This window comes from Vibrio sp. ER1A, from assembly GCF_000733315.1.
Classification (GTDB): domain Bacteria; phylum Pseudomonadota; class Gammaproteobacteria; order Enterobacterales; family Vibrionaceae; genus Vibrio; species Vibrio mediterranei.
Genome location: NZ_JPJA01000086.1, coordinates 1,067,037 through 1,119,582, shown reverse-complemented (window position 1 = coordinate 1,119,582; position 52,546 = coordinate 1,067,037). Strand labels below are relative to the sequence as shown.

Genomic DNA, 52,546 nt, shown 5'->3' with positions numbered 1-52,546 from the left:
TTATTCTATATCTGTGGAAATAAGGTATCCAGTAATAAATACATGATCAAAGGATTAGGTCATTGCGTTAAGATACGGTTTTGTAACAGAAATTTTCTAAACGTTAACTATTTTTATCTAATTAAGCGACAAGTGATATATCGAATTACTATAAGTCATTGCTTTTTAATATTTTTTTATTATGCAAGTAATAGTGCATCTTTGTGATCGAGTTCTCATAAATGAGACTTGCGCACTAGTGATGTAGTACAGACTAGTTTATCAATATCAGAGAAGTGTTAGACTTTATAACTTATTAATCAATGGTTTGTTTTTTATAATATTCTCAATGAAACGCATAGTGTTCATGAGTTTAGCTAATAATTCGCCTCAGGTGCCGTAAACTGAGTTTTAACAAATCGATACGTTAATGAATAGAAAACTATACCGAGTACTGCTTTAATTATGGTATAGCATACAGTGAACGCACATAACGATAAGAGAAGAGCTTTAAGATGCCAAAGCGTAGTAAAGAAGATACTGAGATTACGATCCAGAAAATTATGGAAGCGGTCGTTGATCAGATCATCCGACTAGGATACGACAAGATGTCGTACACCACTTTGAGCCAACAGACAGGTATTTCGCGAACCGGTATTAGTCACCATTTTCCAAAGAAAACCGACTTTACGGCAGCGCTTGATGGTCGCATTTTCAAGATGTTCGTGGAACACTTGGAATTTGAAAAAGGAATCACTGGTTTTACTGGCAGTTGGATTGAGTCGTTGAAGAATCCAGAATTCTTGGCGATCTTGAAGCTACTTTTCCATCATATTGTTACTTCTGAAAACTCGCATGAGTTTGCGTCGAAAGGAATAGATAGACTTTACAAACTGGTAGAGTCTCAGTACGGCGAAGGCAGTGACAAAGAACTAGAATGGTTAATTGGTCGTTCACTTATTCAGTTGTCAAAGTAACCTGTGCTTAAATAAAAAACCGCTTGTAAACAAGCGGTTTTTTATTGTGGGTGAACACCAATGTTAGTCCAATCAACTTGCTAATACGACTGGGAAGCCAAGTTGCGGATGTCGAGTAATAATGGTTTTGTAGCCATATACTCGCTCAATCATCTCACTATTGATGGCATCTTTTGGAGCACCATCGGCTACCAATTTGCCGTTGTGTAAAATAACGATTCTATCGGAGTACTGAGAGGCGAGATTCAAGTCGTGCAAAACAACTACTACCGCAGTGTTGTGGTTGTCAGCCAGCTCACGGGCGATAGCTAATGTGTTGTGTTGATGAGCAAGATCAAGTGCAGACGTTGGTTCATCAAGCATTAGGATCTTCTTGTCGCCAGAAAAATGCAATTGAGTTAGTACACGAGCTAGGTGAACTCGCTGCTTTTCGCCACCTGACAGCGAAGGATAGAGGCGATTCGCCAAATGTGCTACGTCGGCCTGTTGCATGTAATGTAAAGCAAGCTTTTTGGTGTCCTTATTAGCCATATCAAGCGGAATGGCTCCAAGTTCGACTACTTCCGAAGCAAGAAAAGGAAAAGATAACGTACTGTGTTGAGGCAATAAGCCCAAATGCTTTGATAGTGTTTTGGGGTTCCATTGTTTTCTTGACTGACCAAAGTAAGCGACATCGGCCCCAGATTCTGTTTCACCACAAAGCAGCTTTAATAAGGTGCTTTTTCCGGCACCATTCGGGCCTAGCAAAGTGGTAACTTCTCCCGAATTCAACTCAATACTTACGTTGTCCAAAATCACCCGCTCACCAAAGCTGACACTGACATCATTAGCAGATATGGCAGGGGATTTTTCTTTGGTTAACATTGAAGACTGTGATATTGCCATCGTATCTACCGTAGTAACACTCATAAGATTTTCCCTTTCTGCTGGAATAGTAAGTAGAGAAAGAAGGGGGCGCCGATAATGGCGGTCACGATCCCTACGGGTAGTTCTGCTGGAGCAACCGCAACCCGAGCAAACATGTCAGCAGCGGTCATCAGTAACGCTCCCAACAAAGCAGACAGTGGTAGTAAAGTGCGATGATCTGGGCCAGATAACATGCGTCCTAGATGTGGAATGACTAGCCCGATAAACCCAATCATGCCCGAGACACTCACGGTGACGCCCACCCCAACAGCAGTAAGCAAAATTAATTGACGTTTGAGTTTTTGAACTGGGATACCAAGGTGTTTTGCTTCTGATTCCCCAAGAAGTAGAGCATTTAATGACATTGCTTTTTTATAGAAAAAGTAAAATAACCCGATAAGTGTAACGGCTGATAAAGCAATTTTGCCCCAAGTTGCTCCTGCTAATGAGCCCATTGACCATAAGGAAAGATCGCGCAACATTTGATCGTCGGCAACGAAGTTAAGAAAACCGATACCAGCGCCAGAAAGTGCGCTAATAGCCACCCCAGCAAGCAACATAATAGTTACCGACGTTCCGAATTTGCTAGTGCCAAGTTTGTATACGAGTAGAGTTGTCAGTGCGCCACCAAAAAACGCGAAAACAGGCACGACAGCTAAAGCCATAAACTGAGGAAACTCAACACCGATTATTGAAAAACCTACAATCGCAATCGCTCCGCCAAGAGAAGCTCCGGCGGAAACGCCTATAATACCTGGCTCCGCAAGTGGGTTGCGAAACAAACCTTGCATGACCGTCCCACATACCGCCAAAATAGCTCCAACAAACATACAAAGCATGGTTCGAGGTAATCGGATATCGTGAATAATCAAATTGATATGCGGGGCTAGGGTATTGCTTCGACTAGTGAGCGCAATAACGCTGTCCATAATAGTAATATTCATTGGACCAACTGTTATCGAGTAAACAGCAGAAAAGAAGAGTAAAACTGCGAAGCCGCCGAAAACGTAGGTATTAGAGAACCGTCTTAACATAAAAGTTGAATATCTCTTTCAAAGGTCACAGCGTGGTGGCAAACACCACGCTGTTATGGTGATTATGGATAAAGTAGTTCATTAATGCGTTTGGCTTCCGCCAAGCTCTTGAGACCTAATCCACCAACAAGGGCATGGCCATCAATCGTCACAATGTCACCATTTTTCCCAGCTGGAGTTGCGGCTAGCAGAGGGAGCGCTTTTAATACCGCATCACTTCCGCCCATTTTCTCGTAGCTTCTACCGCTCACAAGAATCACATCAGGTTGCATTTCTACCATGGCTTCATTAGATAGCGGTTTGTACGAATCAATTTGGCTAGCCGCTGGATTGATGCCTCCTGCAAGCTTAATGATGGCGTCTGGAGTAGTCCCATTACCTGCAACGTTAGCTGGGCGTCCTTCGTGAATCAGAAGGAATAGCACTTTTTTCATGTTGGACTGACTAGGCTGGTTACTGTTGAGTGCCTCTACTTGCTGAGCTACTTTTTCTTTTAGTTCACCAACCTTTGCTTCGCTGTTAGTTAGCTTGGCTATCTGGTCTATACGATGATTCAGCCCTTCGATGGTTGAAGACGTATCGACCACCTCAACGTCAACACCCACACGACTTAGCTGGTCGAGGGCTGGTTTTGGTCCCATCTCATCGGAACCAATAACCAGAGTCGGTTCTAGTGCCAATAGTCCCTCCGCAGAAAGAGCGCGATGGTAGCCAACCTTGGGAATAGTGGTTCCCTCTGGCGTAACACTTGTTACATCAACCCCCACGAGTTTTGATTGAGCATCTAGCGCGTAAATCAGCTCAGTTACGGATGCGCCAGCGCTGACGATTTTTTCTGCTGCAGTTGCGCTAGAGAAAACCGCAGGAATAGTGGAAAGTGCGCCAACCAACATCAGGTTTTTAAGCGTTTTGTTCATTGAATAGTCCTTGTTAATTGGTGTGATTCTTAACTTGAGTCATTATTAGTCTGTTGGTTCGTCGGTGAGCAGTTGGGTCGCTGGTATACCGTTCTCTTGCATAAAAGCGAGTAGTTGCACGAGATGTTGAACGTCTGCCGTTTTCTCTGCTCCAATAATGATTGGGCTTTTGCTTGAACTGGATTGTTCGAGTAAGGCCAATTTGAAGTTTTCCCAGTCGATATAGTGTTTACCATCTATAGCCCAATAGGGCTCTTGAGCCAGAATGTTGACCGTAATGGACTGCGTATCTACCTCAGAAACGGCAGAGGACTCGGTAGTGGGTAAGTCGACTTGCAGTGACTCTAAACGAACAGATGCCGTCAACATCAGAAACACCATAACAATGAAGATGATGTCGAGAAGTGGGGTCAAATCAGGATAGAGCGAACTCTGCTGGTGGTTTTGGCTGACTTTAATCATGTGCCGCTCTCGCTGGCAGTTTATCGATATTGTCTACAACGAGTGGATCTTTATCAGAGTGCTGCATTTCCACGCCTTCTAACCATAAGTTAACGTAGTTAAGAGTGTGCTCAAGTTTGGCAACAATTCTGTCAGCCCACAGGCCAATGAGTTGTGAACCCGCGATAGCAGGTAGTGCAATGATGAGACCTGCCGCAGTGGTTCTCATTGCCAGCCCAAGACCGTCAGCCAGATCATTCGGGGTGACGTTGCCTGAGGCAGCCGCAATACCTTTGAACATCTCAATTAGACCTAGCACAGTACCAAGAAGGCCAATAAGCGGGCTGATAACACCGATCAATCCTAAAATGCGTAGTCCTGAGTGGAGTTGGTGACGTTTATCTTGCAGCCAAATGGAAGCAGCGTCTTCTCGAAGTGATTTGGCAAATGAGTGGTGTGCGAGGAGCATTGCCACGCCTTTGTAAAGGAGCGGGCGTTTCTGAACTAAATCTTTCGCCAGTGCTTCGATCTCTTTTTCGTTTACCGGAGATGCTTGATTGAGCTCTTGTCGAATAGCACTCTTTCCCACACCGCTACTAATTGCGATTTGAAATAGACGCTCTATGATGATCATTGCGGTTAAGGCAGAGCAGATGATAAGTGGCCATGCCATCAAGCCAAGTTGCTCTTCGAGATAATGCAGTTGTTCCATGATTAATCCAATTTAAAACGAACGGGTATTTGAATTCGATGTGCCATCGCCACACCGTTGACAGTATGTGTAGAGAATTGCCATTGTTTGATAGCGTCGAGCGCAGATTTATCTAAGATAGTCGCGCCAGAAGAGGAGATAAGCACCTGTTTTACTTGTCGACCCTTTTCATCTAGCCAAATTTCGTACGTTGCAACACCTTCAATGCCACGTTTACGGGCAATACGCGGGTAGCGCGGTTGCACTGGTTTTGATAGGAACGCTGGTTCAGTCACCAAAATGGGTTCGCTGCTGACACCACTGTTTACGACTGCTTTAGGCGCACTGTCAGAGCTAGATGGTGTTTTATCTACTTTCTTCTCTTCGGTTTTCTCTGGCTTCAGTGGTTTGGTTTTTTCCTGCTTCACCACCTTTTCGACAGGCTTTTTCTTAGGAGCTGGTTTAGGTTGAGGCTTCTTAACCACTTTCTTCGGTTCAGGTTTCTTAACGGGTTGCGGCTTCTTTTTCACCACCTCTTTCTTAACCACTTCGGGAGCTGTTTCCTTCACTACCGGTTTTTCTTGCGGAGTAGGGTCTGTTTTTTGCTGTTCGGATGGCTTCTCTGTTGGAGATGCTTTTGGAGCGACAAAGTTAAGAGAGACAGATTGAGAAGTGCTTCCAGAAGGCATTGCGAAGACTTGTTGTTCTTTATGAGCCAGCATTAAGCTCATATGTAAGGCAACAGAAACAACGCCAGCAACAACATAGCGGGTAATATTCACAACAACTCCAGCCTATCCCTCAAATCAATTCACAAGTGAGATTATGCATTGCAATGAAAATAAGATCAATTATCAATTGCATTATCATTTAAGTCTATTTATGATCATTTGAGTTTTGGATTAGCCCTTTGTTTAACGGGCTTTGAACTCTTTTGAGACTAGCTATGAAAATTGACTTGAATCAATTAAATGATTCTCATTTTGGTATATCGACGCCGGATCCACTCCGTTTTGCATTCAATAAAAAGTCATCTCCTCATGCAGGAGGAATGTCGATGCCAATCGCTGCTGAGCAGCAATCTCAGATTCTTGAGAACATCACGTCTACTTCTGTGTCTAAAGCAAATAAGCGGTGTCTCTATATCCATATCCCGTTTTGTCGGGTTAGGTGTACATTCTGTAATTTTTTTCAAAACGCAGCGAGTCGCCAGCTTGTTGATGATTATTTCGAGGCTCTATTAAAGGAGATTGAAATAAAGTCCCGTTTGGCGTGGACGCAATCAGGATTATTTCACGCTGTATATATCGGCGGTGGAACGCCTACGGATTTGTCGCCAGATCAGGTAGAGATACTTGGCAAAACTATTCGTTCTTCATTTTCGTTGTCTACTGATTGCGAAATAACGCTTGAAGGTCGAACCAACCGCTTCACCGATGAGATGTTTGATAAAGCACTTGAAGGAGGCTTCAACCGTTTTTCGTTCGGAATTCAGAGCTTTGACACTAAAGTTCGTCGAAGCGCCAAGCGATTGGATGACCGTGAAGTCGTGCTGGAGCGAGTTGCTGCGTTAAGTGCAAGGGACGAGGCTCCGATAATCATTGACTTGCTTTACGGACTTCCATACCAAACGTTGGATGTGTTTGAGCAAGACTTACAAGACTTTTTGGATACGGGAGCTCATGGTGCGGATCTTTATCAGTTGGTGGTTGGTGGTAGTGCACCGATGCTAAACATGGTCGAGAAAGGAAGAATACCCGCGCCGGCAACAACCCCGGACAAAGCCAGTATGTACGAACGTGGTGTTGCCTTTATGGATAAGCATCATATTAAACAACTAAGTGTTAACCATTGGGCTCGCGACAATCGTGAACGTAGTCAATATAACAGCTTGGCGAAAACTTATGCTGAGGTATTACCTATTGGTTGCGGTGCGGGTGGCAACATTGGTGGCTATGGGTTGATGCATCATCGCTCACTTGATGCGTATATGGACGCAATGAATAGTGGTCGTTCTACGATTGCGATGATGGTGAAGCAAGGGCCGACTGAACCCATTAATGCGGCACTCAAAGCGGGCTTCGATAGTGGTGTTGTACGTCGCAGTGCACTACCAAGTTTCAAAGGGCAGGATACGTTCGAGCTGCTTAAACCATTATTCGCTATTTGGAGTAAAAATGGATTGGTGGAGCTAGAACAAGATTATCTGGTGCTGACTCTAGCTGGCAGTTTCTGGGCTGTGACGCTCGCACAGGGCGCCATTGAAGCGATTAATACGTTGAGCCCTCGTAAAAGTATGAACACACATCCGCATGGTCACGGCCATGGTCAAAGTGGCAAAGGACATCCATCGAAGATGGCCTCCTAGCTTGTAAATATTGGAAACCTATCACGGAAAATAAAATGTCAAAAAGTTTAAAACAGCAAGTTGCTGAGATACTGGAACAAGAACCGTCACTATTGCCAGCTGCTATTGCTGAGAAGCTACAAGTGACCGAATGTGATGTTGTTTGTGCACTGCCAGGCGAGATGGTTGCCATTGCAGACGGCAGCGTTGCACAGGAGTTACTCGAATCATTAACAACTTGGGGTCCTGTGACGACAATAGTTCATTCGTTTGGCTCAATCTTTGAAGTAAAAGCACCGTTCCCTAAAGGTAAAGTTGCTCGAGGTTATTACAACCTGATGGGCAAGGAAGGGGAACTTCATGGACATTTGAAGCTCGACCTAATTACTAAAGTGGCTTTGGTAAGCAAACCTTTTATGGGCAGCGAAAGCCACTATTTTGGTTTCTTCGATGAAACAGGTCATAACGTGTTTAAGATTTACCTAGGGCGTGACAAGAAGCGAGTCCTATTCCCTGAGCAGGTAGAGCAATTTAACGCTCTTAAGCAAAGGTTATCTAGCCAGTAAACGCTCAACCAAAATTCAAATTTAGAATTATAATTATTAGAGAAAGTGAGGAATTCATAATGGATCAACAAGTTAAGCAAGAACGCTTACAAGGTCGACTTGGCCCAGAAATCAAAGAGTTTCGTCAAGAACGTAAAACCATTCAATTGGCAACGGTAGATGAAGAGGGACGACCAAACGTTAGTTATGCGCCTTACGTCCAAAATCAGGATGGATACTTTGTTCTGATCTCTCAGATTGCTCGTCATGCTCGCAACCTTGAGAAAAATCCTAATGTATCTTTAATGATGATTGAAGATGAAAGCGACAGTAAACAGCTTTTTGCACGCAAGCGACTGACGTTTGACGCTGTAGCGTCCATTGTTGAGCGCGATACTGAGCAATGGCAAGCTGTTATTGCTCAAATGCAAGATCGCTTTGGTGAAATCATTGATGGTCTAAGTCAACTACAAGACTTCATTCTATTTAACTTGAAAGCAGAACAAGGTCTTTTCGTTAAAGGCTTTGGGCAAGCATATCAAGTATCTGGCGATGACCTTGTTGATTTTGTACATCTTCAAGAAGGTCATCGTAAAGTCGAAAAATCTGAAGCTTAAGCGACGATACAGTCACTAAGAGTAATATCAGATACACCAAGTGCTCTAAATGAACGTTTGGTGTGAAACAACAGGATGATAGAGGGGCTGAATGACATGCCCCTCGGGATCTTTACAATGAAAGCTCCGCGCGCCATCGCTATGGTCGTGGGGCTCGTCTAATAGCGTGACGCCCCGCGCCTGCATAAATTCGTACCATTCTTGAAGCTCTTCCTTGCTGTTGACGATAAATCCAAAATGGTCGACGCTAGTGGGTGAGCAGACTCGCTGAGCTTTTGCTCTTCCTAATGATAGGTTATCGTTGCCACACGTTAAGTACACCAAGTTTTCATTGGCTCTTCTTAACACTTCCATACCCATGATATCGGTATAAAACGCTTCACACTCTTCAAACTTTTCCACTACTAACGCGATGTGTCTCATACCATTAAATGGAGAAGGTCTTTTCATTCTTTACATCCTTTGTATTCTATTTTTAATCAAATTGTATACAATAAATACATGTGATTTCAAATTCATACCAAGGAGAGGGTAAGATGTATTGCATTATTGTTCGAAATCGGGTGAAACCAGGTAGCGAAGAGCACTACAAATCAGTAATGATGGAAAATGCTAAAGCCTCAGTGACAAATGAGCCTGAGTGTTACCGGTTTGACGTTATTCAAGATAAGGAAGCACCCCAAGATTTCTACCTATACGAAATCTACCAAGACCTGCACGCACTGCAGGTACATAAACAGACATCGCACTACTTAGACAGTCGTAAATTGCTTGCAGATTTTGTGCTCGACACCACGGTGATAAGAGCTGATGTGATTGCGACAAACCCATAAAACAAGGAAATGAAATGAGTTGGAAAGTGTATTTGAGCGGAGAGATTCATACAGATTGGCGTGAGCAAATCATCGCAGGTGCCGCAGAGCTTGAGTTAGATATTGAGTTTTATTCCGCGAATACGGACCATGAATCTAGCGATGCAGCGGGTGATCATCTTAGATCTAACGACGTCCAGTTTTGGCGCGATCATCAATCATCAAAAGTGAATGCAATTCGCACCAAAAACCTAATTAAACAATGCGATATTGGTGTAGTTAGGTTTGGAGATAAGTACCGTCAATGGAATGCTGCGTTTGATGCTGGTATGTTGGCCGCGTTAGATAAACCATTTATTACTTTACACGACGAAGGGATTATTCATCCCCTTAAAGAGGTGGATGCCGCGGCGATGGCATGGGCTGAAACACCACAGCAGATAGTAGAGATTCTACGATACGTGACTAACAATTAACGCCAGATAACGAAAGACGCACATTTTTCATTTAAAGAGTGAAAAAGTGTGCGTTTTTATTAATCAATCTAGAAAACTGCTGATTTATCAGCTGTGATAGTAGTTTGTGTTATGGGGCTCTAGGCTTTTTTAACGAACTTTGCCGTCACCATCATTTCACCGACACCATCCACCTTACAATCAAGCTGATGGTCTTTACCATCATTGATATTGCGAACTACAGCTTTCGTGCCAATCTTGATGACCAGAGAGCTGCCTTTAACTTTAAGGTCTTTGATCATCGTCACCTTGTCACCAGCTTCCAATACTGCACCGTTCGAGTCTTTAACAATGATGACATCTTCTGGCACTTCATTAGGATTCCATTCATGAGCACACTCAGGGCAGATGAGCTGGCTTTGATCCTGATACACATACTCAGATTGACAGTTTGGGCAAGGAGGAAGAGACATAGTTAAATCCTGATTTCAGTATAGTTTGTGAGTATGGTAATAACTCTGCCAGTATGATGCGAGCAGTTTATTAGCCAACGCCAACCACGTTGTCTCTTAGCGTCTTTGAAGGACGCAGTTCGACAATAAGTTGCGCCAGTAACAATAACCCAGTTACCGCTAAACCCACCAATATACCGCCCCAGATACCAGCAAGCTCATAGCGTTCCATTAACCACCATGCGGCTGGTAGACCAAATGCCCAGTATCCTATGGCGGTCATTAGAGTTGGAAGCTTGACGATCTTCATGCCACGAAGCAGGTTAATGGCTAACAACTGCCAAGCATCTACTACGAAGCACAGTGCGACAACCCAAATCAATGAAGATAACATGTCCGTTAATGCATGTTCACCTTCTCCATCCAGTTGGAACAAACTGGCAATCGCGTCCGGCCAAGCAATGAAGACTACCGCTAGTACAGCACTTAGTATCGTCACTAGTGCGAAGCTTCGCTTCGCAACGGCTTTGACTCCAATGAGGTTATCATTGCCGAACTCTTTGCCCACAAGAATGGCCGCAGCCTGAGAAAAACCAAAATTAATATTCCAAGTGAAACTTAAGCATTGCAATAGGATTTGATGCAGGGCAAGAGCAGTTACGCCAATAAACCCTGCCATCAAGGTGCCACCGTATATCAGCCCCATTTCTAGAGCTCCTGCAATAGCAATAGGGATACCCATCGACAATAACGGTAGCATCAAACGCCAGTTGTATTCCTCAAGATGGAGCCAAGGTGCAAACCGATAGTACACTGGACGTTTGAATACCCAAGTCGCATAACCAATTAAGACCAGTGTTGCGGCAAGAGCTGTACCTATACCGAGCCCGGCAATTCCCCAATCCAAAGTAAATGCTAACCAATAGCTGAAAGGGACGTTCAAAATGACGGTAACCAGAGACATAATCATCACAGATTTGGCATCGCCATAGTTACTCGTCAGGCCACGCAAGATAAGCAGCAATAGCGTCGGCAACATGGCCCACTTTAAAGTATCAAGGTAGACCATGGCGACCGTAATCACTTCTTCAGGCTGTTGAGCAACTCTCAGAAAATCTGGGGCGAAAACAAACGCTGTCGTTAGGATGATAGTCAGAAGCACGGCTAACATCAGAGCGCCTTTTACTGCCAATCGGACTTGTTTTAACCCATACTCAGGGCGAGCTACACTTTGTCCATAAGCAATGGCGATGAGGTTAGCGACACATCCTACGGTTGAACCTGCGATGAGGAAAACGAACGTATAGACTGAGGCTCCAAGACCACCACCCGCAAGATCACTCACACTCAATTGTGCCATCATCCAAACATCAGTAAGGACCAGCGCCATTGAAATTAGCTGAGAAACAATAAGTGGTGCAGCAAGGGATAGAATTTTCTTCATGATAGCCTCAGGTTATGATGAGGTCATTTTATATGCATAACTATGGTGTTCAATTAACATTTGTGTCACTCTGGCATGACTTCAGATCATGTGAGCAATTATGAATCTATATTCGAATATTCCCTATTCACACAATGCACTAAAAGTCTTTGAAACCGTAGCAAGGCATATGAGCTTTACCTCTGCAGCGCAAGAGCTTCACGTTACTCAAAGTGCAGTGAGCCGCCAAGTTAAGCAACTTGAAGATGATCTCAATGCATCATTGGTTATTCGTGGTCATCGCTCAATTCAGCTGACGTTGAAAGGGCAAGCACTGTTTGAAGTTTTGGGACGTAATTATCAGGCCCTTCAGTCGTTGCTTGAGTCTTGGAAAGAACTCCAGAGTAACAAGATAGTGATTCGCGCAGCGTTAAGTTATGCCACTCGAGCGCTATTACCGAAAATACAGAAGCTAAACGAGCGTTTCCCTGATTATGAAATTGCCGTTATTCCGGTAATTGATGAAGAGGAAAGTTTAAGGAAAGGCGATTATGACCTATTCGTTTTTACCACTCGTGAAAGTGAAGCTTATCAAAACGATCCGGAAATATCCTTTATGCGGGAAGAGTACATGGCACCTGTTTGTACTCAGCAGTTACTCGGTGAAAACCGCGATATTGAACACCTTCTGACGCTACCAAGACTGCATCCAACACTTGATCATATTGATTGGCGAGTGTGGTTGGATAAAATCCAATACAAGAGTAATCAACCGGTGCGAAATTCAACATTTTTTACCTTGGATTTAACCTTGAGTGCTTGCTTGTCAGGCCATGGTGTTGCCGTTACCGATTTACTGCTTGCTTTACCGGAACTGGAACGAGAGTATCTTGTGTGCCCCAAAAATGCGCAGATCCATTTTAGTAGTTGGCGCTATTTCTGCCATAAGAGGACGGGCTCACCGATTGTTGAGGAGTTAGCGCAATGGCTAATGACCGAAACGAAAGAAGAGCTCAGAAAGCTCAATCAGCTTTCTGAGCATTATGGTTGGGGGCCAATTAGCTAGCGTTTTCAGCCATGTTCTTTTTGATGACCTGTTCCAGTTTGTCGTAAGGGACATAGCCTGGAATCAGCTCATCGCCAATGAACATAGCGGGTGTCCCACGTAAGCCTAAGGCAACAAATGTTTTGTAGTTTTTCACTAAAGACTCGTTAATTTTCGTATCACCTGTTAGATACTGTGTTGTATCTGTCTTTTTCGCGATGGCTTCGATAGAGTCTTTGGTATGTATACCAGGTTTCGCGACAAGTAGACGATTCACTTCTACAAACTTTTCGGGTGCTTGCTGCCAAACCTTAATGGCAAATGCTGCGGAGTTAGTATCGAGCCCTTCAATGACTTGCTGCTTGAGCGGGACATAGATATTGATGACTTTTAAATCTTTATAGTTAGCAACTAACTTCGTCAGTTCGCCATCCAAGCGCTTGCAATATGGGCAGTTATAGTCGGTAAAATTGACGATGACTGTCGATCCATCTGTATTTCCCAGAACAGTGTGAATTGTCGTATCGTTTAGCCATGATTCACTCTGCTTTTTTGCATTCTCAAGCTGTTTTTGACCTTCGACATACTGTTGAAGACTTAGCTGTAGATCGCCGATGATCTCTGGGTTTTCGGTCAATAGCTGATGAATACTGTCTAACTGTTGTTGTTGCTCAGCGGTTAAAGCAGCATGAGACAGAGTTGGAAGTAGCGCAGCGATACTGATCGCCATTGAAATAAGTGTTTTTTTCATTGTTTTTCCTTATGCCCAGTGAACACTAGGCAAATAAAATTCGTAACCACAGCCCAATCGGCGTGATGATGCCAGTCGAGATACTCTCAATCTGCCCCTTGTTTATGATGACAACGGTCGGTGTGACACTGATGTTCCATTGTCGACTAATTAGCCCGGTTGTATCGTTAATTACCGGAAAATCGTATTCCTTAGCAGTCATATACTGTTGGACGCGTTCATTTGTACCCGACGATAGGGCAATAGACAGCACCTGATGGTCGCTTGCAAACCAGTTGATTGTTGGGCTGACAAATTTACAAGCACCACACCATGTCGCCCAAAAATACAGTACAACCGGCTTTTCCTGGCTTTGTTGAATGATATCGACAGGCAAACCTTGGGTGGTCATCGCTTTTAACGAAGGCGCTTCACCACTGGGCATTGATGTACTGCGATACCAATCAAGAGCTATTGAAACCAATGTCATCAAAATAACAATGCTGACGAGCTCTTTTGACCATTTTTTAAGACGGCTCGACCTTGGCTTTTTATCGGTTGAATTAGTCCCCATGGCTTTTTCCACTGGCCATATCGATAGACTGCATAACCACCTCTGACGTTAGAATGACGGGCAGAGGGATACCTTGAGGATATTCTGGGCCGTAGACAATGTTAAATGGCACACCAAAGCGTCCATAGCTCTGTAGGTATTGAGTCACGCTGTCGCTTGGCGTTGTCCAGTCACCACGCATCAGTACGATGTCTGATTGCTGAAGTTTTTCATAAACTGGGTTTTGTAGAATGACGCCAATTTTGTTGGCTTTACAGGTAATGCACCAGTCAGCAGTAACATCAACAAATACGGTTTTTCCTTGCGCCACTAGCGCTGGTATTTGGTCACGATCCAGCTTTTGCCAGTGAAGATCATCAACGATAGGCGTAGACCATTTATCTGCGGTCACACTGCCGATGATCAGTCCACCACCAACAACAAAAATCGATAGCGCAGAGAGAATTGCTACTGCCTTACGCCCGTATTGTTTGCCAATGAGTACCAAGGTAGCAATGATAATAATGGCTACCAACATAGCGGTTAAAGTAAAGCCAATAAAGGTTGACAGTAGTGTTACTAACCAAAGACTGGTCAATAACATCATTGCACCAAACGCTAGCTTCACTTTGTTCATCCAAGGACCCGGTTTAGGGAAGACATTAACCAAGGATGGGAATAGCGTAAACAACAGCCACGGTAAGCTCATTCCGATGCCGAGTGCCACAAAGATCAACCAAAGCTCGGTATAGCTTGCTCCCAGTGCATAAGCAACGGCAGTACCAAGGAAGGGGGCACTACATGGTGTCGCTAGTAACGTTGCAAACATCCCTTGAACGAAGTGACCACCATAGCTGTGGTCACCTTTAGATGCCATCCAAGTGTTGAGACTACTTGGGAGTTGTATGTTGAATAAGCCAAGCAAATTTGCTGAAAACAATAGGGTAACTATCGCCATAAAGGCAATAAACCAATAATTTTGGAATTGGATACCCCAACCAACCATATGGCCAGCCATCTTTAGTGATGTTAACGCCCCAGCAAGTAATAGGAATGAGCTAATGATACCAGCCGATGAAGCAAGAAATGACAATCGAACTTGCTTTGGCGATTGATTCACACCCGAGATGATACTGTTAAGCTTCATGCCAAGCACTGGAAGTACACAAGGCATGATATTGAGAATCAGACCGCCTATGAGAGCAAATCCTATCATCCAAATAAGGCTTCCACTCTCAGGATAGGCCATTGGTATCGTGGACACTTGTGTTGAGGTCTCAGTTAATATCAGCTCATCTGACACGGTAATTTGAATGTTCTTGTCACTGATATCTGCTTCGCCAAGCCAATTGCTAACATCAAACTTGGCATACAGAGTATTGCCTTCGATGGTTATTTTGGGCTGTGCGAAGAACTCATCACTGACTTCGTCTCCATCGACCAAAATCTGTGGTTTTTTCCAAGCTGTTTTGCTGGTGAGCTTAAGTTGAAGCTCTTGTGCTTGCTGATTCCAGTAGCTTGCTTCTACGGAGATTTGATTGTCCTTTTTGGGCGTCAAGCTCATGCCTTGACCAAATAGATACGCAGCATCGGAATCTAGTGAGAGAACATTGGGATCAATCTCTAAATCAATAGGGTAATCCGCTATCACACAGATGTTGGTGCAGCTTGGCAGTCGCAAGTTGGCTTTGAGCGAGATTGGTTTGGACGTATCTGACACGGTGACAATAATCGGAAAGCTGACTTCGTGTTTGTACCCTAAAGTCATCACTCCTAGCTGCTCATAATAAGCAGGTACGGGCCATTGCCAATCTATCGCTTCGACATTCGTCGAAGCACTCCAATCAAACTCCGGTGCGACACCGCCTTCACCGGGGCTGCGCCAATAGGTTTTCCATTCTCCATCGAGTTCGACATTAAGAACCATCTCCATCTGTTTGGTTTGTGGATCGAGGTGGCCGGTAGATAGCAGTCGAACCTTCACCGGTGGATGCATTGGATCTTGAATCCATCCCGTAGATTGCGCATGTGACATTGCACTGTAGAGTGCAACGAAGACGATCGCGAACGTTAGCACTAGAGTGCTTAGTGTTTGTCGACAAAGCGACATTAAATGACGGCTACGCGCAGTGCGAGTCGTTAACTTTGTGTTTGTATAAGACACAGTAATCTCCAATAAGTAATAAATAGACCTAAGTTGGAGGCGTTTTATTCTCGGAAAGTACAGTGAGTTACGTGAAGCCTGAGCTTAGGAGGATAGGTATCGCTTCGGCGAGTATGGGCTGGCTTAACTTTGCGCTCAGAGAGCAGTGCTAACAAAGCGACCAAAAACAGAAGCGGAGTAAAGGTTTCTAAATGAGCGAAAGATTGTCCAAGCAACTTTTGTGTCAATCGACATGGTTCATCAACTGGGGTGATGTTATGGACGATTTTCTCGATGGAATTGGAGTTGAACAGGGCCGCCTCGCTCATATAAGGTGCGGGTGTTGGTGCGACTTCTACCAGTTGACTGTGGTATGCAACGTTCGTTTTTAGCGCACAAAACATCACTACCAAAATGGCAGTGAGTAGGAAGAGTGTGCGAAAAATAGATTGCCTAAATGTATGCAAACCAAAGCCGTCGTGTTCAAAATGAGTGCTTACGTTATCTTGTTAGTCATAAACGTCAAGTGAAATCATGTCCAAAAATGTAAAGTAATCTAGATTAATTTTAACGGGAGTGAAAATTAACGGGTATGAATCACTGATTTTGTTTATCTTCACTGATAGTCTTGTCAGATTACTCGCTCTCACCCACGTCCAATAAGTGGCTAAGGTAAGAGAGTCAATGAATGGAGCACGTGTAGTAAATGAGAAATTTGGTATTCATAGGTGTCTGTCTGGCGGTGACCGTCTGGATGATTTTTGATTCGGGTAAATCGGAACAGGTATTCACATTTTGGGAGCACGTGAATCTACCGAACAAAGATGAAATTGGTATGTATGTTAGCCAGTTTTTTTACTACATCGCATTATTAGTCGGTGTGGTTTATCTTGGCCGCAAATTCAAACGTCGCAATGACAAGTAACCGTTGTGATTAAGCACTTGTTGAACTGTATTGCAACAAATCGATAAGTGCTTCTAACTGTTCTTCTATCGCATTGTCCGCTGAAATGGCAGGAAATTCAAGTGTGATACAAGGCAGTCCTTTCTCGTCACACCAACTCCCAAACGAACCAGGCGTGTCATACCCGACATCGTCAATCAAAGGCAGTGAGAAACGCTTTGCAAGCCACTTACCTAAGTCAGAATGTTCCGGATCATCGATACAGGCTAATGGTTCATGAAGTGATACGACAAACTGTGGTCTTCGAGCCTCGATCAAGTCAACAAGGGCACTAATCTCTGGTTCAAGAGTAGTCACATTACCAGTTTTTACTTTGACGTCACGTTCACTTGCTGAGGTACTCCAGCGATATACTGTTCCTTTGTCCGTCCATGTCTTCGTCGGGAAAGCTCTATTTAGATCGACTTGATTGGCATTGGCGCGAGTCCCCAGCTGATTGCCATCAGGGTTCATTGATAAGATAACATCGTGTTTCAGGTATTCAGCAGGCAGGGTACGAAGGGCACACGACAACGCGGTAATGGATGCGGTCTCATCTCCGTGGGTACCTGCCAGTATGAGTCCTCGCTCCGGTGAGTTGATTTGGGCCGGAAAGTACAATAATGGTGCGCCTAAAACAGAGTGACCATACGTTTCTGGTTTGTTTTGAAATTCTGCCCTTATTGCCCTTGGGCGTAATTGCGGCTTTGTTTGATTTGCATTATCCATTTTCTACATCCCAACTTCTTGCCTTTCCTCACGGCATTCTGTGGTTATATATGCCATAAATAGTGATGTAATGCTATTGAAAGCCTTTTTGTTGTAAAGAAACCAATGTGTTATCGATGACCAAAGGGCAAATTTATAATAACGACACCAATCAGGCGGTTTAGGATGAAACACACTACTTCATGGAAAGTATCGATTCTCTCAGCGCTCATTGCAGCGACGTTTTCAGTACAGAGTGCGACGGTGCCCGATGGCACACAACTGGCTGAGACTCAAAAAATCGTACGTGGCAACGATGCGGAAGTAGCAACGCTGGACCCGGCTAATGCTGAGGGGTTACCAGAAATGCATGTTCTAAGGGACTTATTTGAAGGTCTAGTGATTCAAGACAAAGAAGGAAATGTCATTCCCGGTGTTGCCGAGTCTTGGGAAACTAGTGACAACAAAACCTTTGTCTTTCACTTAAGAAAAGATGCGAAGTGGTCAAATGGCGATCCGGTTACCGCGCAAGATTTCGTTTATAGCCTTAAAAGAGCCGCCGATCCTAACTTTGCCTCGGCTAATGGTTGGTATTTAAAGCTGACCAAAATCAAGAATATTCAAGCCATCATTAATGGAGAAGCGCCGCTAGATTCGTTAGGGGTAAAAGCTGTGGATGATTACACCTTAAAGTATGAGCTGGACAGTCAGGTGCCGTATTTTGTCGCTATGACTGCACATTCATCAATGATGCCGGTCCATAAGTCAAACCTAGAGCAATTTGGAGATAAGTGGACTAGGCCTGGGAGTATGGTTTCTAATGGTGCTTTTGTGCTAAAGAACTGGGTCATTAACGAACGTATTGAACTAGCGAGAAACAGTCAGTATTGGGATAACGACCATACGGTACTCAATCAGGTTACTTATATTCCGTTTGAAAGTCAGACAGCAGCAATGAACCGTTACGCCTCTGGTGAAGTGGACATTACCTCGGATGTACCTACTGCAATGGCGCCAAAGCTCAAGAAAGAACAGCCGGATGCCTATACCGTTGTTCCTTTGCTGTGTACCTACTATTACGCTTTCAATACGACCAAAGCGCCATTTAATGATCCTAAAGTACGTCAAGCGGTTTCCTACACCATTATGCGTGATGTGATTACAGATGGTGTAACACAAGTTGGAAATCTTCCTGCTTATACGTTTGCTCACAAATATGTAGCGGGCTTTGACGCGACGCAACCTGATTACAGCAAGTGGACACAAAAGCAACGTGACGAGAAGGCTAAGAAGTTACTCGCTGAAGCAGGGTACAACGATGCCAACCCACTGGACATTAAACTTCTATACAATACGAGCGAAAGCAATAAATCAATTGCTGTAGCTATTGCGTCAATGCTGAATAAAAACTTGGGGGCAAAAGTAGAGCTAGAGAATCAAGAGTGGAAATCATACTTGGTGGCTCGTCGTGAAGGTAACTTTGACGTACTTCGTACTTCTTGGTGCGGAGACTACAATGAAGCATCTACGTTCTTAAGTCTGATGACGTCTGATAATGCGGGCAACCGAGCGTTTTACAAGAGCAAGGCTTACGACAAGATTATTGATGGAGCACTCGCTGCAACAACAGACGAAGAGCGAGCGCGTTTCTACGATCAGGCAGAATCCTTGTTAGCTCAAGATATGCCTATTGCGCCGATCTATTATTACATGCAAGCTCGCTTAGTAAGACCTACGGTCGGCGGGTTTCCAATGAATAATGTTGAAGGGCGAATCTACTCCAAGGACTTATATGTAAAAGCGAAATAAAAGTCCACTTAAGACCACCACAATGATTGCCAAGCCAGCTAATTTAAGCTGGCTTTTTTGTGTCGAGTTGAAAAAGCCAGATTGAGCTTTTGGAGCTAAACTCTCTTGATAGCTGCGTCGTTGTAGTTCGGGGACAAAATCGAAAATAGTGTTCATCATAAGGCGACCTAATATAGTGTGGTTGAGTTTTTATGGTCGCATATTGATTCGTTTCCTCAATTGGAAACAAAATTAGGTCTTAATGTGATACTTTAGGTGGCACGATAAGAAACTTGGGACATTTGTACAATGGATGCCATCGCTAAACAGATTTGCGAAGAGTTAAAAAGAGCGCTGAAAAACTCAAAAATGTCTTACTTGGATGTTGCTAAAGCACTTCAGGTGTCGGAAGTAAGTGTAAAACGGCTGCTCAACTTACATCAGCCGCTTTCCATTAGTCGGATGAATGACATTGCGGCCCTGATCCAAATACCGCTATCGACCATTGTGTTGAATGCAGAAAACGCTGTTAGTGAAGTACCAACCTACACTGAACAACAAGATAGCGCGTTCTGCCAATCTCCAGAGCTGTATACATTGATGACTGGCATTATTGATGAGTACCTAAGTGCAGACGAGCTCATGCAGCGTTATGACTTAGATAAACAATCTATGTACCTTTATTTACGTGATTTGGAAAATGTTGGGTTGATTGCACTCTCTGAGGGATTGGAGTTTAAGCTGTCGGTACCACGGCACATTGCATTTGGAAAGCATAGCCAGTTCTCAAATTTCTTTAAAAACCAAGTGATTGATGCTCTAAAGGCCGAAGTCCAGGAGATAGATCCTGACGATAATAATGTTTACTTGATTAGCGCAAAGCTGACATTAACCGAAGAAGAGTTTCATCAATATAATCTTGAGTTAGAAGAGCTGATGATTAACGCTCATAAACTAAGCCAGAGTCGCTATGACTGCACCGAGCGTTACAACGAATACACCATTGTGGACATGGGAGCGAAAGGTGAATTTCAACCTAAATTGAAATTACCAGGTCCGCATTCATCAATTAAACGCTAATTAAAAAGGGACAGGTCAACTACCCGTCCCAAAGCACCAGCTAAGCCTTACTAATGAGGCGCAGAATCGCTTTATTGATTCCGATTAAGTCATTAACAGTTGATGCGCTATGAATGGCCTCAATTAGTGACTCTTTGCTGCATCGTGGGATGACATCGATATTCTTCACCTTGCCTTCAAGAGTGTTCTTCATTAACTGAAATGTCTTTTGTTCGAACATGTTTATGTGCCTGTGACGTTGTTTTTATTTATTTGGTTTTGAGTCTATCTGACTTTTATGACAGTTAGCCAGACTGCCAAGAGGTAGACTTTAAAATATGTCGTGTGGTATATCAACCGTATTTGAAAAATGATAAAGGCTTCAATAACTCCAATCAAATGCAAAGACTATATAGAACCAAAGAGGTCATTAGGAAGGGATATTATTGCCGTAGCCCGCTAAGATAATAACTTGATTTTCAGTTAGATGCGTGAGGGTGGTTTGCAACTAAATATTAACGACTGTGTAAAATCACCGATGTAGGTTGATGGTATTGTGATCTGTGCAACAAGTTTTAGATGGAAAAAGCCCTCTATTTCTAGAGGGCTGAAATGTTTTATGACAATTTAGTTTCAGCTATTGTCCAGAAAGCCAAAAAACCGCATCCTTTTCTTTGTCACTACGAGGGGTTCCTTTTGCGAGGATCTTATATTGTGTGTCCTCACGGAATGGCGTGAACTTGATTATGTCGGTTGTTGAGTTACTTCTATCGAGCAACAAGTAATCGTAGTCAGGATCCACGCCATCTAAAATGGCCTGTGCGCGCTCTACACTGACTTGTGGAACGGCCCAGTCATGGTAGAGAAAGAATATTGAAGTCATAGTTTCTGAGAAACGCACGCTTGCAATACGGTCTCTTTTTTCTGCTGGCACTTGCTCAACAAAAGCTTGTAAGTCCGGCTTCATGTCTTTTGCAATATCAATCGCTGGGAACAAGTAGTTAAAGGCACTTGAGAAGAATAGGGCAGTGATGATTGCCATCTTGCTCCATTGCGGCCATGGCTTACGTTCTACGATCACCATCAAAACGATAGCGGCGATAGGTAACAATGCTACCAAGTGCCACGTGCTCAACCATTCCATTAGTGCGGGTGGTATTTTTCTCGTTGGCAAAAAGCCTGACCATAAAGGCACAACAGCAAACGCAATCAGAATTAACGACATTAGCGCAAGCCAGCCTTTGCGGTACCAGTTAAACCATTTGCCAGAGAAGCTTGTTAACGCATCTGCAATAATAAGAGCAAACAGCGGCATTAGCGGCGCTAAGTACATAGAACGCTTAGTTACTGAGTAAGACAGTACAAAGATGGCGATAGCAAACCAAAAAGCGAAGAAGCCGTCTGTCCAAGAGAGCTGTTTTGGTTGGCGTAACTTATAGATAAAGTTACCTAGCCATAGTAACAATAGTGGTGTCCATGGCGCACTGTATTCCAGTATACCTTTCACGTAATAGAAAGGTTTTCCTGCATTATTATGACCAAGTGTATTCGTTGCAGAGCCTGTCAGTCGGCCTACCTGGTTATCCCAAAACCATGCTTTCCAAAGCTCTGGAGAAGCCGTCTTGTAGAAAGGATAAATCCAACTCGCGGCGACTAAGCACATCACGCTGATACCAATTACATGCATCAGTACAAACTGGCTGGTTGAGGTCGCTTGTTCTGGAAACTGTTTTCTTAAGGTTAGAGCTCGTAATACTAACGGAACCCATGCCAGACCAATACAAAGCACGATGGCGACTGGTCCTTTACTTAAGAAGGCCAGCCCAGTAAACGCACCTGCAACAATTAAATAGCTTAGCTTTTGACGCAGATAGGCTTCACTAAAGGCCCAAGTTGCAGCGATTGTAGTAAACATTAGTGCTGCATCAACTCGCAACCAGTGAAAGTTGAGGATAAAACCTTCAAGTGTCCCAAGTACAGCCAACGCCATCCATGCGAAATTCTCTCCTTTAAATAGGTAAGCGATTCGATATGTAGCGGCGAGTGAGCCAAGACACAACAGAGATAGAGCAAGTCGCCCTGCCATAATGGCGTCAAGTCCTGTCGCATGCATCAATACGGTTGAGATGATAAAGAACACAGGTGGCTTTTCTACAAATGAAATGCCAGCAAACTGAGGGATAATGAAGTCACCTGTGATGTACATGCTATGAATTATGGCGGCCACACGGGGTTCGTCGGGCGTCCAGACGTCGTGGTCGAATAACCCACTAAATACTACTGTGATGATGGCAAGCAACAAAACGAACTTCCAACTGTTGTTTTGCTCACTTGAATACGATGTTGACACTACTTTTCTCCGTTGACACTGCGAAGGGATATCGCATTACGATCATTCTGTTAATAAAGGTGGTTAATTAAAACTCAAAATTCTAGAGAGACTGCTTTGAGACAGCAATGCCTAACAAGCTAAATAAACGATGTTTTTCAAGATAATTAACGCCAAAATGACACGACTATACCTTGATATTAGAGCCGATTATGTATCGACTTTGTAATAGTTGATATCATTATGCTTATTGCGTTATGAATATAAAACTAAATATTTTTATGAATAATGGTTCTAGACAGGGCTCTTGCACAAAAGTGTGATTTAGATCTAAAATTGCAACCAAGGTGATGGGGTTCCACCTACTTAACCGCCAAATCGGCTGATGACTCCTACAGTTTCTGAAAACAGGTGTATCTGTTGGGACGATCCTATTTTGGGATCGACGAACTGTAGTTAGATCATTAGTTCCGTTCTACACCTGTTTTCCTTTATCGAGGAAAACGACATGCAATACGCTCACGAAATTCAATCTATGTGCCCAATTCAAAGGGGCGACCTTCATGCATCCGCGCCAATTCCTGTCGAAGGCCGCTGGATCAATCCCAAAGACGTTATCGCAATCTCTGGCCTGAGTCATGGTGTTGGTGCTTGTGCTCCACAACAAGGCGCAGCGAAGTTAACGCTTAACGTCAAAGATGGCATCGTAGAAGAAGTGCTTATTGAGACAATTGGTTGCTCAGGCATGACTCATTCCGCGGCGATGGCATCCGAAATTCTTACCGGTAAAACCATTCTAGAAGCGATGAATACTGACTTGGTTTGCGATGCTATTAACGTCGCAATGCGCGAGATCTTTCTTCAATTCGCTTATGGTCGAACTCAATCCGCTTTTTCCGAAGGTGGTCTTGAAGTTGGCGCTGCATTAGAGGACCTAGGTAAAACTCAACGCAGCCAAGTAGGAACGAGTTACTCAACCCGAATCAAGGGTCCTCGTTACATGGAAGTTGCTGAAGGTTATGTTACCCAATTAGCGCTTGATGAAGACGGTGAAATCATCGGTTATGAATACCTTAACCTTGGCAAAATGATGGCTCAAATCAATAGTGGTGTGGCCGCTGACGAAGCACTAGTTAGCGCGAAAGGCACTTATGGCCGCTTTGATGAAGCTGTTAAAACTGTTAATCCACGTCAAGACTAAGTTGAGGAATTTATTATGACTATTACTAAACAAGCACTACTTAATGAAATGAACTTCCTCTCAATTGAAGAAGCACACAATTACTGTCTTGAAATGGGGATTGACCCAAAACAATTGGTTTTAGACACGCAGCCAATCGCCTTTGATAACGCATGTGATGCTTATACTTTAGGTACTGCTTTAGCTCTTCATCGTAAAGCAGCGACAGCGGCGGAAGCGGCTTCAACAATTGGTGAGGGCTTGCAAGCATTCTGTAAACCGGGCAGTGTAGCAGCGCAGCGTGAAGTAGGTTTAGGACATGGTGCGTTGGCAGCTCGATTACTTAATGAAGAAACACAGTGTTTTGCATTCCTTGCTGGTCATGAATCATTTGCGGCAGCGGAAGGTGCGATTAAAATTGCACTGAATGCAAACAAATCTAGAAAATCGCCATTAAGAGTTATCCTTAACGGCCTAGGTAAAGATGCCGCTTACCTCATCTCACGCATTAACGGTTTTACTTACGTACGTACTCAATATGATTACGCAACAGGCGAACTCAATGAAGTTAGCCGCAAACGCTTTAGTAAAGGCGAGCGTGGAGAAATCTTGTGTTACGGTGCGGACGATGTCCGTGAAGGTGTGGCCATCATGCATGCCGCTCAAGTTGATGTAAGTATCACAGGTAACTCGACCAACCCAACGCGTTTCCAACATCCGGTAGCGGGTATTTACAAATCAGAAAGACTTAACCAAGGTAAAGCGTACTTCTCTGTAGCTTCTGGTGGTGGTACTGGTCGTACTCTACATCCAGATAATGTTGCGGCGGGTCCTGCGAGCTATGGTATGACAGACACAATGGGCAGAATGCATGCTGATGCCCAATTTGCAGGTAGTTCTTCAGTGCCAGCTCACGTGGCTATGATGGGTTTCATCGGGATGGGTAACAACCCTATGGTGGGAGCGTCAGTGGCGTTAGCGGTAGAAGTGGATCTAAGACTGAATAAATAGCCTTAATCTCAAGAAAACGATATTGGCATTGCAAGATATTTAAGAGAGTTTGTTTCCTCATAACTATAACAAAACATGTCGTTGAGTATTGCCGCTCCATTGGAGCGGCTTTTTTAGATTTTGAATTCAACCACGTTAGACTCGCTGGCATTGATGAGCCTTTTCACAAAGTCATCCACAGGCATTGGTTTATCGTAGTAATACCCTTGTCCAATCTGGCAGCCGTACTGTGACAGTTTCTCGGCTTGTTCGATTTTCTCGATTCCTTCGGCAACAACAAGTAAGTCGAGGTTTTTCGCCATAGCGACCATGGCCTGTACCAATTGTTGATCCTTAGGGTCAGTGATAATGTCTCTAACAAAGGAACGGTCAATCTTAATTCCGTCTACAGTAAACTTACGCAAGTAACTTAAAGACGAGTAGCCAGTACCAAAGTCATCTAACCATACTTCAATGCCACTCTCGCGGATCGCTTTTAGCGTACGTTCTGCCTCATCTTCGTCTTGAAGCAGTAAGCTTTCCGTGATTTCGATTCGAATTGCTTTGGCTGGAACTTGATATTTCTCCATATAAAACGCGAACATTTCCACCAAATTCTGTCTGTAAAGTTGCTTTGACGAGATATTGATAGACGCATGGAAATCAGGTGCGAAGTAAGGTGCCCACTGCTGTAGCTGAATACAAAGTCTTTCAATTAACCATTGCCCTAATGGCAATATCATCGCGGTTTCTTCTGCAATAGATATGAAATCAACAGGAGGAACGATACCTAGGGTTGGGTGCCTCCAACGAACTAACGACTCAGCACCAAGTATCCGTCCGGTCTTTATGCAAACCAATGGTTGGAACCAGAGTTCGAATTGTTGCAAATCGGACAGTGAACGTCGTAATTCTCGTTCAATATTGGCACGATGTACGACAGACTTGAACATCTTAGGGGTAAAGACCTTATGAGTGTTCTTGCCATCAGCTTTGGCTCGATACATGGCAATGTCTGCATTTTTGATTAAATCTTCAGACGTTTTGCCGTTATACGGATATCTGGCGACACCTATACTGCCTCCAACAACGAGTTCTTCATTTTCCATCAAAATAGGAGAGCGCACCGCGACAAAGATCTTTTTGATTACGGCGTCTACGTCCTCTGTTGTTTTTAAGTGCGGAATAAGCATTAAAAACTCATCACCACCGATACGAGAAATCATGGTCAGGGGGTGGTCATTGGTAATGTCACGAGCACATAAACTGAGTTTTTCAGCCAGCCTTATCAGTAAAAAATCACCACTATCATGACCGTAATTATCATTGATTACCTTGAACTCATCTAAATCGAGAAACAACACCGAAAATGAAGTCGCTGGATAAGACTTAATTGTGCTCTGCAAATGCTGTATAAAACGTGTGCGGTTAGGCAGTTCAGTTAACGCATCGTGGTAGGCTAGGTGAGTGATCTTCTGCGTGCGCTGCTCGAGTTTGGTTGCCATTGAACGAACGGCAATACTCAAGTCCCCAATCTCATCCTGTCTATCAACCGCGGTGATGTTTTCCGCACGAGTAAAATCTCCTCGGCCTATGGCGTCGGTTTGCTCGGTAAGCTTAATGAGCGGCTTACTCCAACGGCGAGAAATGATGGTTGCGATGATAGCTGAGATAGTCAGCAGTAATACGGCTGCCAGTGCCACGCCAATGTATAGCTCCTCTTGAGAACGTCTATCGATGGCCTTTATCAGAGTTGCTACTGAATCAATATCCTTTTGCACCTTATCGAGTGATAGTTCGATAAACACACCACCAATTACTTGGTCTGCTGCTGCGATTGGGCGGAATACGGTTAGGCTATCAGGTCCGAAAGACTGAATTGAGCTGCCATAACGTAGGACGCTGCTAATCTGGTTGGGATAAGGAAAAGGTTTACCGATGTTTTCCAGTGATTCATCCCCATCGTGAAATACTCGTCCTTGTTTATCAAAGATGACCAGACGTTTAACTTCACCTAATTGGGTAATTGGCTTAATGAGGTAGCTGGCCTCTTCTTGGTTATACATATAAAGAGGATCAAACATCGCATCTGACAGATAGCTCGACATTTGCTCAGCTCGTTTACTCAACTCGGCTCGAAAGGTCTTGCTGTTTTGAACGGTTAGCTCATTTAGCAGTCGACTCGATTGCGCTGAGGAAAGCCATATATGAATACCTGCGCTGGTCAACGTCATGACAACAGCTAGTGCAAATGTCACTAGCATGTATTGTCCTTGTAGTCGTAGTCTCAACTTCATTCAATTACCCTAAATCAGTTGAACCATGCTTCTTCGACTTGAAGACGAGCGGCGTTGTATTGTGGAAATAATGTGAGTTGGGACGCAGGTATCTCATCAAACTTTGCCGTTTTCTGAAACTGTGCAAGCGCAGCAGCGCCCGTCTGATCCGAGTCTGCGTTGAGCAATGTATCTTTAACGGTCTGTTTTACCTCTGTTGGAAGGTTGTTTCTGATAACCATGACACTGCGAGGAACACTTTCAGTACGATAGAAAATTTTCATGGTCGACTTTATATGTTGAGGCATATCTCCCAAATCGTCCCAATTGGCGTTAGAGAAAGCGGCCGCATCTACTTGAGAACGATAGACCCAAGTAGATAACGAGATTTCATCCGCTTTAGGAAGAACGTCCCCTGTCAGTACGACACCAACTTTATCTTTTAGACCAGGAGTAAAGGAGCTCGCGAAACGTACTGGTTCTAGATGATATTCACTCAGTGTTTTCATCGGCAAGTAAAACCCGGAGGTTGAGCTTTGGTCTTCTAAAGCAATAGTTTTCCCGGTTAGATCGGACAATGAATTGATATCGCTGTCCTTTCGGGCAAAAAACACGGTGTGGTATTCAAATTCACCTTTTTTCCAACGTCGAAGAATAATTTCACCATTATGTTCGCTTTGTAAAGCGAGTGCAGCAAACAGAGTTTCAGATACCAGATCTATTTCTCCAGAATCCAACCATTGTCCGAGCTCTAACGCCGATTTGGTTACCTTGACCTCGGCTTTCGTATACCCATATTGACGGAGGTTGTCAGCCAGGTACCTGGCAAGTGGCGCAGAGAAACCAATATGCTTTCGGGCTTTGCTACTAAGTACCCCTATAGTGAATGTTTTACCATCCTCTATACTGTTCCCTGCGTTAGTGTTAGCACTGGCGATAGTAATGCCAAATACAAACTGAGAAATCAGTAGTCCTAATAACAACTTTAAGCGCATTAATAACTAACCCTTACACAATAGTGCTAAACCTATACTAGTCGATTTGATCTTGAAATCGAGTTTAATCACTGACTTAGGTATACCCTAATCGACCAGCTTAGTTGCTCTACATTACATTAAGTAATGGAGAGCGCAAACCAGCGCTTAGTGCTCTATTGATTGAAATATAGTCGTTCTGTTGCAGTAAATACAGACGAAGTAAACATTGCAGAAATACTAGCACATTCATTAACTTAATGAATGTATTTATATGTATTGCAGGATGATTTAAAGCGCGAATTTAGCGAAGTGTGATTATCTGCTAGAATCCTGAGTTAATTATTCACCCTTGTTGCCGATAACGAATAACAAGCATTAGATAAAATGGGTCAGTTGTGAAAAAGGTAGTGGTTATTGTATTGGCGGTCGTAACGCTAGTATTAGCTGGTCTTGGTATTGCTTATTATCTGGGCTATTTCAATCAAGATGAGACCGAAGCGATTGTGCCTCGAACGCATCCTGATTTACAGAATACAAACGATGATGCGCCTTCTGACATTGTTGTTGAACAGCCCACCCCGTCTCCTTTACCAGAATATTATTTTGTAGCGAGATCATTCGAGAACGTCCTTACTCAACCCGACCTCGCCTCTGCAACTGATGGTGTGGCGTACTATGGTGAAAAGTTGAAAGTTCTTGAGAGAGAGGGGGAGTGGATACGCATCGCGCCAATTTATCAACTCGAAGAAGGGGCGGAAGAAATATCTCAGTGGGTAAATACAAAGCATCTAGTGACTAAAGAAGTTAACCTGAGCGGCGAGCGTTGGTTAAATGTCTTAACGGACTACATCAAAGGCAGTGATGACTTTATGCTCTATCAAGAAAAATTCTTTGACGCTTCCACTAAACTGGTGAAGCAAGAACGATGCAGATTGTCTGATTTTGAAGAACTAAGTGGTTGGGTAAAGTCGATTAATCATCAAGATAGTGTTTATTTTACCTACTGTGGTGGGATTGAATCGGAGAATAAAGTTTATTTGAATGTCGCGACGGGAGAGTTATTTTAATCTACAGCGATAAGAATATAGCTATTAATAGCTTAATAATCGTCCTGTTTCCGTTCTGCATTACGAGCCATGTCTTTAGCATACTGTTTGAGACGTTTAAGAGCGGTGAGGTCTCCTCTCTCAATATGCTCTATGGGCGCGTACCCGTTCAAGTTTTTGGCATTGTTTCTGACATTAATGAAGTTGTTGATGAAATGAGAACTTTCAAACGCGCTACGCAGTAGGCCATCTATTTCAACCACTAAGTGAACGCGCTCAAGTGTTGAAGGGCCAATAGGCACAGTAGCCGGCGTAACTTTTAAGCGTGCATGCTGCTCAGGCGAAATTTCTAAAATGGCTTCTGTCTGTAAATTAGATGCACCCCACCCATCGAGTACGTTTAATGCGTACTTCACTAGGGTCAATCTTTCGTTTTGTGACAGTTCCATTGTCATTCCTTTCTACCGTTACTTATTGACTATAGTTGGCGACATTTATTCCCTCAACATAAAGTAAACGGTTTCTAATATTCGATTTAGTATTTTTTATTTGTCTTTGAGGCAACATAGGCAGATAATGCAGATCTTGGTGTCATGAGGCTAGTTTTTTGTCTAAGTTCTATTTGCAGTTTATTGTTTCTCTGGTAGTTGCGTTTTTCGCTCCGCTAGGGGTAGCTGCGTCTGAATCGGCAAATTCACAGAACTCATCTTCTGGTATTTCTCTATGGAAAGATCAAGCTTCACTTGGTGTTTCAACCAGACTTGGCCAGACAACCAGACAAACCCCAACTCCTCAAAAGCCGAAATCAAAGTCATTTGGCGACCACGATGCTAAGGCGATACTCACCGTCTGGCGTTGGACTGGTAACAACAATGAGAACCATGAATTAGAAACGCCTACTTATAGTGTGGTGTTCGATTACAGTTGTACTGGCCAACAAGAGTTGCGCAGCGCTACCGTTAATGAAGCGCTGATAACCCCTTTCTTCTTTAGCTATGTCCAAAGCAACCACCGTATTAGTGGTTGGAAAGATGGCAACACGCTCTACGTTTTCCTAAATACCCAATACGCATAGTTCGTTTTCAACCATAAATTTATCCACCTCTACTCCAATGCAATGCATGGAGAATAGTGGCTGTGATTAACTGTATTAAAAGTTCAGCATAACGCTGAGGGAAAACTATGCGTAAAAAGCCTCAACCAAGAGCAGTATTAAACAAATACTCTACTTGGAAATATATCGTTCTTGTCGTGACCTGTGTGGTCTTGACTCTTAGTGCACTACCGTCTTGGTATGGCGAGAAGCCTGCTATTGAACTAAAAGTTAGCGAGCACAACGAGCATTTAAACTCGGTATTCAAAATCAATTCCTTACTACATGACGACGGCATCAAACCAGAATCCGTCAGCATGGAAAGCGATGTCGCTCAACTTGTATTTGACAATGAAGCGGAGCAAACCAAGGCTCGAAATGCCCTTGGTGAGTGGGTGGGTAAGGATGACAGCATGTCCTACTCTTACACATCAGTCGCACCCGAATGGCTCCAAACGATGGGCTTTACCCCAATTAAACTTGGTTTGGACTTACGAGGTGGCGTTCAATTCCTATTGAACGTTGACGTAGACCAGGCGGTTTCTGAGCAGCGTGATGCAGTGGTCGATGAGATTAAGCAAGACTTGCGTAAAGAACGTATCTTCGGTGTACAAGTACGCCCTGACACTGATACTGGCATTCGTGTTACTTCAAAAGACAGCGAAGGCGAGATTGCTGTTCGTAAATTTGTGAATGCTAACTACCCAGAATGGCAAGCGAAGGGAGAAGGGGATGAGTTATCTATTAAGATGAAAGCTCAGAACTATGCAGATTTCCAAAATCTAACCATGCAGCAAAACCTAAAGATCATGCGCCAGCGTATTGAAGAATTGGGTATCACGGAAGCAATGGTTCAGCGTCAAGGCGAATCAGGTATTCGTATCGAACTTCCAGGTGTTCAAGACCCATCATTGGCAAAACGCGTGATTGGTGCTACTGCGAGTTTGGCTTTCCATGAAGTCAGCACTTCATCAAACCCTGTATCTACGCTTAAAGTGAAAGACGAACAAGGAAAACCGGTTACTTTGGTCAAGAAGCCAGTATTGACGGGTGAACACATTGTTAACGCTCGCGTAGGTTTTGACCAAATGCATCGCCCTGAGGTTGATATTTCCCTCGACCATGCTGGTGGCAAAATGATGAGCGATTTCTCTGCAACGCACATCGGTAAGCCGATGGCGACGGTCTATCGCGAGTACGGTGTGGATGCACGAGGTGAAACTCAGCGCAATGAAAAAGTCATCAGTGTGGCAACCATTCAATCTCAATTGGGTAGTCAGTTCCGTATTACAGGTTCGGGTAACTTGGAAGAAGCTCAGCAGCTAGCTCTGCTACTTCGTGCAGGTTCTTTGACAGCGCCTGTGACCATTGTTGAAGAGCGTACCATTGGTGCATCTCTCGGTGCGGAAAATATCCAAAATGGTTTTGCAGCTTTAGCATTAGGCATGGGACTAACTCTGACCTTTATGGCGCTTTGGTATCGTCGATTAGGTTGGGTAGCTAATGTGGCGTTGGTGCTAAATATGAGCTGTTTGTTAGGTCTAATAGCACTGGTGCCGGGTGCCATCTTAACGCTTCCGGGTATTGCTGGTTTAGTACTTACAGTCGGTATGGCGGTAGATACCAATGTACTTATTTTTGAACGTATCAGAGATAAATTGGCGGAAGGGCGTAGCTTTGCTCAAGCGATAGATCAGGGTTTCAACTCTGCAGTGGCAACCATCATGGATGCAAATATCACCACCATGATTACGGCGGTTATTCTCTATGCCATTGGTAATGGTCCGATTCAAGGGTTCGCATTAACGCTAGGTCTTGGTCTGCTAACAAGCATGTTCACGGGCATTTTCGCATCGCGTGCAATTATTAATTTGAAGTGGGGACGAGACACTCGTCGTGAGGTGAGGGTTTAATCATGAAAAACTTCTTTAAAACTAATATTCGTTCCATTCGATATTTTACTAATGTGCTTTCCATTGCTTTGGTCGTGATTTCGATCATCGCCGTTGGAATGAGAGGATTGAATTTCGGTTTGGATTTCACCGGTGGCGTTGTGTCAGAGGTTCAACTGGCATCAAATACCAACCAAAATGAACTGAAACAGACACTAGAACCCGTTTTAGGCGATGGCATTACAGTTACCCAGTCAGGAGAAGAGGGGCGCTGGACTATTCGTTATGCTGCAGACCAAGGTGCAGCAAAACACAATGAGTTCAAAGAAACGCTGCTAAAGGCATATCCAGGTTCTACCATTGTCAGTGACAGCATTGTTGGTGCTCAGGTTGGTCAAGACCTTTATGACCAAGGCGGTCTGGCGCTGTTAGTTTGTTTGCTTTGTATCTTAGGCTACTTGAGCTTCCGATTCGAATGGCGTTTGGCTAGTGGTGCATTGGCGGCACTTCTGCATGATGTCATTTTAGTGTTGGGCTTTTTTGCGTTAACTCAGATGGAGTTTAACCTCACGGTTTTCGCTGCGATCTTAGCCATCTTGGGTTACTCGCTGAATGACTCGATTATTATTGCCGACCGTATTCGTGAAATCCTGAAGTTGCGTCCAAATGAGCAAACTGCTGATGTAAGTGACCAAGCAGTTATAGCGACGTTTGCGAGAACAATGGTGACTTCTGGTACTACTCTGATTACCGTTGCAGCGCTTTGGTTATTGGGTGGTGATGCGTTACAAGGCTTCGCTACGGCAATGTTTATTGGTATTTTCTCCGGCACTTGGTCATCAATTTCAATGGGTACCGTTATCCCAGAATGGTTGCACTTAGAATCGAAACATTACCAACCGATAGAAATAGATACTGCGCCTTAAAAGTATTTGTAGTGGCATACGAAAAACCGCCAGTATCTGGCGGTTTTTTCTTTGGTCCTCAGTTAAGTTTCTTAACTGAGATACTTACTTTCATCTACTTCATCAATCTGCGTAGGGACCAGGAAGCGCTTCGCATACGTCATATATACGCGACTCTTAATAAATAACTGGAATACTTCCATATCAACGTGCTTTTCCAGTGCCATCTTATGCAAAATATCCAAAGATTCACTGATGGTTTTAGCTTTCTTATAAGGCCTATCTGCGGCGGTAAGCGCCTCAAAAATATCAGCAACGGCTAAGATACGCTCCGGGATTGACAGTTCGTCTCCGCTTAAACGTCTAGGATAGCCGTCTCCCCTCATTGTTTCATGGTGAGTGGTAGCGATTCGTTCCACGTTTTTGAGATCTTCAGGGAACGGGATACTGCTCAGCATCTTGATACCAGCAATCATATGCTCGTTAATTTTGAAGCGTTCTTCTTGCGTCAATGTTCCTCTTGAAACGGAGAGGTTATAAATCTCACCTAGGTTATATAGGTGTTCAGGAACATTCATATTGATGCCTAGCTTTTCATCTAGCTCATAATCTGCAGAACGAGTGATGATATGTTCTGGCCTATCACTCAGTAGTGGCTCCCAAGCAGATGACCTAGTTTCTTCTGATAGGCGTTGTTCTTCTAACGGTGATAAACCAAGGTAACGATCAAAGTGGCTGGTCCAAGTTTGTTTGCCTATTTCAGTAATGCGAACTTTGTCTTGCTCATTGATAAACTCGTTGCCAACATTCAATTGGGCAATGAAGCTAAACTGCTCTAGGAGTTCTTGTTGACGCTGTTTGAGGTTTTGTTTCGCATCAGTGGCCAAGTTTGGCTGCTCTAACTGAATGTTTAGCGCAGTAATTTCCGCATCGCGCCATAACACTTCAAATCGAGTTCGAATTTCATGAATTCGGTTGTAGTTGGTTTCTAATTTGGTTCCTTTATCGACCACGTACTCTGGCGTGGTGATTTTTCCGCAGTCATGTAACCAAGCAGCAATGCGAAATTCCCTGCGTTTGGCTTCGTTTTCGAATTCAAATGATTCAAAGATGCCGTCGTTCGATTGCTCTGCAGCGTCGCTCAGGAGGAACGCAAGCTCAGGGACTCGTAAACAGTGTGCGCCTGTGTAAGGTGATTTCTCATCGACTGCACGCGCGATAAGCTGAATGATTGCCTCGATAAAGGCATCCTGCGAGCGCTGAAATGAATCTAAAGACTGCGACATATCATAGATAGCATGAGATAACTCATTTACCTCCCGCACAGAGCTGTTGAACGCCTTCACTTTATTATATTGGCGGTGTTTAATTCGCTTGGTTTGTAGGAGTAATTTCTTAATTGGACTGGACATTGGAGTGCTGATGCGCCATACAAGAGGAATCATGATAACGAGTGCAGCCAAGGTCCAGAGAGAGCTATTGATAATGTACTGATAGGCACTACCTAGAAGTTTCTTTTCCGGTATGGTGAGTACGAAATATTCTTGGGGGGTGTCGTTAACTTCAGTGATATAAACAAAGTGCTTTTGTCCCTTCATATCGACTGAAGAGATCTTTTCATGGAAACTTGGATCTTCCAGCATAGATAGCAGCCGATTTGAAGGAATATGACTAGTGTGGTGTTGGTCGCTATTCAGCCATTTGTCTACTAATACGGTGCGCACTTTCTCCTGATCAAGATAGGTTAGCGCTTGATTAATCAGTTCTATGTACGGTTTAAGCTGCTCATTAGCAACAAAAACGAAGTCAGTTGGAAAAGCTGGATGTTTTTCTAATGATTGAGTCTTCAAGTCATAGTTAATTAACTTTTCGACTTTACTTTTGATTACAGGTGCGACATCAACAATACCTACAATTTTCTGGGTCTGTACATCTTCGAACGCTTCATCATAAGTATCGTAGGCATAAACGGTAATACTTGGGTAATCTTTTCTTAACTGCTCGACAATAGACCAACCTCCAAGGAAGCCGACCGTTCTGCCTTTAAGGTCATCCCACGAGGCTATATGTGGTGCGTTTTGGTGTGTAGCAATGGCGTACTCAAGAGAATAAAGGGTGTCACTTTCGAGACTGTGGTCAGAGACATTACTATCACTGGCGATAGATTGCAGAATATCAATTTTACCCAGACGAAAGTCGTTAACGAGTTCATGCCAACTTCGACCATTGATGTACTCAAACTGCAGTCCGGTGGCATCAGAGATTAGCGTAAATAAGTCGATGGCAAGTCCGTCGGGATTGCCAACCACAGTAAAATCGATAGGCTCCCAATCTAATTGATTTGATACTTTGAGCACGGGTGAGTTGATAACAAGATCAAGCTGTGTGTTTGTTAGTGGCATTTTATCGATGAAGGGCAGGCTATTTGCCGCGTCTAAGATAGTATTGGTGCCAATAATCCGACCCTCGCCATCCGTTATGTAAGCATCTGCTCCCTCCAATGCGACATTATCAGACAAGCTATCTTCAAAGTGTTCATTTAGTGACGCGAGAGCAATATCGACGCCAATGACAGCGTTGAGGCTCGGTATCTTACGAGAAAATGTCTGGCCAGTGACTCGTAGGTTATGAAAGAGATACGGTGTGGTTTTATAGACCTCATCTTCAGAGGCACGTGTGTACCATCCCCTTTGTGTTGGGTAAAAAATACTGACTTCTTCTTGCTCTCTACTGAGTTCAAAATTATCGAAGTAGAATCGTGTGCGTTTGATCCGCTTTCCATCGATATCATTGGAATGTTCGATAACCATCCAAGATTCGCCTTCAAGTAGGTTCAATTTATCGGAGATGTATTTAGGTTTCAGATTGATGAGTTGAAGAAAGTCATCATTACCAAATCCGATATAAATGCTATGGATAAACGGGTTACCGAGAAATGTGGCTCCAAACAGTTCAATTAGTTCCGAAGGACTCTTTTCGCTTAACTGGGTATTCAATAGGTATCCCAGTTGAACTGCAGATTGCTCTCCGACTTGATCGATCTGTTCTAATCGCTGTGAAACCAATGACGAAATCAACTGATAGTTTGCTAAGGCATGGTTGACTTCGCGTTCTTTAGTCAGTGAATAAATGACGGTAGCCGAAATTAAGGCTGTAGCCGTGATAGCGAGAGTAAACAGTAACGCTACAACACGGCGTATGGAGAGTTTGCTAGATGTTTTGTTTTTCTTGGACATGACCACTGACACTTTCTACAACAGAGGGATAGCGTGAGCTTTAATAAGCTGATTCTACTCTATTTGTTTCATTTTATTGGAGTAAATTAACTATAGTAGAAATCATGTGGTTAAGAGGGAAATAAAAAGCCCCGCATGAGCGGGGCTAAAGCTTTATTGTTGTTTGTCTTTACCGAGAGACAACAACCAAATCGAAACGGCTGCGACTCCAACGAATCCCGACAAAATGATGACTGGCATTGCAGCATAACCTAGTACGTGCCAAATCACCGATTCTAATGTACTCATTCAGTGCTCCTTATTGCCAGCCTTCCACGCCTTGCATGTCAGGTAAACGGTGTGCGATACCTTTATGACAATCTACGCACGTTTTATCACCAGATGCCAGTGCGGTAGAGTGTTGTTGTACGCTTCGTGGACCTTGTTCAGAAAAATCCATGTAATCAAATTCATGACAATTGCGACACTCAAGGGAGTCATTGGCTTTAAGTCGAGCCCATTCCCTTTCTGCCAAGTGTCCACGTCGTGCTTGGAATTTTTCAGGCGTATCGATGGTTTTTAACACATAGTGTGCAAATAACTCTTTCGAAGCTTGAACCTTACGAACAATTTTGTCTGTCCAGTTGTGAGGAACGTGACAGTCAGAGCAGATTGCACGAACACCAGAGCGGTTCGAATAGTGAATTGTCTCTTGGATTTCAGCAACAATTGGTGCGTGACATCCAGAACAGAATTCTTCAGTATTCGTTGCTTCCATACCCGTGTTGAAAGCACCCCAAAATAGCAGACCGCCGGCGAAACCAAGGAATAGCACAACACCAGCTGCTGCTTTACTTGGTGACTTTAAACGAGTCCAAAACGCTTTAAGAAATTTCATATATAGCCTCTCTTAATACTTCGTGGCTATTCAGTACGCAATGAATCTACGCGCTCAAACTCGTTACCTACTAGCGGTTGTGCATCAACCTGAGGAACGTGGCACTGCAAGCAGAAATAACGACGAGGGGAAACGTCCGCTAAAACAGCATCTTCACGGTTCATATAGTGAGTTACGCTGATTTTAGTCGCACCTGCTTCTTTCGCGTTTTTCCAGCTATGGCAAGCCAAGCATTTGTTTGCGTTAAGCGATACTTCATAGTTGCGAATTTGATGAGGGATCAGTGGAGGCTGATACACGTAATCACTCTCAATCACTTGGTCTTTAGGAATATGTTTGAAGTCATCCGCTGGGCGTGTGTCTTCAAGGTTACTACTACCACGAAGTGAATCTAGACCACCAGTTCCACCCGGGTTATTCAATTCTGCTTGCGCAACACCTGCAATCAGTGCACCAACAGAGAGAATAGCGACAATCAGTTTTTTCATTTTGTTATCTCCGCCTTAAGGCTAATTCTTCGGTGGCCACTTCTATTGAAGCAGCCACGTTTCAATATTGTCTCTGTTAAGCCACTTTCGTGATTTTCACAGGGCACTTCTTGAAGTCTGTCTGTTTAGACAGAGGGTCAGTCGCATCAAGAATCAACTTGTTGATTAGGATACGAGCATCGAAGAATGGTACGAATACCAAACCTTTTGGCGGACGGTTACGGCCACGAGTCTCAACACGTACACGTACTTCACCACGTTTATTAGCCATCACTACTTCATCACCACGGCGAAGGCCACGAGACTTAGCATCTTCAGGGTGGATATAACACACTGCATCTGGCACGGCTTTGTACAGTTCAGGTACACGGCGAGTCATAGTACCTGTGTGCCAGTGCTCAAGAACACGGCCAGTACATAGCCATAGGTCGAATTCTTCATCTGGCACTTCTGGTGGCGCTTCATACGGTGCTGAAATAATCAGAGCTTTACCGTCTGGTTTACCATAGAAGTCCCAACCAGAACCTGCTTTCGCATATGGGTCTGAGCCTTCTTTGTAACGCCACAATGTTTCTTTGCCATCAACAACAGGCCAACGTAGACCACGAACTTGATGGTAAACATCGTATGGAGCCAAATCGTGACCATGACCACGACCAAATGCCGCGTACTCTTCGAACAGGCCTTTTTGAACGTAGTAGCCGAAGTGGTGAGCATCATCGTTAAGCTCACGAGCTTCTTCGATAGGGTACTTATCAACTTGGCCGTTCTTGAACAGCATGTCGTACATGGTTTTACCGCGGTACTCAGGCGCTTTCGCGAGTAACTCTTCTGGCCAAACTTCTTCCATCTTGAAGCGTTTCGAGAACTCCATTACCTGCCATAGATCAGACTTAGCTTCTCCAACCGTCTCAACTTGTTGATACCAAGCTTGAGTGCGACGCTCTGCGTTTCCGTAAGCGCCTTCTTTTTCGATCCACATTGCGGTAGGAAGAATCAAGTCAGCCGCTTGTGCAGTCGCTGTAGGATAAGGGTCAGAACAAACAATGAAGTTTTCAGGGTTACGGTAACCAGGAAGACGTTCTTCGTTAATATTCGGCCCTGCTTGCAGGTTGTTGTTACATTGAATCCAATAGCAGTTCAATACGCCATCGTGTAGCATTCGATCTTGCAACACTGCATGGAAGCCTGGTTTTGGTGGAATAGTCCCTTCTGGAAGCTTCCACTCTTTCTCGGCAATCGCACGGTGCTTAGGATTTGCTACAACCATGTCTGCTGGTAGACGGTGCGCAAAGGTACCAACCTCACGGGCTGTACCACATGCTGATGGCTGACCTGTTAGTGAGAATGGGCTGTTACCCGGAGTTGCGATCTTACCGGTTAGTAGGTGGATGTTATAAACTAGACCGTTCATCCATACACCACGAGTATGTTGATTCATACCCATAGTCCAAAGAGACATAACCTTAACGTTTGGATCAGCGTATTGCTTAGCAAGCTCAATCAACTTCTCTGGCTCAACACCAGATATTTCAGAAGCTTTTTCTACAGTGTAAGGTGCGACAGAGGCTTTGTATTGTTCAAACGTAATGTCTGACATTTTGCCTGAGTTCGGGTGAGCCGCTGCTTTTTGTAATGGATCATCGTCACGCAGACCGTAGCCGATGTCAGTTTCAGCTTGCTTGAAGTTGGTGTGCTTGTTAACAAAGTCCCAGTTTACTGCATCGTTTTGAATGATGTAGTTTGCGATAAAGTTTGCAATCGCAAGGTCAGACTGAGGGTTGAAAATGTAACCGTGGTCAGCAAGCTCAAACGAACGATGATAGTACGTAGAAAGTACGTTTACACGAACATGTGGGTGGCTTAGGCGACGGTCAGTGATACGAGTCCAAAGAACTGGGTGCATCTCTGCCATGTTCGAACCCCAAAGTACGAACGCGTCCGCATTTTCGAAGTCGTCGTAACAACCCATTGGCTCATCGATACCAAAAGCACGCATGAAACCAACTACCGCTGACGCCATACAGTGACGTGCGTTAGGGTCAATGTTGTTTGAACGGAAGCCCGCTTTCATCATCTTAGCTGCGGCATAACCTTCCATAACGGTCCATTGGCCAGAGCCAAACATACCGATACTTGTTGGGCCTTTCGCTTTTAGTGAAGCTTTCCACTTCTCAGCCATAATATCGAACGCTTGGTCCCAAGAAATTGGAGTGAAGTCGCCGTCTTTGTCGAACTTGCCATCTTTCATGCGAAGTAACGGCTGAGTTAGACGGTCATTACCGTACATGATTTTAGAGAGGAAGTAGCCTTTGATACAGTTGAGGCCCTTGTTTACAGGAGCTTCAGGGTCTCCTTGGGTCGCAACAACTTTGCCGCCTTGTGTCCCTACCAGTACAGAACAACCTGTACCACAGAAACGACAAGGAGCTTTATCCCAGGTAATTTTTGTTTGGTCGGAGCTAGCAATCAGATTGGTAGCTGACGCAGGAAGAGTTATACCTGCCACCGCTGCCGCTGATGCCGCTGCGTTTGCTTTCACAAACGCACGTCTTGTCATTTTCATACTTCACCCTCTAATTGGGAATGGTTACTTCCAGTGTTATTTTCATCGTCATCTAACCCGTGCTCGATTTGGTGATAAACCAAGGCCGCGTTAAGGACATTCGGTAGGTTGTTGATAGCGTCAATTGTGTCGGTGACGAAACCCTGATTCTCGGTTTCCAGAACAACAATAATCTTGCCGTCCTCGCTGTCTCCGTAGATCTCCGCGTTATCGAATTGTTCGATTTGCGCTTTGATTTCTGCAAGGTGCTCAGCCTTGCAATGTACTACCAAACTAGAAATGTGCACTTCGTTTAGTGACATAAATCTTTTTCTCTTGTTTTATTTTAATTTTGCTTCGAACTAGACATTACTCACCGAGATAGAAGAACTCGGACATACAGAAACACATGCTCCACATCCGTTACAGTCTCCTAACTCTAATTGGGGTAAAGCGACACCGCCCACTCTTAACTCGAAAGTGATAGCCATAGTTTCACAACTATCACCACAACTACGGCACTCGATGTTGTTTTGCGCTAAACATTGAGTGTCGATCTCTGCTTTTGCGTTCCAAGGTGTGGCGTCTCTCTCATTAAATATAGGCTCTGGACAGATTTCTGCACACTTGTAACAAAACGTACATTCATCAATTGAGAAGTTGACCGCAGGATAGCCACCATCACCGCTCTTAATAATTTGCGTTTCACACACGTTAATGCATTTACCACAGCGAGTGCATTGGTCGGTGAACGTTGCTAAATCCTTTACCCAAGGTAGCCTAGCTTGCTTAGTATCGATCTGCTTTCTTGTGAAAAAGCGACGCTTGGAAATATCAACCATTCATCTCACCAATAAAAACTGTCTACAGAAAGTCTAGTTCAAAAAATCTGTTAACAATCTTTAATTTACATTCATATAAATTGTAAGTTTGGACATAATTGGATAAATACCTCTTAGGGGTTAAATAGGGGCCATCCTTGTTTTGGATCAATAAATTACCGACAATAGATAGCGATAGTGTGAGTCCGGTTTTCGGTACTTATGAATAGATGGAAACAAGTGAAGTGAGATTAGTGAGTCATGAAGAAGCCGAATAAATCTGTAACCGGCACAATAGCGAAAGCAATGATACTCATCTTGTTGCTGTCCTTAGCAACAACGAACTTTGCTATTTTGACGTTAGCATCTAGTTTAAACGATGCTGAGGCCGTCAACGTTTCCGGTTCGATGCGAATGCAGAGTTATCGATTAGCCTATGATATGCAATCAGACTCGCCACTCTATTATTTACATGTCGAACAGTTTGAGCGTTCCCTTTATTCTCCCTCAATGAAAGCCCTGCAGTCATGGGATGTGCCTGAGAAAATCACGCAGGATTATTACAATCTCATTATCCGATGGCATGAACTCAAATCTGTACTGTCCAGTGATGATAGAGAACAGTATCTATTGCTAGTCGCTGATTTTGTGGACCGTATAGACTTATTTGTATTAGAGCTTCAAGAGCATTCTGAAAACAAGTTAATCCGTTTGGCATGGGCTGGCGGAGTTGGTTTGGGCGGAATTCTACTGGTGGCCGTATATGTCGTACTGTTTGTAAGAAAGCAAATTGTTAGACCTTTGGGGCAGCTAATTTCTGCCAGTGAACAGATTCAAAACCGTTCGTTTGATGTCGAGGTTGATGTTCGTTCTGACAATGAACTAGGTATCTTAGGTAACGCATTTAGAAATATGGCCAAAGATCTTGGCAAGTTATATCGTGGACTGGAACAAGCGGTAAATGAAAAAACCCATAAGCTTCAACATGCACACCAATCACTGCAAGTGCTTTATCAATCGTCACAAGAACTAACAGCAACGCGAATTTCCCATGAGAACTTCCGAGCCATATTAACTTATATCTACAGTGTTGAAGGTATTTCAGCGGTAGAAATCAAAGTTTCTGAGGTGGAAGGTAATCCTTGGATTGCTACGGAAGGTACTTTCAACGGGAAAGCGGAACGGGTAAGGCCATTGCACTTGGATGGTGAAGAACTGGGCCAACTCAGATATCAAGTAGGCTTACCTTGTCCAGATGAAAAATTAATAGATAACTTCGTTCAAATTTTATCGCGAGCGATTTACTACAACAAAGCTCAACGTCAAACCGAACAGATTATATTAATGGAAGAGCGGGCGACGATTGCCAGAGAGCTTCACGATTCACTCGCTCAGTCACTGTCTTACTTAAAAATTCAGGTTACACTACTAAACCGTTCTATTTCTAAGGAATTAACTGACTCGTCATCAAGTCGCTCTCAACTAGTGTTGAATGACATACGTGAGGGATTGGATAACGCCTACGTTCAACTACGAGAGTTGCTGACGACCTTCCGACTATCGATTAAGGAAGGGACGTTTGGTGAAGCAATTACTGAGATGCTTCATCAATTGGATGAACAAACTGAGGCTGAGATAGAACTCGATAATCAAATGTCGTCTTTGGAGTTAGGAGCAAACGAACAAGTCCATATCTTACAACTTATTCGTGAGGCTGTACTTAACGCAATGAAGCACGCACAGGCCTCATTTATAAAAGTGACTTGTTTCGAAGATGAAAATGCCCTTGTTACTGTTAAAATAAAAGACGATGGTGTAGGGTTCGACCAAAATATACAGAAATTAGACCATTATGGTATGAGCATTATGAAAGAGCGTGCAGCTCGACTTAATGCAGAACTTGCTATAAATTCCGCCGAAAACGATGGTTGTGAGGTGGTATTAACGTTTCAAAGAAGTAAGGAGCCACTAAGTGAGCGAATGTAAAGTCATGTTAGTCGACGACCACCCTTTAATGAGGCGTGGTATTGGACAGTTACTCAGCTTTGAAGACGATTTTGGGATTGTTGCGGAAGCCAGCAATGGCTCGGATGCAATTGCGTTGGCAAAAGAACATGAACCTGACTTGATCTTACTCGATCTAAATATGAAGGGTATGTCAGGTTTGGATACGCTCAAAGCACTAAGAGAAGATGACTTTCAGGGACACATTGTCATTCTTACCGTCTCTGATATTCCAGCGGATATCGATGCCTTAGTAAAAGCGGGTGCTGATGGGTATCTACTTAAAGATACCGAGCCAGATGAAATCATTGAACTGCTTCGTGGGCTGACATCAGGCAATAAAGCTTTCAGTTCTGCTATCGAGAAGTACCTTGAAGAGAGAGCCAATACCAGTGATGTTTTCGCGACACTGACTGAGCGTGAAATGCAGATTCTTCAAGAGGTAGCGAAAGGGTTTAGAAACAAGCAAATTGCCGACCGACTGTTCATTTCTGAGTCAACGGTTAAAGTGCATATGAAGAGTTTGCTGAGAAAGCTGCAAGTCCCTTCAAGAACTGCAGCCACCATTCTTTACTTAGAGCGCTTTGGTGAAATTAAGTAGCCCTATTAATCCTAATAGGATACGTATCGTCATCCTCGTGAAAACGAGGATCTCTCCTAGCGCGTAGCAAACTGAAATACACTTGGTTTTTGTGCAACCCGCTAAAGAAGATTCCCTTTTTCAAGGGAATGACGATAGATTTGCCGGCTTAGTTATAGAGTTTCACCGTTAGATTCAATGACTTTTTGATACCAGTAGAAGCTGTCTTTTTTGTAGCGTTTCAGTTCTTTTTCGCTCTCTTCATCACGGTCAACATACACGAACCCATAACGCTTCGCATAGCCGTTTAACCAACTGAACAAGTCCTGATAAGACCAAGTACAGTAGCCAATAACTTCACAACCATCGTCAATCGCATCTCCAATTGCTTCTACGTGCGCTTTTAGAAAGTCAATGCGGTAGTCATCATGAACTTTGCCATCTTCCGTTAGTGTGTCATAGGCACCAAGGCCGTTTTCGCTAATAAGAATGGGAAGGTTATAGCGTGATGTAATGCGGCGAAGGGCGACGCGCAGTCCCTCAGGATCAATGGCCCAGTTCCAATCAGTCATTTTTAGATGTTCGTTATCAGCGCGTACGTAGTATTTGTCTGTTGGGATAGCGGCAACATCGGAAACCACAGAGACTTGAGCAGCATTACCTGTTTGAGCGGTCTCAGCCTTATTTTCTGGAGCTACAAACGTAGCGGACTGATAGTAGTTTAGTCCCATGAAGTCGCAGATACCGGCTTTTAGCAGCTCTTTGTCACCATCTTGAAAGTCGATATGAATACCAAGTCGTTCTAGAAGCTTCAGGCCAATCTTTGGATATGCGCCTTTTGCGTAGACATCCATCCAAAGCAAATCTTGGATTTCTTGTGCGTTTTCAGCCGCGATAACATCTTCTGGAGAAGCAGTTTTAGAGTAGGTCGGACTATAAGCGAAGCTCGCTCCGATCTGACCCGGTAGGCCCATTTCCTTAAATCGTTTTACCGCATTAGCATTTGCAAGACTTGCAATGTGGTTAGCATTAATAAAACGCTGATAATCGGAAACCTTTGGCGGATGGATTTTTTGAACATAGCCAAGACTAGTAAAGATGTTTTGCTCGTTCATACAAACCCAGTACGGTACTTTTTCACCGTACTCGGTAAACAGGACTTCACAGTATTTGGTAAAGTCAGCCAGAATCTTACGGCTTTCCCAACCTTGGTATTCATCTTGTAGGGCTTGAGGAAGATCCCAATGGTAGATTGTTAGGATCGGTGTGATACCACATTCTATAAGTTTATTAATAACGTTGTGATAGAACTCGATGCCTTTAGGATTAATAGTACGGCCATCAGGCATGATGCGAGTCCAAGCGACCGAAAAGCGATAAGCTTTTAAACCCATTTCGCGCATCAACTCAATATCTTCTTCGTACTTGTGGTAGAAGTCGATCGCTACTTCTCCCGTGGTATCTTTGAATGTGTTGCCAGGTACACGAGAGTAGACGTCCCAAATGGAGTCACCTTTACCGTCTAAGTTAGCTGCGCCTTCAATCTGATACGCCGCAGACGCACTGCCCCATAGGAAATTCTCTTGAAATGCCATGATTACTCCAGTTTTAAATACTAATTTCTTTAAAGCGATATTATTAAAACCATATGGTTTTACAAATGCGTTTGCTCAATATGGTGATTTTGATCACTTTTATTGACAGATTATGATGGTATTTAGACTAAGTTAAATATGGTTTTGTATCGTTACTTGTTTCTTGATACAGAAGGAAGTACCCTTGGGACAAAGAGTAAAGGCAGGTTATTTGCCGATGTATATTGGATAGCATAGACATTGAAAAATGATTAAATATCAGGGCATTTATAGTGAAATGAAGACACGTATTCTTTCTGGAGAGTACTCGTCGGAGGAAAAACTCCCAGATGGCAGATCGTTGGCCGCGGAGTTTGAATGCAGTGAAATAACCATCAAAAAAGCCATGGACTTCTTAGTGAAAGAAGGGCTGGTAGTACGTAAGCGCGGAGCTGGCTCATTCGTCAAACAAAAGCCTGATGCTGTATCTGACTCTCATTTACTTGGAACCAAAAAACGAGCCCAAGATAAGGGTAAAACTGTTCACACTCGCGTTGTTAAATTCAGTTCGGTGCCCGCAAACGCGTTGATAGCGGAAAAACTAAAATGCAACGTTGGCGATCCAGTTTATGACATAACGCGAATCAGAGTATTAGATGGCGTACCATCAATCGTTGAGTATATCTATCTGTCAGCCAAAATTGTCCCTAGCTTAGCTATCGAACATGTCAAAGACTCGATATATGGCTACATATCTGACAAACTGAAGTTTACTATTCATAGCGCTAATTTACGCATCACGATTGTCAATGCTAACGTTGAAGAGGCGGACTACCTCAGTGTTCCTATAGGGGAACATCTGGTCAATGTAGCCCAAAATGCCTATCTAGATAACGGACAAATCTTCGAATATTCAGTGGCTAGGCACATTTGCGATAGCTATGAGTTCTCTACGACATATGTAAAGAGTGATACTCAGCTCTAACTTTCCAACGTGATGCTCTGTCGATTCTTTGGACGTATCTTATCGATGGTTTTTTGACCTATGCTTATCGTTACCCCTTCATAGAAAGTGTGGATAACAAGGATAAGCATTATGAGCAAACCAATAATTGCCGATAACAAGCCGATAAAGGTTGAGCTAGAAGGTGGACAAGAGCATTACTTTTGCACTTGTGGACGTTCAAAAAACCAACCTTACTGCGACGGTTCACATGCAGGAACGGAGTTCAAACCACAAAGCTTCAGTGCTGATAAATCGGGCGATGCGTATTTGTGTCGTTGCAAGCACTCAGCAAACCTTCCATATTGCGATGGCTCCCACAAACAGTTTAGTGATGAGCAAGTTGGTCAAGAAGGGCCTGGTGTGAGCCAAAAGGCGAGTGATGGGCCCGTTGCGGTGAAAACGAAAGAAGAACCAACAGTCGAACTCATACATCAACTTGCCCGTGAAGGGCTGTCTAAGCTTGGACATCATGGCCCAATGACGTCAATGGGCGTGCCTAGGCATTTGTTACCCCACTGGGATGACATACAAGTTATGGTTGCTCAAATGGCTACGAAACCTCTACTTGAAGACGTTGCCGTTGGGACTGAATTGGTCATTGGACCTAAGGCCAAGAAGCCGCTGAAGCTTAACATTCCTTTATTTGTTTCGGACATGAGTTTTGGTGCTCTGTCAGAAGAAGCAAAGGTATCATTAGCAACGGGGGCGGAGTTAGCCGGTACAGGTATTTGTTCGGGTGAAGGGGGGATGCTGCCAGAGGAGCAAGCGGCAAACTCGCGTTATTTCTATGAGTTGGCGAGCGCAGGGTTTGGCTACGATGAAAGTAAACTCAAATCGGTGCAAGCGTTTCATTTCAAAGGCGGACAAGGGGCGAAAACTGGCACCGGAGGCCATCTTCCCGGTAACAAGAATATCGGCAAAATTTCTCACGTTAGAGGTATTCCTGAAGGAGAACCCGCTATCTCTCCTCCTACATTTAAAGACTTGAATACGGCTGAAGACTTTAGACGATTCGCTGACAGAGTGAGAGAAGTTACAGGAGGTATTCCTATCGGGTTTAAATTGAGTGCAAACCATATTGAAGAGGACATTCAGTTTGCGCTTGATGCCAGTGCGGATTACATCATTCTCGACGGTCGAGGTGGGGGGACGGGTGCGGCTCCGGAAATGTTCCGGGATCATATCAGTGTGCCAACTATTCCAGCCCTAGCCAGAGCGCGGCGTTATCTGGATCAGCAAGGTGCGAGTGGCAGGGTTACGCTGATTATCACTGGTGGTCTTCGTGTACCGATGGATTTCGTTAAAGCACTCGCATTAGGTGCTGATGGGGTCGCGATATCAAATAGTGCAATGCAATCTATCGGTTGTGTCGCTGCGAGAATGTGTAACACCAATAATTGCCCTGCGGGCATCGCAACGCAAAAAGCCGATTTGAGGCAACGACTCAATGTTGAAAAAGCATCCCATCAATTAAAAAACTTCTTTGAGGCGTCGGTGGAACTCATGCAAGTGATGGCGAGAGCCTGTGGTCATGATGATTTGAGTAAGTTCAACAAACACGACCTTGCTACTTGGAATCATAATATGGCACGGCTTTCCGGCATTGCCTATGCTGGATATGAAGAGGGTTCAACCTAGTATCTAACGCCTTATTGTTCAGCTGGACGAACTCACCATTTGTCCAGTTGAGTACCACACAGATCGCATACTTATACTTTTACTGTATATAAAAACAGTATCCATGCTAATCTTATACTGTCCAAGATAGTTAGATGAGCACACCATGGCACAACCCATCACTCTTAATCACCAACAACAGCTCGCCGTCGATTTTGGTATGCCAAAATCAGGCAATACGAGTAACCACTCACCGCTACTTATTATTGCTGGCGCGGGAACGGGCAAGACCAATACCTTAGCTCACAAAACGGCTCAGCTATTAGTTCAAGGTGTACCGCCAGAGAAAATACTGTTGGTGACGTTTGCTCGCAGGGCGTCTGCTGAGCTCGATTCTCGCGCGAATCGAATTGCAGAGCAGCAGCTTAATGAGCAGCGTAAACAATATCACCCAGTCAAGCTTGATTGGATGGGGACTTTTCATTCTATCGCCGCAAGATTGTTGCGTGAACATGCTGCTCTTATCGGCCTCGAAAGTGATTTCACTATTATGGATAGAAATGACGCAGCGGATATGTTGGATGTGTTGCGGTTTGAGCTTGGTTTTACCAATACCGATAGGCGTTTTCCAAAAAAGAAAACCTGCTTAGACATATACTCTCGTTGCGTGAATAGCCAAACTGCTGTCGAAGAGGTTGTCGCGCAATATTTCCCACATTGTGCAGAGTGGAGCTCTGAGCTCAAGATATTGTTTGCTCAGTACGCAGAGCAGAAAGCGGAACAATTCTGTTTAGATTACGATGATTTGTTACTTTACTGCTTCCATATGGCTCAAGTGCCAGAGATAGCAAATAAAGTGCGAGCTCAATTCGATTTCATATTGGTCGATGAATACCAAGATACCAATTTACTTCAGGCGGGCATGCTCAAAGCCTTCTTTCCTGATGGAAGAGGGTTAACCGTGGTCGGTGATGATGCGCAATCCATCTACGGCTTCCGAGCGGCTAGTGTCGACAACATTCTGGAATTTCCACAACAGTTTTCTCCGCCTGCAAAAGTTATTACGCTCACAACCAACTATCGCTCACATCAAGGTATTTTGGACTTATCCAATCAACTACTTAATGAAGGACAAGAAGGGTATAAAGTTGAGCTATATTCGGAGCGAAAACAAGGACCTAAACCTCAACTTGTCACGGTGGAGGATGACGCTAAGCAAGCGGAATATATCGTTGAATCTATTCTAAGAGCGAGGGAAGAGGGCATTGAGCTGAAACGACAAGCTGTGCTGTTTCGCTCTAGCTATCATAGCGACAGATTGGAACTTGAGTTAACGCGCCGTGATATTCCTTATGTTAAACATGGTGGCCTGAAGTTTCTTGAAGCCGCTCATGTTAAAGATCTTCTTTCTATTCTTCGCTGGGCAGATAATCCAAAACACACCATATCTGCTTTTCGAGTGTTGAAATTGCTTGCTGGTATTGGCCCGAAAACCGCTAACAATATCATCGAGCATTTAAAGGCGCATCAATATCAGTTCAGTGCACTATCTGACTGTAAAGTCCCGATCTCAGCAAAAGCGGAGTTTAAAACGTTAGTCGAATCTCTACTCACGATAAACAGTAACGCTGTACCGTGGGCAGAACAATTGAGCCTTCTTGCAACTCTCTATAGCCCATTATTAGAACTGAATTACGATGACCATTTTGTTCGTTGGGGTGATGTCGAGCAGCTTGTAATGATTTCCGGTCAATACAGTACGCGTGAACGGTTCTTGACTGAGTTGACTCTTGACCCACCGCAGTCGACTGGTGATTTAGCAAGCAACCCTAAAATCGATGATGACTTTTTAATTCTCTCCACGGTACACAGTGCGAAAGGGCAAGAGTGGCAAAATGTTTATGTTCTCAATGTCGCTGATGGCAACTTCCCTAATGAATATGCAGTGGGCGACAAACGAGCGTTAGAAGAAGAAAGACGCTTACTGTATGTAGCCATGACGCGTGCTAAGCAAGAACTGCATCTCATGCAGCCGATGAAATATTGGGTACCTGAGCAACAGAGTTGGGGTGATAAGCATGTGTATGGAGGCAAGAGCCGTTTTATGACGGACTCGTTGTGTGAACACTTAAACCGAGTGCACTATCCGAAAATAGCACCGGATGCTCAGGATAAAAAAATCGCTGCGAAAGCGATTACCGATATCCGTAAAACCGTACTTGGAATGTGGAAGGACTAGGCGATGAAGACTGACTACCACAAACGACTACGACCGGTAATTCGTTATCTAGAAAGTCACTATGACAATCCTACAAATTTGGTACAGGTAGCAGAGAAAGCACATTTGTCACCGTACCATTTCCATCGAATATTCAAAGCAGTGGTAGGAGAGACGCTGAACGACTTTATTCGTCGATTGAGACTAGAACAAGCCGCTAACGAGCTGTTCTATAACAAACCAGACATCACCACGGTGGCATTAGATAGTGGCTTCGCGAGCTCTCAAAGCTTGGCAAAAGCCTTTAAAAAGTACTTTGGAATCACGCCAACGGACATTCGCAATTGCCGTGATATGGAGGAGTACGGCTGCTTGATGCGAAACAGCAAGATTGGACACAAGCTTCGCAATAATGGACACGAGAATAGCGAAGCCGACCTCTATACTGAAGCCGAATCAAAAACATGGAGCACAATGATGGATATTAAAACTTTTGAATCTGGTCAATTAGCTTACGTGCGAGTGACTGGCCCATACGGAGAAAACTATGAGCCTGCAATCGATACACTTTACACATGGGCAGGCCCAAAAGGTCTAGCTGGGAACACCAGTATCTTCGTTTATCATGATAACCCAGAGATCACCCCAGCAGATAAATGCCGAACCGATATTTGTTTGTTGGTTGAGTCAACTGTAGACGTATCTAACGGTGTCGAGTTGATGTCATTTGATGGCGGTAAATACGCCTGTATTCGCAAAACGATTACTGAAAAGTCGCAATATGGACCTGCGTGGGAAGAGCTGATGGGGCAAGTTGTTGAACAGCAGCTTGATAGTGACGATAGGCCCTGTTTCGAACTTTACCATTCCTATAATCTGGAAACGAATACAGCAGATGTGAGTTTCTGTACTGCAATCAAAGGATAACGTCATTTGTAAAAAGGCACGGACAGCAGTGTGAACAGTTCGTGTCTCCCGTCTTTTTTCTTCACTTTCCTCATTGACCTGTCTATAACTTTATAGTTTAAAGTGGTTAATCATCTAGACAGATAGAGGCATTGGATTTGTATCGAATCTCAGAGTTAGCAGCAATGGTCGGCTTGTCACGAACGGCTTTACTTTACTATGAAAAGCAAAAGCTGATTTCAGGTAGACGACTAGAAAACGGCTATCGTGTTTACAGCGATAAAGATGTACAGCGAGTCCGTTTGATTCAGAAGTTGCAGGCAGGTGGATTGACACTTAAAGAGTGTAAGGCCTGCTTAGAAGCTAAGGTGGATCGAGAGCTACTCAAGAACCGACTGCAAGTCCTACAACAAGAAATTGAGCAAAAACAGCAGTCGTTGCAATTACTCGCGGCGTTACTTGGGGAAGGTGACCTTAAAGCTTGGCATGGTGATTTGGACAAACTGGCTCCTGATGCTCACTTAGATTGGTTAATTAAGCAAGGGTTTAGCGAAAAAGACGCCCTGCACTTGAAATGGTTATCAAAAGATATGAACGAACACGACGAATACATGTCCGATTTTATGAAGGTTTTCCAGACATTAGAACGCTGGGGGCCAGGTAGTGAAGAGGACACAGCAAAGGCACTGAATTTACTACCGACGACGCCACGAAATATCCTTGAAATTGGTTGTGGTAAAGGTCTAGCCACAAAAGTACTAGCAGAGCAAAGTAATGCAGTTATCACTGCTGTTGATAATGAGTCGACAGCGCTCGAACGTCTTTCTGAACGTTTTGCTGAACAAGGATGGCAAGACAGGCTCAAGACAGTTACTGCGAGCATGACCGAGCTACCATTCGACAAACAGAGCTTTGAATTGATCTGGGCAGAAGGAAGCGCTTACATCATGGGAATCGAAAAGGCTCTAATGGATTGGAAACCTTTGTTGAAACAAGAAGGCTATCTGATGGTGAGCGACATGGTATGGAAAACGACATCACCGAGTGACGAATCGAAACAGTTTTGGAGCCATGAATACCCAGACATTCAACTTGTTGAGACACGGTTAGCACAAATGAAGAAGGCGGGTTATAAAGTGGTTGATGACTTCGCGCTGAGTCAATCTGGATGGATGAACTATTATGGTCCATTGGGTGAACGAGTTGTTGAACTGACGTCCGAAATGTCCAATAAACCTGCATGGAAAGATATTCAACACGAAGTTCATATTTGTACTCAATATTCTGATGAGTTTGGCTATCATCTATTCCTTCTAAAAAAGAGTAATTAATCTTTATTAGCAATAAGCTAATAGCGTATTTTAGTTATCTTCACCACTCTCCCGATAATCTTGCATGTTTTGCTTGGCTTTGTTGCCGAA

The 52,546-nt window shown here is 43.9% G+C and carries 50 protein-coding genes and 1 riboswitch; of the genes, 23 read left to right on the top strand and 27 right to left on the bottom strand.

Translation table 11 applies throughout. The annotated features are described in order from the left end of the window. Nucleotides 1-494: 494 nt before the first annotated feature. Nucleotides 495-956, top strand: coding sequence for a TetR/AcrR family transcriptional regulator (locus HW45_RS12075; RefSeq protein ID WP_038227153.1), 462 nt, complete (start codon nt 495-497; stop codon nt 954-956). Between the two features lie 72 nt (nt 957-1,028). Here HW45_RS12075 and HW45_RS12070 read toward each other — a convergent pair whose 3' ends face one another. The 6 genes from HW45_RS12070 to HW45_RS12045 form a co-directional block, all read right to left on the bottom strand. Then, nucleotides 1,029-1,820 carry a heme ABC transporter ATP-binding protein gene (locus tag HW45_RS12070; RefSeq protein ID WP_038227762.1) on the bottom strand — a complete coding sequence of 264 codons (792 nt, stop codon included), beginning with the start codon at nt 1,818-1,820 and terminating at the stop codon, nt 1,029-1,031. A 41-nt stretch (nt 1,821-1,861) separates the two neighbouring features. Beyond that, a complete protein-coding gene (locus HW45_RS12065) occupies nt 1,862-2,896 on the bottom strand; it encodes a FecCD family ABC transporter permease (RefSeq protein WP_038227152.1) in 1,035 nt (344 codons plus the stop codon). Nucleotides 2,897-2,958: 62 nt separating this feature from the next. Then, nucleotides 2,959-3,813 carry a heme/hemin ABC transporter substrate-binding protein gene (locus HW45_RS12060; protein WP_038227151.1) on the bottom strand — a complete coding sequence of 285 codons (855 nt, stop codon included), beginning with the start codon at nt 3,811-3,813 and terminating at the stop codon, nt 2,959-2,961. A gap of 45 nt (nt 3,814-3,858) precedes the next feature. After that, nucleotides 3,859-4,275: an ExbD/TolR family protein gene (locus HW45_RS12055; protein WP_006075200.1), complete on the bottom strand. Its 417-nt coding sequence runs from the start codon at nt 4,273-4,275 to the stop codon at nt 3,859-3,861. Further along, nucleotides 4,268-4,966, bottom strand: a complete 699-nt coding sequence (locus HW45_RS12050; protein ID WP_038227150.1) for a MotA/TolQ/ExbB proton channel family protein — start codon at nt 4,964-4,966, stop codon at nt 4,268-4,270. The genes HW45_RS12055 and HW45_RS12050 overlap by 8 nt, the downstream gene beginning before the upstream one ends. 2 nt (nt 4,967-4,968) lie before the next feature. Continuing rightward, nucleotides 4,969-5,727: an energy transducer TonB gene (locus HW45_RS12045; RefSeq protein ID WP_038227149.1), complete on the bottom strand. Its 759-nt coding sequence runs from the start codon at nt 5,725-5,727 to the stop codon at nt 4,969-4,971. Between the two features lie 164 nt (nt 5,728-5,891). Between HW45_RS12045 and hutW the strand changes: the two genes are divergently transcribed. The 3 genes from hutW to hutZ are packed head-to-tail and all read left to right on the top strand — an operon-like array spanning nt 5,892 to nt 8,454. Next, entirely contained in the window at nt 5,892-7,313 is a 1,422-nt protein-coding gene (hutW, locus tag HW45_RS12040; protein ID WP_038227148.1) for a heme anaerobic degradation radical SAM methyltransferase ChuW/HutW, read from the top strand. A 35-nt stretch (nt 7,314-7,348) separates the two neighbouring features. Continuing rightward, nucleotides 7,349-7,858 carry a heme utilization cystosolic carrier protein HutX gene (gene hutX / locus HW45_RS12035; protein ID WP_006075205.1) on the top strand — a complete coding sequence of 170 codons (510 nt, stop codon included), beginning with the start codon at nt 7,349-7,351 and terminating at the stop codon, nt 7,856-7,858. Between the two features lie 59 nt (nt 7,859-7,917). Continuing rightward, on the top strand, nt 7,918-8,454 hold the full coding sequence (gene hutZ, locus HW45_RS12030) for a heme utilization protein HutZ (protein WP_006075206.1): 537 nt from the start codon (nt 7,918-7,920) through the stop codon (nt 8,452-8,454). Nucleotides 8,455-8,499: 45 nt separating this feature from the next. Here hutZ and HW45_RS12025 read toward each other — a convergent pair whose 3' ends face one another. Further along, on the bottom strand, nt 8,500-8,904 hold the full coding sequence (locus tag HW45_RS12025; RefSeq protein WP_006075207.1) for a VOC family protein: 405 nt from the start codon (nt 8,902-8,904) through the stop codon (nt 8,500-8,502). Between the two features lie 86 nt (nt 8,905-8,990). Here HW45_RS12025 and HW45_RS12020 point away from each other — a divergent pair, with 86 nt between their 5' ends. Beyond that, complete coding sequence (locus tag HW45_RS12020; protein WP_038227147.1) at nt 8,991-9,287, top strand: putative quinol monooxygenase; 297 nt, start codon at nt 8,991-8,993, stop codon at nt 9,285-9,287. 14 nt (nt 9,288-9,301) lie between these two features. Further along, the gene (locus HW45_RS12015) at nt 9,302-9,742 is read left to right on the top strand and encodes a YtoQ family protein (protein ID WP_038227146.1); all 441 of its coding nucleotides are present in this window, start codon (nt 9,302-9,304) and stop codon (nt 9,740-9,742) included. A gap of 119 nt (nt 9,743-9,861) precedes the next feature. Here HW45_RS12015 and HW45_RS12010 read toward each other — a convergent pair whose 3' ends face one another. Beyond that, nucleotides 9,862-10,194, bottom strand: coding sequence for a zinc ribbon domain-containing protein YjdM (locus tag HW45_RS12010; protein WP_038227145.1), 333 nt, complete (start codon nt 10,192-10,194; stop codon nt 9,862-9,864). Between the two features lie 70 nt (nt 10,195-10,264). After that, nucleotides 10,265-11,617 carry an MATE family efflux transporter gene (locus tag HW45_RS12005; protein ID WP_038227144.1) on the bottom strand — a complete coding sequence of 451 codons (1,353 nt, stop codon included), beginning with the start codon at nt 11,615-11,617 and terminating at the stop codon, nt 10,265-10,267. Between the two features lie 100 nt (nt 11,618-11,717). Here HW45_RS12005 and HW45_RS12000 point away from each other — a divergent pair, with 100 nt between their 5' ends. Then, nucleotides 11,718-12,662, top strand: coding sequence for a LysR family transcriptional regulator (locus HW45_RS12000; RefSeq protein ID WP_038227143.1), 945 nt, complete (start codon nt 11,718-11,720; stop codon nt 12,660-12,662). Here HW45_RS12000 and HW45_RS11995 read toward each other — a convergent pair. The 4 genes from HW45_RS11995 to HW45_RS11980 form a co-directional block, all read right to left on the bottom strand. Beyond that, nucleotides 12,655-13,392 carry a DsbA family protein gene (locus tag HW45_RS11995; protein ID WP_038227142.1) on the bottom strand — a complete coding sequence of 246 codons (738 nt, stop codon included), beginning with the start codon at nt 13,390-13,392 and terminating at the stop codon, nt 12,655-12,657. The genes HW45_RS12000 and HW45_RS11995 overlap by 8 nt on opposite strands. 25 nt (nt 13,393-13,417) lie before the next feature. Beyond that, the gene (locus HW45_RS11990; protein WP_038227141.1) at nt 13,418-13,945 is read right to left on the bottom strand and encodes a protein disulfide oxidoreductase; all 528 of its coding nucleotides are present in this window, start codon (nt 13,943-13,945) and stop codon (nt 13,418-13,420) included. Further along, the gene (locus tag HW45_RS11985) at nt 13,935-16,034 is read right to left on the bottom strand and encodes a protein-disulfide reductase DsbD family protein (protein WP_038227761.1); all 2,100 of its coding nucleotides are present in this window, start codon (nt 16,032-16,034) and stop codon (nt 13,935-13,937) included. Before HW45_RS11985 ends, HW45_RS11990 begins: the two co-directional genes overlap by 11 nt. Nucleotides 16,035-16,132: 98 nt before the next feature. Then, on the bottom strand, nt 16,133-16,534 hold the full coding sequence (locus HW45_RS11980) for a hypothetical protein (RefSeq protein ID WP_124941327.1): 402 nt from the start codon (nt 16,532-16,534) through the stop codon (nt 16,133-16,135). Between the two features lie 239 nt (nt 16,535-16,773). Here HW45_RS11980 and HW45_RS11975 point away from each other — a divergent pair, with 239 nt between their 5' ends. Beyond that, nucleotides 16,774-16,992, top strand: a complete 219-nt coding sequence (locus tag HW45_RS11975) for a hypothetical protein (RefSeq protein ID WP_038227140.1) — start codon at nt 16,774-16,776, stop codon at nt 16,990-16,992. 9 nt (nt 16,993-17,001) lie between these two features. Here HW45_RS11975 and mpaA read toward each other — a convergent pair whose 3' ends face one another. Beyond that, nucleotides 17,002-17,739 carry a murein tripeptide amidase MpaA gene (gene mpaA, locus HW45_RS11970; protein WP_038227139.1) on the bottom strand — a complete coding sequence of 246 codons (738 nt, stop codon included), beginning with the start codon at nt 17,737-17,739 and terminating at the stop codon, nt 17,002-17,004. A 165-nt stretch (nt 17,740-17,904) separates the two neighbouring features. On the opposite strand from mpaA, the gene HW45_RS11965 reads away from it, so the two are divergent. Together HW45_RS11965 and HW45_RS11955 are read left to right on the top strand one after the other, a co-directional pair. Beyond that, nucleotides 17,905-19,527, top strand: a complete 1,623-nt coding sequence (locus HW45_RS11965; RefSeq protein WP_038227138.1) for an ABC transporter substrate-binding protein — start codon at nt 17,905-17,907, stop codon at nt 19,525-19,527. A gap of 288 nt (nt 19,528-19,815) precedes the next feature. Then, complete coding sequence (locus tag HW45_RS11955; protein WP_038227136.1) at nt 19,816-20,586, top strand: helix-turn-helix domain-containing protein; 771 nt, start codon at nt 19,816-19,818, stop codon at nt 20,584-20,586. A gap of 40 nt (nt 20,587-20,626) precedes the next feature. On the opposite strand, the gene HW45_RS11950 is transcribed toward HW45_RS11955, so the two are convergent. Together HW45_RS11950 and HW45_RS11945 are read right to left on the bottom strand one after the other, a co-directional pair. Further along, entirely contained in the window at nt 20,627-20,806 is a 180-nt protein-coding gene (locus HW45_RS11950) for a hypothetical protein (RefSeq protein WP_006069383.1), read from the bottom strand. 396 nt (nt 20,807-21,202) lie between these two features. Further along, nucleotides 21,203-22,915: an ArnT family glycosyltransferase gene (locus tag HW45_RS11945; protein ID WP_038227135.1), complete on the bottom strand. Its 1,713-nt coding sequence runs from the start codon at nt 22,913-22,915 to the stop codon at nt 21,203-21,205. Nucleotides 22,916-23,231: 316 nt separating this feature from the next. Beyond that, nucleotides 23,232-23,296: riboswitch (Fluoride riboswitch) on the top strand. A gap of 106 nt (nt 23,297-23,402) precedes the next feature. Here HW45_RS11945 and HW45_RS11940 point away from each other — a divergent pair. Both HW45_RS11940 and HW45_RS11935 read left to right on the top strand, forming a co-directional pair. Further along, a complete protein-coding gene (locus tag HW45_RS11940; protein WP_038227134.1) occupies nt 23,403-24,095 on the top strand; it encodes an iron-sulfur cluster assembly scaffold protein in 693 nt (230 codons plus the stop codon). A gap of 15 nt (nt 24,096-24,110) precedes the next feature. After that, nucleotides 24,111-25,085: a GGGtGRT protein gene (locus HW45_RS11935; RefSeq protein ID WP_038227133.1), complete on the top strand. Its 975-nt coding sequence runs from the start codon at nt 24,111-24,113 to the stop codon at nt 25,083-25,085. A 113-nt stretch (nt 25,086-25,198) separates the two neighbouring features. On the opposite strand, the gene HW45_RS11930 is transcribed toward HW45_RS11935, so the two are convergent. Further along, on the bottom strand, nt 25,199-27,361 hold the full coding sequence (locus HW45_RS11930) for an EAL domain-containing protein (RefSeq protein ID WP_081875809.1): 2,163 nt from the start codon (nt 27,359-27,361) through the stop codon (nt 25,199-25,201). A 14-nt stretch (nt 27,362-27,375) separates the two neighbouring features. Next, complete coding sequence (locus HW45_RS11925) at nt 27,376-28,335, bottom strand: phosphate/phosphite/phosphonate ABC transporter substrate-binding protein (RefSeq protein ID WP_038227131.1); 960 nt, start codon at nt 28,333-28,335, stop codon at nt 27,376-27,378. 377 nt (nt 28,336-28,712) lie between these two features. On the opposite strand from HW45_RS11925, the gene HW45_RS11920 reads away from it, so the two are divergent. After that, nucleotides 28,713-29,384, top strand: coding sequence for a hypothetical protein (locus HW45_RS11920; RefSeq protein WP_038227130.1), 672 nt, complete (start codon nt 28,713-28,715; stop codon nt 29,382-29,384). Nucleotides 29,385-29,416: 32 nt separating this feature from the next. Here HW45_RS11920 and HW45_RS11915 read toward each other — a convergent pair whose 3' ends face one another. Beyond that, a complete protein-coding gene (locus HW45_RS11915) occupies nt 29,417-29,812 on the bottom strand; it encodes a hypothetical protein (protein WP_038227129.1) in 396 nt (131 codons plus the stop codon). 158 nt (nt 29,813-29,970) lie between these two features. Here HW45_RS11915 and HW45_RS11910 point away from each other — a divergent pair, with 158 nt between their 5' ends. The 3 genes from HW45_RS11910 (at nt 29,971) to secF (ending at nt 33,274) form a co-directional block, all read left to right on the top strand. Then, complete coding sequence (locus HW45_RS11910) at nt 29,971-30,438, top strand: hypothetical protein (protein ID WP_038227128.1); 468 nt, start codon at nt 29,971-29,973, stop codon at nt 30,436-30,438. A 107-nt stretch (nt 30,439-30,545) separates the two neighbouring features. Beyond that, nucleotides 30,546-32,369, top strand: a complete 1,824-nt coding sequence (gene secD, locus HW45_RS11905; protein WP_038227127.1) for a protein translocase subunit SecD — start codon at nt 30,546-30,548, stop codon at nt 32,367-32,369. A gap of 2 nt (nt 32,370-32,371) precedes the next feature. Beyond that, entirely contained in the window at nt 32,372-33,274 is a 903-nt protein-coding gene (gene secF / locus HW45_RS11900; RefSeq protein ID WP_038227126.1) for a protein translocase subunit SecF, read from the top strand. Between the two features lie 71 nt (nt 33,275-33,345). Here secF and HW45_RS11895 read toward each other — a convergent pair whose 3' ends face one another. From HW45_RS11895 to napF, 7 genes are all read right to left on the bottom strand, one after another. Then, nucleotides 33,346-36,489: an HD domain-containing phosphohydrolase gene (locus tag HW45_RS11895; RefSeq protein ID WP_038227125.1), complete on the bottom strand. Its 3,144-nt coding sequence runs from the start codon at nt 36,487-36,489 to the stop codon at nt 33,346-33,348. Nucleotides 36,490-36,642: 153 nt separating this feature from the next. Beyond that, a complete protein-coding gene (locus HW45_RS28795; RefSeq protein ID WP_006069395.1) occupies nt 36,643-36,777 on the bottom strand; it encodes a TIGR02808 family protein in 135 nt (44 codons plus the stop codon). 10 nt (nt 36,778-36,787) lie between these two features. Next, nucleotides 36,788-37,366 carry a NapC/NirT family cytochrome c gene (locus tag HW45_RS11890; RefSeq protein ID WP_038227124.1) on the bottom strand — a complete coding sequence of 193 codons (579 nt, stop codon included), beginning with the start codon at nt 37,364-37,366 and terminating at the stop codon, nt 36,788-36,790. A 26-nt stretch (nt 37,367-37,392) separates the two neighbouring features. Continuing rightward, nucleotides 37,393-37,854, bottom strand: a complete 462-nt coding sequence (locus HW45_RS11885) for a nitrate reductase cytochrome c-type subunit (RefSeq protein WP_006069397.1) — start codon at nt 37,852-37,854, stop codon at nt 37,393-37,395. 76 nt (nt 37,855-37,930) lie between these two features. Beyond that, nucleotides 37,931-40,420: a periplasmic nitrate reductase subunit alpha gene (gene napA / locus HW45_RS11880; RefSeq protein WP_038227123.1), complete on the bottom strand. Its 2,490-nt coding sequence runs from the start codon at nt 40,418-40,420 to the stop codon at nt 37,931-37,933. After that, nucleotides 40,417-40,722, bottom strand: coding sequence for a chaperone NapD (locus tag HW45_RS11875; protein WP_006069399.1), 306 nt, complete (start codon nt 40,720-40,722; stop codon nt 40,417-40,419). The genes napA and HW45_RS11875 overlap by 4 nt, the downstream gene beginning before the upstream one ends. Before the next feature lie 39 nt (nt 40,723-40,761). After that, a complete protein-coding gene (gene napF / locus HW45_RS11870; RefSeq protein ID WP_038227122.1) occupies nt 40,762-41,241 on the bottom strand; it encodes a ferredoxin-type protein NapF in 480 nt (159 codons plus the stop codon). A 240-nt stretch (nt 41,242-41,481) separates the two neighbouring features. On the opposite strand from napF, the gene narQ reads away from it, so the two are divergent. Together narQ and HW45_RS11860 are read left to right on the top strand one after the other, a co-directional pair. Next, nucleotides 41,482-43,206 (top strand): nitrate/nitrite two-component system sensor histidine kinase NarQ, encoded by a 1,725-nt coding sequence (narQ, locus tag HW45_RS11865; RefSeq protein WP_006069401.1) that lies wholly within the window; start codon nt 41,482-41,484, stop codon nt 43,204-43,206. Further along, on the top strand, nt 43,193-43,825 hold the full coding sequence (locus HW45_RS11860) for a response regulator (RefSeq protein ID WP_006069402.1): 633 nt from the start codon (nt 43,193-43,195) through the stop codon (nt 43,823-43,825). The genes narQ and HW45_RS11860 overlap by 14 nt, the downstream gene beginning before the upstream one ends. A gap of 152 nt (nt 43,826-43,977) precedes the next feature. Here the strand turns inward: HW45_RS11860 and HW45_RS11855 are convergent, their stop codons facing one another. Continuing rightward, on the bottom strand, nt 43,978-45,399 hold the full coding sequence (locus HW45_RS11855) for a glycoside hydrolase family 1 protein (RefSeq protein WP_038227121.1): 1,422 nt from the start codon (nt 45,397-45,399) through the stop codon (nt 43,978-43,980). Nucleotides 45,400-45,646: 247 nt separating this feature from the next. On the opposite strand from HW45_RS11855, the gene HW45_RS11850 reads away from it, so the two are divergent. The 5 genes from HW45_RS11850 to HW45_RS11830 all read left to right on the top strand — a co-directional run bounded on the left by HW45_RS11850 (nt 45,647) and on the right by HW45_RS11830 (nt 52,456). After that, nucleotides 45,647-46,363 carry a GntR family transcriptional regulator gene (locus HW45_RS11850; protein ID WP_038227120.1) on the top strand — a complete coding sequence of 239 codons (717 nt, stop codon included), beginning with the start codon at nt 45,647-45,649 and terminating at the stop codon, nt 46,361-46,363. 111 nt (nt 46,364-46,474) lie between these two features. Continuing rightward, nucleotides 46,475-48,022: a glutamate synthase-related protein gene (locus tag HW45_RS11845; protein ID WP_038227119.1), complete on the top strand. Its 1,548-nt coding sequence runs from the start codon at nt 46,475-46,477 to the stop codon at nt 48,020-48,022. 145 nt (nt 48,023-48,167) lie between these two features. Beyond that, a complete protein-coding gene (locus HW45_RS11840) occupies nt 48,168-50,240 on the top strand; it encodes an ATP-dependent helicase (protein WP_038227118.1) in 2,073 nt (690 codons plus the stop codon). Nucleotides 50,241-50,243: 3 nt separating this feature from the next. Continuing rightward, the gene (locus HW45_RS11835) at nt 50,244-51,146 is read left to right on the top strand and encodes an AraC family transcriptional regulator (protein ID WP_038227117.1); all 903 of its coding nucleotides are present in this window, start codon (nt 50,244-50,246) and stop codon (nt 51,144-51,146) included. Between the two features lie 137 nt (nt 51,147-51,283). After that, entirely contained in the window at nt 51,284-52,456 is a 1,173-nt protein-coding gene (locus HW45_RS11830; RefSeq protein ID WP_038227116.1) for a MerR family transcriptional regulator, read from the top strand. Nucleotides 52,457-52,546: the final 90 nt, after the last annotated feature.

Excerpts from the sequence above, each read along its gene's own strand:
- HW45_RS11850 (WP_038227120.1), top strand. The coding sequence starts at position 45,647 with ATGATTAAATATCAGGGCATTTATAGTGAAATGAAGACACGTATTCTT.
- secF (WP_038227126.1), top strand. The coding sequence starts at position 32,372 with ATGAAAAACTTCTTTAAAACTAATATTCGTTCCATTCGATATTTTACT.
- HW45_RS11885 (WP_006069397.1), bottom strand. The coding sequence starts at position 37,854 with ATGAAAAAACTGATTGTCGCTATTCTCTCTGTTGGTGCACTGATTGCA.
- hutZ (WP_006075206.1), top strand. The coding sequence starts at position 7,918 with ATGGATCAACAAGTTAAGCAAGAACGCTTACAAGGTCGACTTGGCCCA.
- napF (WP_038227122.1), bottom strand. The coding sequence starts at position 41,241 with ATGGTTGATATTTCCAAGCGTCGCTTTTTCACAAGAAAGCAGATCGAT.
- HW45_RS12025 (WP_006075207.1), bottom strand. The coding sequence starts at position 8,904 with ATGAAAAGACCTTCTCCATTTAATGGTATGAGACACATCGCGTTAGTA.
- hutW (WP_038227148.1), top strand. The coding sequence starts at position 5,892 with ATGAAAATTGACTTGAATCAATTAAATGATTCTCATTTTGGTATATCG.
- secD (WP_038227127.1), top strand. The coding sequence starts at position 30,546 with ATGCGTAAAAAGCCTCAACCAAGAGCAGTATTAAACAAATACTCTACT.
- HW45_RS11985 (WP_038227761.1), bottom strand. The coding sequence starts at position 16,034 with ATGTCGCTTTGTCGACAAACACTAAGCACTCTAGTGCTAACGTTCGCG.
- narQ (WP_006069401.1), top strand. The coding sequence starts at position 41,482 with ATGAAGAAGCCGAATAAATCTGTAACCGGCACAATAGCGAAAGCAATG.
- hutX (WP_006075205.1), top strand. The coding sequence starts at position 7,349 with ATGTCAAAAAGTTTAAAACAGCAAGTTGCTGAGATACTGGAACAAGAA.
- HW45_RS11835 (WP_038227117.1), top strand. The coding sequence starts at position 50,244 with ATGAAGACTGACTACCACAAACGACTACGACCGGTAATTCGTTATCTA.
- HW45_RS11890 (WP_038227124.1), bottom strand. The coding sequence starts at position 37,366 with ATGAAATTTCTTAAAGCGTTTTGGACTCGTTTAAAGTCACCAAGTAAA.
- HW45_RS12000 (WP_038227143.1), top strand. The coding sequence starts at position 11,718 with ATGAATCTATATTCGAATATTCCCTATTCACACAATGCACTAAAAGTC.
- HW45_RS12010 (WP_038227145.1), bottom strand. The coding sequence starts at position 10,194 with ATGTCTCTTCCTCCTTGCCCAAACTGTCAATCTGAGTATGTGTATCAG.
- HW45_RS11895 (WP_038227125.1), bottom strand. The coding sequence starts at position 36,489 with ATGTCCAAGAAAAACAAAACATCTAGCAAACTCTCCATACGCCGTGTT.
- HW45_RS11875 (WP_006069399.1), bottom strand. The coding sequence starts at position 40,722 with ATGTCACTAAACGAAGTGCACATTTCTAGTTTGGTAGTACATTGCAAG.
- HW45_RS12020 (WP_038227147.1), top strand. The coding sequence starts at position 8,991 with ATGTATTGCATTATTGTTCGAAATCGGGTGAAACCAGGTAGCGAAGAG.
- HW45_RS11840 (WP_038227118.1), top strand. The coding sequence starts at position 48,168 with ATGGCACAACCCATCACTCTTAATCACCAACAACAGCTCGCCGTCGAT.
- HW45_RS12065 (WP_038227152.1), bottom strand. The coding sequence starts at position 2,896 with ATGTTAAGACGGTTCTCTAATACCTACGTTTTCGGCGGCTTCGCAGTT.
- mpaA (WP_038227139.1), bottom strand. The coding sequence starts at position 17,739 with ATGGATAATGCAAATCAAACAAAGCCGCAATTACGCCCAAGGGCAATA.
- HW45_RS11995 (WP_038227142.1), bottom strand. The coding sequence starts at position 13,392 with ATGAAAAAAACACTTATTTCAATGGCGATCAGTATCGCTGCGCTACTT.
- HW45_RS12060 (WP_038227151.1), bottom strand. The coding sequence starts at position 3,813 with ATGAACAAAACGCTTAAAAACCTGATGTTGGTTGGCGCACTTTCCACT.
- HW45_RS12055 (WP_006075200.1), bottom strand. The coding sequence starts at position 4,275 with ATGATTAAAGTCAGCCAAAACCACCAGCAGAGTTCGCTCTATCCTGAT.
- HW45_RS11935 (WP_038227133.1), top strand. The coding sequence starts at position 24,111 with ATGACTATTACTAAACAAGCACTACTTAATGAAATGAACTTCCTCTCA.
- HW45_RS11855 (WP_038227121.1), bottom strand. The coding sequence starts at position 45,399 with ATGGCATTTCAAGAGAATTTCCTATGGGGCAGTGCGTCTGCGGCGTAT.
- HW45_RS12050 (WP_038227150.1), bottom strand. The coding sequence starts at position 4,966 with ATGGAACAACTGCATTATCTCGAAGAGCAACTTGGCTTGATGGCATGG.
- HW45_RS12070 (WP_038227762.1), bottom strand. The coding sequence starts at position 1,820 with ATGTTAACCAAAGAAAAATCCCCTGCCATATCTGCTAATGATGTCAGT.
- HW45_RS11975 (WP_038227140.1), top strand. The coding sequence starts at position 16,774 with ATGAGAAATTTGGTATTCATAGGTGTCTGTCTGGCGGTGACCGTCTGG.
- HW45_RS12015 (WP_038227146.1), top strand. The coding sequence starts at position 9,302 with ATGAGTTGGAAAGTGTATTTGAGCGGAGAGATTCATACAGATTGGCGT.
- HW45_RS12005 (WP_038227144.1), bottom strand. The coding sequence starts at position 11,617 with ATGAAGAAAATTCTATCCCTTGCTGCACCACTTATTGTTTCTCAGCTA.
- HW45_RS11955 (WP_038227136.1), top strand. The coding sequence starts at position 19,816 with ATGGATGCCATCGCTAAACAGATTTGCGAAGAGTTAAAAAGAGCGCTG.
- HW45_RS11965 (WP_038227138.1), top strand. The coding sequence starts at position 17,905 with ATGAAACACACTACTTCATGGAAAGTATCGATTCTCTCAGCGCTCATT.
- HW45_RS11930 (WP_081875809.1), bottom strand. The coding sequence starts at position 27,361 with ATGAAGTTGAGACTACGACTACAAGGACAATACATGCTAGTGACATTT.
- HW45_RS28795 (WP_006069395.1), bottom strand. The coding sequence starts at position 36,777 with ATGAGTACATTAGAATCGGTGATTTGGCACGTACTAGGTTATGCTGCA.
- HW45_RS11925 (WP_038227131.1), bottom strand. The coding sequence starts at position 28,335 with ATGCGCTTAAAGTTGTTATTAGGACTACTGATTTCTCAGTTTGTATTT.
- HW45_RS12075 (WP_038227153.1), top strand. The coding sequence starts at position 495 with ATGCCAAAGCGTAGTAAAGAAGATACTGAGATTACGATCCAGAAAATT.
- HW45_RS11950 (WP_006069383.1), bottom strand. The coding sequence starts at position 20,806 with ATGTTCGAACAAAAGACATTTCAGTTAATGAAGAACACTCTTGAAGGC.
- HW45_RS11845 (WP_038227119.1), top strand. The coding sequence starts at position 46,475 with ATGAGCAAACCAATAATTGCCGATAACAAGCCGATAAAGGTTGAGCTA.
- HW45_RS11990 (WP_038227141.1), bottom strand. The coding sequence starts at position 13,945 with ATGGGGACTAATTCAACCGATAAAAAGCCAAGGTCGAGCCGTCTTAAA.
- HW45_RS11940 (WP_038227134.1), top strand. The coding sequence starts at position 23,403 with ATGCAATACGCTCACGAAATTCAATCTATGTGCCCAATTCAAAGGGGC.
- napA (WP_038227123.1), bottom strand. The coding sequence starts at position 40,420 with ATGAAAATGACAAGACGTGCGTTTGTGAAAGCAAACGCAGCGGCATCA.
- HW45_RS11915 (WP_038227129.1), bottom strand. The coding sequence starts at position 29,812 with ATGGAACTGTCACAAAACGAAAGATTGACCCTAGTGAAGTACGCATTA.